This window comes from Streptomyces sp. NPDC048270, assembly GCF_040652335.1.
GTDB lineage: Bacteria > Actinomycetota > Actinomycetes > Streptomycetales > Streptomycetaceae > Streptomyces.
Map to the genome: position 1 here is coordinate 1 of NZ_JBEZLV010000004.1, position 56423 is coordinate 56423.

The 56423-nt window shown below is 70.3% G+C and carries 55 protein-coding genes, 2 tRNA genes and 1 pseudogene; 15 read left to right on the plus strand and 43 right to left on the minus strand.

Going from position 1 to position 56423, the window contains the following annotated elements; all coding sequences use genetic code 11:
* From AB0D66_RS05020 to AB0D66_RS05080, 13 genes and pseudogenes are all read right to left on the minus strand, one after another.
* Positions 1-481: pseudogene (locus AB0D66_RS05020) on the minus strand (ribonuclease E/G); the annotation flags it as partial.
* 235 nt (positions 482-716) lie between these two features.
* Positions 717-1496, minus strand: a complete 780-nt coding sequence (locus tag AB0D66_RS05025; protein ID WP_362296795.1) for a TIGR03936 family radical SAM-associated protein — start codon at positions 1494-1496, stop codon at positions 717-719.
* Positions 1497-1622: 126 nt separating this feature from the next.
* Positions 1623-2978: a hypothetical protein gene (locus AB0D66_RS05030; RefSeq protein ID WP_362296797.1), complete on the minus strand. Its 1356-nt coding sequence runs from the start codon at positions 2976-2978 to the stop codon at positions 1623-1625.
* A gap of 117 nt (positions 2979-3095) precedes the next feature.
* Positions 3096-5021: a TIGR03960 family B12-binding radical SAM protein gene (locus tag AB0D66_RS05035; RefSeq protein ID WP_362296800.1), complete on the minus strand. Its 1926-nt coding sequence runs from the start codon at positions 5019-5021 to the stop codon at positions 3096-3098.
* Positions 5022-5093: 72 nt separating this feature from the next.
* Positions 5094-6689 carry a CYTH and CHAD domain-containing protein gene (locus tag AB0D66_RS05040; RefSeq protein WP_362296802.1) on the minus strand — a complete coding sequence of 532 codons (1596 nt, stop codon included), beginning with the start codon at positions 6687-6689 and terminating at the stop codon, positions 5094-5096.
* A gap of 61 nt (positions 6690-6750) precedes the next feature.
* A complete protein-coding gene (gene rodA, locus AB0D66_RS05045) occupies positions 6751-7950 on the minus strand; it encodes a rod shape-determining protein RodA (protein ID WP_362296805.1) in 1200 nt (399 codons plus the stop codon).
* Between the two features lie 14 nt (positions 7951-7964).
* Entirely contained in the window at positions 7965-10145 is a 2181-nt protein-coding gene (mrdA, locus tag AB0D66_RS05050) for a penicillin-binding protein 2 (protein ID WP_362296807.1), read from the minus strand.
* Between the two features lie 13 nt (positions 10146-10158).
* Positions 10159-10863 carry a rod shape-determining protein MreD gene (gene mreD / locus AB0D66_RS05055; RefSeq protein WP_362296809.1) on the minus strand — a complete coding sequence of 235 codons (705 nt, stop codon included), beginning with the start codon at positions 10861-10863 and terminating at the stop codon, positions 10159-10161.
* 13 nt (positions 10864-10876) lie between these two features.
* Positions 10877-11824: a rod shape-determining protein MreC gene (gene mreC, locus AB0D66_RS05060; RefSeq protein ID WP_362296812.1), complete on the minus strand. Its 948-nt coding sequence runs from the start codon at positions 11822-11824 to the stop codon at positions 10877-10879.
* 133 nt (positions 11825-11957) lie between these two features.
* The gene (locus tag AB0D66_RS05065; RefSeq protein WP_008738981.1) at positions 11958-12977 is read right to left on the minus strand and encodes a rod shape-determining protein; all 1020 of its coding nucleotides are present in this window, start codon (positions 12975-12977) and stop codon (positions 11958-11960) included.
* Positions 12978-13265: 288 nt separating this feature from the next.
* Positions 13266-13676 carry a nucleoside-diphosphate kinase gene (ndk, locus tag AB0D66_RS05070; RefSeq protein ID WP_361751243.1) on the minus strand — a complete coding sequence of 137 codons (411 nt, stop codon included), beginning with the start codon at positions 13674-13676 and terminating at the stop codon, positions 13266-13268.
* 64 nt (positions 13677-13740) lie between these two features.
* The gene (locus AB0D66_RS05075) at positions 13741-14109 is read right to left on the minus strand and encodes a DUF4233 domain-containing protein (RefSeq protein ID WP_362296815.1); all 369 of its coding nucleotides are present in this window, start codon (positions 14107-14109) and stop codon (positions 13741-13743) included.
* 2 nt (positions 14110-14111) lie between these two features.
* The gene (locus tag AB0D66_RS05080) at positions 14112-15665 is read right to left on the minus strand and encodes a folylpolyglutamate synthase/dihydrofolate synthase family protein (protein ID WP_362296818.1); all 1554 of its coding nucleotides are present in this window, start codon (positions 15663-15665) and stop codon (positions 14112-14114) included.
* A gap of 117 nt (positions 15666-15782) precedes the next feature.
* Between AB0D66_RS05080 and AB0D66_RS05085 the strand changes: the two genes are divergently transcribed.
* Positions 15783-16832: a rod shape-determining protein gene (locus AB0D66_RS05085; RefSeq protein ID WP_362296820.1), complete on the plus strand. Its 1050-nt coding sequence runs from the start codon at positions 15783-15785 to the stop codon at positions 16830-16832.
* A 21-nt stretch (positions 16833-16853) separates the two neighbouring features.
* On the opposite strand, the gene AB0D66_RS05090 is transcribed toward AB0D66_RS05085, so the two are convergent.
* The gene (locus AB0D66_RS05090; RefSeq protein ID WP_362296823.1) at positions 16854-18005 is read right to left on the minus strand and encodes a histidine kinase; all 1152 of its coding nucleotides are present in this window, start codon (positions 18003-18005) and stop codon (positions 16854-16856) included.
* A gap of 151 nt (positions 18006-18156) precedes the next feature.
* Here AB0D66_RS05090 and AB0D66_RS05095 point away from each other — a divergent pair, with 151 nt between their 5' ends.
* Positions 18157-18702 (plus strand): vitamin K epoxide reductase family protein, encoded by a 546-nt coding sequence (locus AB0D66_RS05095; RefSeq protein ID WP_362296826.1) that lies wholly within the window; start codon positions 18157-18159, stop codon positions 18700-18702.
* Positions 18703-18787: 85 nt separating this feature from the next.
* Here AB0D66_RS05095 and AB0D66_RS05100 read toward each other — a convergent pair whose 3' ends face one another.
* Positions 18788-21412, minus strand: a complete 2625-nt coding sequence (locus AB0D66_RS05100; RefSeq protein ID WP_362296828.1) for a valine--tRNA ligase — start codon at positions 21410-21412, stop codon at positions 18788-18790.
* Between the two features lie 126 nt (positions 21413-21538).
* Here AB0D66_RS05100 and AB0D66_RS05105 point away from each other — a divergent pair, with 126 nt between their 5' ends.
* The gene (locus AB0D66_RS05105; RefSeq protein WP_362296831.1) at positions 21539-22456 is read left to right on the plus strand and encodes a hypothetical protein; all 918 of its coding nucleotides are present in this window, start codon (positions 21539-21541) and stop codon (positions 22454-22456) included.
* Positions 22457-22537: 81 nt separating this feature from the next.
* On the opposite strand, the gene clpX is transcribed toward AB0D66_RS05105, so the two are convergent.
* From clpX to AB0D66_RS05130, 5 genes are all read right to left on the minus strand, one after another.
* Positions 22538-23824 (minus strand): ATP-dependent Clp protease ATP-binding subunit ClpX, encoded by a 1287-nt coding sequence (clpX, locus tag AB0D66_RS05110; protein ID WP_030649983.1) that lies wholly within the window; start codon positions 23822-23824, stop codon positions 22538-22540.
* 153 nt (positions 23825-23977) lie between these two features.
* On the minus strand, positions 23978-24643 hold the full coding sequence (locus AB0D66_RS05115; RefSeq protein ID WP_069920279.1) for an ATP-dependent Clp protease proteolytic subunit: 666 nt from the start codon (positions 24641-24643) through the stop codon (positions 23978-23980).
* A 54-nt stretch (positions 24644-24697) separates the two neighbouring features.
* A complete protein-coding gene (locus AB0D66_RS05120) occupies positions 24698-25315 on the minus strand; it encodes an ATP-dependent Clp protease proteolytic subunit (protein WP_069920280.1) in 618 nt (205 codons plus the stop codon).
* Positions 25316-25590: 275 nt separating this feature from the next.
* Positions 25591-26973 carry a trigger factor gene (gene tig / locus AB0D66_RS05125; RefSeq protein WP_362296834.1) on the minus strand — a complete coding sequence of 461 codons (1383 nt, stop codon included), beginning with the start codon at positions 26971-26973 and terminating at the stop codon, positions 25591-25593.
* A 185-nt stretch (positions 26974-27158) separates the two neighbouring features.
* Positions 27159-27235: transfer RNA gene (locus AB0D66_RS05130), tRNA-Pro, on the minus strand.
* Between the two features lie 199 nt (positions 27236-27434).
* On the opposite strand from AB0D66_RS05130, the gene AB0D66_RS05135 reads away from it, so the two are divergent.
* Positions 27435-27505: transfer RNA gene (locus AB0D66_RS05135), tRNA-Gly, on the plus strand.
* A 69-nt stretch (positions 27506-27574) separates the two neighbouring features.
* On the opposite strand, the gene AB0D66_RS05140 is transcribed toward AB0D66_RS05135, so the two are convergent.
* The 11 genes from AB0D66_RS05140 to AB0D66_RS05190 all read right to left on the minus strand — a co-directional run bounded on the left by AB0D66_RS05140 (position 27575) and on the right by AB0D66_RS05190 (position 34648).
* A complete protein-coding gene (locus AB0D66_RS05140) occupies positions 27575-28738 on the minus strand; it encodes a site-specific integrase (protein WP_362296837.1) in 1164 nt (387 codons plus the stop codon).
* Positions 28738-28941: an excisionase family DNA-binding protein gene (locus tag AB0D66_RS05145; protein ID WP_362296839.1), complete on the minus strand. Its 204-nt coding sequence runs from the start codon at positions 28939-28941 to the stop codon at positions 28738-28740. Before AB0D66_RS05145 ends, AB0D66_RS05140 begins: the two co-directional genes overlap by 1 nt.
* Complete coding sequence (gene repSA, locus AB0D66_RS05150; RefSeq protein ID WP_362296842.1) at positions 28934-30310, minus strand: replication initiator protein RepSA; 1377 nt, start codon at positions 30308-30310, stop codon at positions 28934-28936. The genes AB0D66_RS05145 and repSA overlap by 8 nt, the downstream gene beginning before the upstream one ends.
* Complete coding sequence (locus tag AB0D66_RS05155; protein ID WP_362296844.1) at positions 30307-30492, minus strand: hypothetical protein; 186 nt, start codon at positions 30490-30492, stop codon at positions 30307-30309. Before AB0D66_RS05155 ends, repSA begins: the two co-directional genes overlap by 4 nt.
* Before the next feature lie 90 nt (positions 30493-30582).
* Positions 30583-30921, minus strand: a complete 339-nt coding sequence (locus AB0D66_RS05160) for a SpdD-like protein (RefSeq protein WP_362296847.1) — start codon at positions 30919-30921, stop codon at positions 30583-30585.
* A gap of 22 nt (positions 30922-30943) precedes the next feature.
* A complete protein-coding gene (locus tag AB0D66_RS05165) occupies positions 30944-31102 on the minus strand; it encodes a hypothetical protein (RefSeq protein ID WP_362296849.1) in 159 nt (52 codons plus the stop codon).
* Between the two features lie 16 nt (positions 31103-31118).
* The gene (locus tag AB0D66_RS05170) at positions 31119-31310 is read right to left on the minus strand and encodes a mobile element transfer protein (RefSeq protein WP_362296852.1); all 192 of its coding nucleotides are present in this window, start codon (positions 31308-31310) and stop codon (positions 31119-31121) included.
* Positions 31311-31319: 9 nt separating this feature from the next.
* A complete protein-coding gene (locus tag AB0D66_RS05175; protein WP_362296855.1) occupies positions 31320-31943 on the minus strand; it encodes a DUF2637 domain-containing protein in 624 nt (207 codons plus the stop codon).
* 77 nt (positions 31944-32020) lie between these two features.
* Positions 32021-33385, minus strand: a complete 1365-nt coding sequence (locus AB0D66_RS05180) for an FtsK/SpoIIIE domain-containing protein (protein ID WP_362296858.1) — start codon at positions 33383-33385, stop codon at positions 32021-32023.
* Positions 33386-33387: 2 nt separating this feature from the next.
* A complete protein-coding gene (locus tag AB0D66_RS05185) occupies positions 33388-33726 on the minus strand; it encodes a hypothetical protein (RefSeq protein WP_362296861.1) in 339 nt (112 codons plus the stop codon).
* A 139-nt stretch (positions 33727-33865) separates the two neighbouring features.
* Positions 33866-34648 carry a GntR family transcriptional regulator gene (locus tag AB0D66_RS05190; RefSeq protein WP_362296864.1) on the minus strand — a complete coding sequence of 261 codons (783 nt, stop codon included), beginning with the start codon at positions 34646-34648 and terminating at the stop codon, positions 33866-33868.
* Positions 34649-34666: 18 nt separating this feature from the next.
* Between AB0D66_RS05190 and AB0D66_RS05195 the strand changes: the two genes are divergently transcribed.
* From AB0D66_RS05195 to AB0D66_RS05210, 4 genes are all read left to right on the plus strand, one after another.
* Entirely contained in the window at positions 34667-35131 is a 465-nt protein-coding gene (locus AB0D66_RS05195) for an NUDIX domain-containing protein (protein ID WP_362296868.1), read from the plus strand.
* On the plus strand, positions 35128-35340 hold the full coding sequence (locus AB0D66_RS05200) for a bacteriocin immunity protein (RefSeq protein WP_362296871.1): 213 nt from the start codon (positions 35128-35130) through the stop codon (positions 35338-35340). Before AB0D66_RS05195 ends, AB0D66_RS05200 begins: the two co-directional genes overlap by 4 nt.
* A gap of 469 nt (positions 35341-35809) precedes the next feature.
* Positions 35810-36148, plus strand: a complete 339-nt coding sequence (locus AB0D66_RS05205) for a hypothetical protein (RefSeq protein ID WP_362296873.1) — start codon at positions 35810-35812, stop codon at positions 36146-36148.
* Positions 36149-36156: 8 nt separating this feature from the next.
* Positions 36157-37878, plus strand: coding sequence for a caspase family protein (locus AB0D66_RS05210; protein ID WP_362296875.1), 1722 nt, complete (start codon positions 36157-36159; stop codon positions 37876-37878).
* Between the two features lie 143 nt (positions 37879-38021).
* Here the strand turns inward: AB0D66_RS05210 and AB0D66_RS05215 are convergent, their stop codons facing one another.
* From AB0D66_RS05215 to AB0D66_RS05230, 4 genes are all read right to left on the minus strand, one after another.
* On the minus strand, positions 38022-38333 hold the full coding sequence (locus AB0D66_RS05215) for a hypothetical protein (protein WP_362296878.1): 312 nt from the start codon (positions 38331-38333) through the stop codon (positions 38022-38024).
* The gene (locus tag AB0D66_RS05220) at positions 38330-39058 is read right to left on the minus strand and encodes a GntR family transcriptional regulator (RefSeq protein WP_362296881.1); all 729 of its coding nucleotides are present in this window, start codon (positions 39056-39058) and stop codon (positions 38330-38332) included. Before AB0D66_RS05220 ends, AB0D66_RS05215 begins: the two co-directional genes overlap by 4 nt.
* Positions 39055-39279, minus strand: a complete 225-nt coding sequence (locus tag AB0D66_RS05225; protein ID WP_362296888.1) for a hypothetical protein — start codon at positions 39277-39279, stop codon at positions 39055-39057. Before AB0D66_RS05225 ends, AB0D66_RS05220 begins: the two co-directional genes overlap by 4 nt.
* Before the next feature lie 251 nt (positions 39280-39530).
* On the minus strand, positions 39531-39809 hold the full coding sequence (locus tag AB0D66_RS05230) for a hypothetical protein (protein ID WP_362296891.1): 279 nt from the start codon (positions 39807-39809) through the stop codon (positions 39531-39533).
* Positions 39810-39887: 78 nt separating this feature from the next.
* Here AB0D66_RS05230 and AB0D66_RS05235 point away from each other — a divergent pair, with 78 nt between their 5' ends.
* Together AB0D66_RS05235 and AB0D66_RS05240 are read left to right on the plus strand one after the other, a co-directional pair.
* A complete protein-coding gene (locus AB0D66_RS05235; RefSeq protein ID WP_362296894.1) occupies positions 39888-40643 on the plus strand; it encodes a GntR family transcriptional regulator in 756 nt (251 codons plus the stop codon).
* A 71-nt stretch (positions 40644-40714) separates the two neighbouring features.
* Positions 40715-41437: a hypothetical protein gene (locus tag AB0D66_RS05240; protein ID WP_362296897.1), complete on the plus strand. Its 723-nt coding sequence runs from the start codon at positions 40715-40717 to the stop codon at positions 41435-41437.
* 370 nt (positions 41438-41807) lie between these two features.
* Here AB0D66_RS05240 and AB0D66_RS05245 read toward each other — a convergent pair whose 3' ends face one another.
* From AB0D66_RS05245 to AB0D66_RS05260, 4 genes are all read right to left on the minus strand, one after another.
* Entirely contained in the window at positions 41808-42002 is a 195-nt protein-coding gene (locus AB0D66_RS05245; RefSeq protein ID WP_362296899.1) for a hypothetical protein, read from the minus strand.
* 151 nt (positions 42003-42153) lie between these two features.
* Positions 42154-42603, minus strand: coding sequence for an HD domain-containing protein (locus AB0D66_RS05250; protein ID WP_362296901.1), 450 nt, complete (start codon positions 42601-42603; stop codon positions 42154-42156).
* Positions 42600-43997, minus strand: coding sequence for a pyridoxal-dependent decarboxylase (locus AB0D66_RS05255; protein WP_362296904.1), 1398 nt, complete (start codon positions 43995-43997; stop codon positions 42600-42602). The genes AB0D66_RS05250 and AB0D66_RS05255 overlap by 4 nt, the downstream gene beginning before the upstream one ends.
* A gap of 1228 nt (positions 43998-45225) precedes the next feature.
* The gene (locus AB0D66_RS05260; RefSeq protein WP_362296907.1) at positions 45226-46368 is read right to left on the minus strand and encodes a PP2C family protein-serine/threonine phosphatase; all 1143 of its coding nucleotides are present in this window, start codon (positions 46366-46368) and stop codon (positions 45226-45228) included.
* A gap of 117 nt (positions 46369-46485) precedes the next feature.
* Here AB0D66_RS05260 and AB0D66_RS05265 point away from each other — a divergent pair, with 117 nt between their 5' ends.
* Entirely contained in the window at positions 46486-47721 is a 1236-nt protein-coding gene (locus AB0D66_RS05265) for a GNAT family N-acetyltransferase (protein WP_362296910.1), read from the plus strand.
* A gap of 74 nt (positions 47722-47795) precedes the next feature.
* On the opposite strand, the gene AB0D66_RS05270 is transcribed toward AB0D66_RS05265, so the two are convergent.
* Positions 47796-48602 carry a DNA-formamidopyrimidine glycosylase family protein gene (locus tag AB0D66_RS05270; RefSeq protein ID WP_362296913.1) on the minus strand — a complete coding sequence of 269 codons (807 nt, stop codon included), beginning with the start codon at positions 48600-48602 and terminating at the stop codon, positions 47796-47798.
* Between the two features lie 66 nt (positions 48603-48668).
* The gene (locus tag AB0D66_RS05275; protein ID WP_362296916.1) at positions 48669-49154 is read right to left on the minus strand and encodes a ribose-5-phosphate isomerase; all 486 of its coding nucleotides are present in this window, start codon (positions 49152-49154) and stop codon (positions 48669-48671) included.
* Positions 49155-49375: 221 nt separating this feature from the next.
* Between AB0D66_RS05275 and AB0D66_RS05280 the strand changes: the two genes are divergently transcribed.
* Complete coding sequence (locus AB0D66_RS05280; protein ID WP_362296918.1) at positions 49376-50812, plus strand: amino acid permease; 1437 nt, start codon at positions 49376-49378, stop codon at positions 50810-50812.
* 85 nt (positions 50813-50897) lie between these two features.
* Here the strand turns inward: AB0D66_RS05280 and AB0D66_RS05285 are convergent, their stop codons facing one another.
* The gene (locus AB0D66_RS05285) at positions 50898-51482 is read right to left on the minus strand and encodes a biotin transporter BioY (protein WP_362296921.1); all 585 of its coding nucleotides are present in this window, start codon (positions 51480-51482) and stop codon (positions 50898-50900) included.
* Positions 51483-51767: 285 nt separating this feature from the next.
* Between AB0D66_RS05285 and AB0D66_RS05290 the strand changes: the two genes are divergently transcribed.
* The 3 genes from AB0D66_RS05290 (at position 51768) to AB0D66_RS05300 (ending at position 55551) form a co-directional block, all read left to right on the plus strand.
* Positions 51768-53165 (plus strand): amino acid permease, encoded by a 1398-nt coding sequence (locus tag AB0D66_RS05290; RefSeq protein WP_362296924.1) that lies wholly within the window; start codon positions 51768-51770, stop codon positions 53163-53165.
* A 147-nt stretch (positions 53166-53312) separates the two neighbouring features.
* Positions 53313-54722: an amino acid permease gene (locus AB0D66_RS05295; protein WP_362296927.1), complete on the plus strand. Its 1410-nt coding sequence runs from the start codon at positions 53313-53315 to the stop codon at positions 54720-54722.
* A 172-nt stretch (positions 54723-54894) separates the two neighbouring features.
* Positions 54895-55551: a superoxide dismutase gene (locus tag AB0D66_RS05300; RefSeq protein ID WP_362296930.1), complete on the plus strand. Its 657-nt coding sequence runs from the start codon at positions 54895-54897 to the stop codon at positions 55549-55551.
* Positions 55552-55672: 121 nt separating this feature from the next.
* On the opposite strand, the gene AB0D66_RS05305 is transcribed toward AB0D66_RS05300, so the two are convergent.
* Positions 55673-56320: a DsbA family protein gene (locus tag AB0D66_RS05305; protein ID WP_362296933.1), complete on the minus strand. Its 648-nt coding sequence runs from the start codon at positions 56318-56320 to the stop codon at positions 55673-55675.
* Positions 56321-56423: the final 103 nt, after the last annotated feature.

A 56423-nucleotide genomic window follows, 5' to 3' on the forward strand; every position in this document is an offset into this window, starting at 1 on the left:
CCGCGACGGCCTCGGCGGCCGGGGTCTCGGGAGCGGCCACGGCACGGGTCGCACGGCGGCGGGCCCGCGGAGCGGGAGCGGCCGGAGCCTCCTCCTCCACCACGGGCGCGGCCTCGGCGGCCGGAGCCTCGGGGGCGGCGACGGCGCGGGTGGCACGGCGGCGGGCCCGCGGAGCGGGAGCGGCAGGCTCCTCCTCGGCGACCACGGCCGGGGCGGCCGGAGCCTCGACCGCGACGGCCTCGGCGGCCGGGGTCTCGGGAGCGGCCACGGCACGGGTCGCACGGCGGCGGGCCCGCGGAGCGGGAGCGGCCGGAGCCTCCTCCACGGGGGCGGCCGGGGCGGCCTCGGTCACCGGGGTCGTCTCCGCGGCGGTGGCACCGGGCGGGCCGGCGGGCCGGGACGCGGCGCGGCGACGCCTGCGCGGGGGCAGGTTGTCGCTCGGGCCGGTGGTGTCGGTGGTGTCGTTTTCGTTGTTGGGCATTGCGGGCGGTTCTCCCGTCACGCTCCCGGGCGCCGCGGCTGACTTCCGGTCCGGCACGGCTCCGCGCGATGAGCGCGGAACCGGCCTCCGGGGCGCGTTCGCCACACGGGAGCTGTAGTCCATGGCCGCCGGTTCCGTACGTGTTGTCCGTACGGCCTGGCGGAAGTCTTCAGGTCTGTGCGCGGCCCGACCCAGGTGGCTCCCGAGTGCCAGGGCTGCGCGACGACGACGATCCCTACGCGGCGGGACCTTCCGGCGCCTTCGCGTCGGCGGCTACGGCGGCCGTGGGTGGGGCGGCCGTGTCAGCCTCGCGGTCGGGCGCGAGCGGGTCGGTCACCGTGCCGGACTCCTCGTCGAAGAGCCCCTGCGCCAGCCTGGTCACCGCTGAGGGGACCGGCGGCGCCAGGTCGGCCACAGCTCGGAGACCGGACAGGACGTCGTCGGGTCGCACGGCAGGTGTCAGATGCCGAACAACCAGGCGCAGTATCGCACAGGCATTGTCCAGGGGCCTATCAGCCGGGGCAGGAACTGCCTCGAGGCTGACTACAGCCCCGCGCGTATCGAAGGTCCGCATGCCGTTCTTGGTCCGTCGCTGCACCTCCACGGTCTCGGCGGCGAGGAAGGCCGCCACCGCGCGGTCGGCCTCGGCGGGCTCCACGCCGTCCAGGCGCAGCTCCCACACGGAGGCCGTGAGGCGGTCCGCGAGGCCCGAGGTGCGGGCCTCAACGGCGTCGATGATGTCGAGCCCGGCCGGCATCGACTCGTCGAGGAGCTCGCGGAGCTTCTCGGGGTCGCGGGGCGCGGCGAGGGCGATCTCCAGGTACTCCGCCTCGCTGCCGGTCCCGGTGGGGGCGGCGTTCGCGTACGAGACGCGGGGGTGCGGGGTGAAACCGGCCGAGTACGCCATGGGCACCTCGGCGCGGCGCAGGGCCCGCTCGAAGGCTCGCTGGAAGTCGCGGTGGCTGGTGAACCGGAGGCGGCCGCGCTTGGTGTAGCGCAGTCGGATGCGCTGCACCACCGGTGCGGGAGGCGGGCCTTCGGGCTGTCGCTTGCCCAGTGGTTCTTCTCCTTGTGCGGGGCTCCGCGTCTCGCACGTCGCCCTGAGCGTCTGGGGGCCTGCGGGCCGCGCCCTGCCTCCGGCTCACCCCTGCCGTTTGTGCAGGGGGCTCGCCGGGATCGGTGCAGCGGGCGCGTTGCCTGCGGCTGTCTTACTACCCAGAGTACGCGCCGGTGACCTCGCCGGTTCCCGGGGAGGAGTACCGAAGAGCGCCTGCCGTACCCCGGCCCGCGCGTCCCGGACGGCGACGCGGGCGGTGTGCCACGCCTCGGCCGTCGCGGTTCGCGAGGTACGCCACACCAGGCGCGCCGCGCTGCGGGAGGTGCGCCACACCTCGCGGAGCAGATGCCCGGCGGGCGTGGCCACCTGCCGGTAGGCCCATGCCGCGGGGCGGGCGACGCAGCCGCGCCAGAGCCATACGAGGCCGCGCCCCAGGGCGCGGCTGACGCGACCGGCGAGCCGCCAGGTGGCGGCGGCGAAGTGGCCGAGGGGGGTGAGGACGTGGCGGTACAGGCCCCGGGCCAACCGGGCGGCGCCGTGTCCGAGGGGGGCCAGCAGGTACCGGTGCGCGCCGGTGGCGGCCGGGACGAGCACGTACCGCCACACGGCCGCCCACGGCCAGACGAACACGGCGGCGAGGGCGCGCGGCACGAGCCAGACCAGGGCGCGCCCGGCCGGGGTGAGGACGTACCGCCAGACCGCGGTGACGGTCCACACCACACCCGCACCCGCCGGCTTGAGCAGATACCGCCACACCGCGGCAACCGTCCACACCACACCCGCACCCGCCGGCTTGAGCAGATACCGCCACACCGCGGCAACCGTCCACACCACACCCGCACCCGCCGGCTTGAGCAGGTACCGGACCAGGGCCAGGAGCACCCGTTCGAGCCCCTGGCCGGCCGGCCGCAGCAGGTGGCGGTAGAGCGCGGCGCAGCCGGGGACGAGCACGTACCGCCACAGGGCCGCCCACGGCCACACGAACAGGGCCTTGGCCAGCCACCCCAGCGCCGCGGCGGCTCCCCGCCCCAGCAGGGCGAGCCCCTGCCCGAGCGGTATCAGGACCCAGCGCCACAGGGCGTCCCCGGCCGGCGCGAGCACGTAGCGCCACAGCCCGGCCCAGGGCCAGTAGAAGACGGCCTGCGCCGCCCACTTCAGGACCAGCCCGGTCCCCCGCGCCAGCCAGGCGAGCGCGCGCCCGAGCGGAGCCAGCAGGGAGCGGTGCAGCCAGGCGCAGGCGCGGGCCACCGCGTCCCCGGCGGGGCGCAGGGCACGGCGGTGCATGGCGCGCGCCCCGAGGGCGAGCAGGTCCCAGACCACCCGCACGGGCAGCACGACCACCACGGCCAGGATCCGCACCGGAATCCTCACCACCGCGTACACACACCCCTGCCCCGCGGGCGGTGGGGGCTCGTGCCTGCCGTGCTTTTCCAGGTCCATGCCCTTGACGACGCACGGCGGGCCCCGGCCGTTGCACGGGGAGGGACCGTCCCCGACGCGAAGCGCCCCCCGCCGTGTCCGGCGGGGGGCGCTTCGGGGGTTCGGTTCAGCCCGCGGTCACTTCACGACCGACAGCGGGAGCAGCTTCTTGCCCGTCGGGCCGATCTGGATGCTGGTGTCCATCTGGGGGCAGACGCCGCAGTCGAAGCACGGGGTCCAGCGGCAGTCCTCGACCTCGGTCTCGTCGAGGGCGTCCTGCCAGTCCTCCCAGAGCCAGTCCTTGTCGAGGCCGGAGTCCAGGTGGTCCCAGGGCAGCACTTCCTCGTAGGTGCGCTCGCGGGTCGTGTACCAGGCCACGTCCACGCCGTAGGCGGGCAGCGCCTTCTCGGCCGCCTCCATCCAGCGGTCGTAGCTGAAGTACTCGCGCCAGCCGTCGAAGCGGCCGCCCGACTCGTACACGGCGCGGATGACGTCGCCGATGCGGCGGTCACCGCGGGAGAGCAGGCCCTCGACGATGCCGGGCTTGCCGTCGTGGTAGCGGAAGCCGATGGAGCGGCCGTACTTCTTGTCGCCGCGGATCTTGTCGCGGAGCTTGCCCAGGCGGGCGTCCGTCTCCTCGGCCGACAGCTGCGGCGCCCACTGGAACGGGGTGTGCGGCTTGGGCACGAACCCGCCGATGGACACCGTGCAGCGGATGTCGTTCTGGCCGGAGACCTCGCGGCCCTTGGCGATGACGTTGACCGCCATGTCGCCGATCTGGAGGACGTCGTCATCGGTCTCGGTCGGCAGGCCGCACATGAAGTACAGCTTCACCTGGCGCCAGCCGTTGCCGTACGCGGTGGCGACGGTCCGGATCAGGTCCTCTTCCGAGACCATCTTGTTGATGACCTTGCGCATGCGCTCGGAGCCGCCCTCGGGGGCGAAGGTCAGACCGGAGCGGCGCCCGTTGCGGGTCAGCTCGTTGGCCAGGTCGACGTTGAAGGCGTCCACGCGGGTCGACGGCAGGGACAGGCCCACCTTGTCGTCCGTGTAGCGGTCCGCGAGGCCCTTGGCGATGTCGGCGATCTCGGTGTGGTCCGCCGAGGAGAGGGAGAGCAGGCCGACCTCTTCGAAGCCGGTCGCCTTGAGGCCCTTCTCCACCATTTCGCCGATACCGGTGATGCTTCGCTCCCGCACGGGGCGCGTGATCATGCCGGCCTGGCAGAAACGGCAGCCGCGGGTGCAGCCGCGGAAGATCTCCACGGACATCCGCTCGTGGACCGTCTCGGCGAGCGGGACCAGGGGCTGCTTGGGGTAAGGCCACTCGTCGAGGTCCATGACCGTGTGCTTGGACACCCGCCACGGCACGCCGGAGCGGTTGGGCACGACACGGCCGATGCGGCCGTCCGGCAGGTACTCGACGTCGTAGAAGCCCGGCACGTAGACGTTGCCGGTCTTCGCGAGGCGCAGCAGGACCTCCTCGCGCCCGCCCGGCCGCCCCTCGGCCTTCCAGGTGCGGATGATCTCGGTCATGTCGAGGACGGCCTGCTCGCCGTCGCCGATGACGGCGCAGTCGATGAACTCCGCGATCGGCTCGGGGTTGAAGGCCGCGTGGCCGCCCGCGAGGACGATCGGGTGGTCGACCGTGCGGTTCCTGGCCTCGAGCGGGATGCCCGCGAGGTCCAGGGCCGTCAGCATGTTCGTGTAGCCGAGCTCCGTGGAGAAGGAGAGGCCGAACACGTCGAAGGCCGAGACGGGGCGGTGGCTGTCCACGGTGAACTGGGGCACCTGGTGCTCGCGCATCAGGGCCTCCAGGTCCGGCCACACGCTGTAGGTGCGCTCCGCGAGCACGCCCTCGCGCTCGTTGAGCACCTCGTACAGGATCATGACGCCCTGGTTGGGCAGCCCGACCTCGTACGCGTCCGGGTACATGAGAGCCCAGCGGACGTCGCAGCTCTCCCACTCCTTGACCGTGGAGTTGAGCTCACCGCCGACGTACTGGATGGGCTTCTGCACATGCGGAAGCAGAGCCTCAAGCTGAGGGAAGACCGATTCGGTCATCACGCGACTTTCGTGAAGCGGGCAGGGGGCAGCTCTCAAGCGTACCTCCAGGCTCGGCCGCCCCCACCCACATGATCATTCCAGGGCCGCCCGCAGCCCCGGCTCGGAGGTCTTCGCCCAGACCGCCGGGAGCTCCCGCTCGCCGCGCTCGGCCAGGGACTCCTCCCGGGCGTAGAGCACGCCCCAGGTGAAGGAGGGCTCGCCCGCGGCCGCCGCCTGGATGCCGAGGCCGCGCAGGGCCTCACGGGCGACCACGCTGTCCTGGTGGTCGCCGAGCAGGCTCTGCACCTTCTTCACCGCCTTGGTCAGGCGTTTCGCCGGTTTGCCGAGCGCGGGAGTGGCCGCCTCCGCCGCGTAGCGGGCGCGCTTGGCCGCCTTGCGGGCCTCGTGCAGGGCCACGTCGCGTTCCCCGCCCGGCTCCATGGCGAGCGCGGCCTCGACCCGGCCGGCGAGGCGCTCGTAGTCGCGCAGCACCGCCTTGGGCAGGACGCGCTCGGCCCGCCCGCCGGCGGCCTTGCACAGCGGCGGCTCGGCCAGCAGGGCGTCGAGGGAGTCCAGCAGGGTGAGGTAGCGGGCGCTGTCGAGCACGGCCAGGGCCCTTCGGCGCGATCCGGACCGGCGGGAGTTGTTCCACGTCCGCAGCCGGCCGCGCACCGGGCCGACCAGCAGGGTGCGCGGGAGCTCCTCCAGGTGGGTCTGGATCCGCTCGAGCAGGACCTCCTGGTCGCGGTCGACGCCGAGTTCGGCGGCGAGGTGGCGCAGCTCCTCGCCGATCGGGTCGGTGACGTCCCGGTCCAGCACCTTGCGGTAGGTCTTGAAGGCGCTGCGCAGGCGCCGGGTGGCGACCCGCATCTGGTGGACGGAGTCCGGCAGGGCGCGCCGGACGGCGGGGTCCAGGGCGACCAGGGCGTCGCGCTGTTCGCGCAGGTACGCGAGCACGTACGCGCCGGCCGTCCCGTCACCGGGATCCGCCGGGGGCAGGGCCCGGGGCTCGGGGCCGGCCGCCGCCCCGGTCCCGGCCTCGGCTCCGGCTCCGGCCGCCGCCGCCTCCGCCTCGGTCTCGGTCTCGGTCTCGGTCTCGGTCAGGGCCCGGGCGAGTTTGGACGGGGCGTCGGACACCCGGAGCCCGGCCTTGCGGAAGGCCTTCTCGACCGCGTCCAGCAGCACGGGGTCGATCCCGTCGGCCAGCTCCACCTCGACCTCGGTCCAGGCGGCGGTGGCCGCGCCCCGCTCCGCCCGGACCGTGTCGGTGCTCAGCTCCGCGAGCAGGGCTCCGTCGGCGTCCAGGAGGTGGCTGACCTTGCGCGAGGAGAGCAGCCTGACCTGCGGCTCCAGCCCGGCGCCGCGCACCCGGGAGCGCAGCAGGGCGGCCAGCTGGACCGGGACGGTGTCGCTGAGCGCGGCACCGATCTCGTCGCGCACCCCCGGGGAGACGGGCAGTTTGAGGTGCCAGCCGGCGTCCGCGCCCCCGGTTCTGCGCCGCAGGGTGAGGCCGTCGGCGGCGAGCCGGTGGTCCGGGGTGTCGTAGTAGACGGCGTCCAGGTCGACCGTGCCCTGGTCGGAGACGGCCGCGATCGCGGCCGTGCCCGTCAGGTCCGGCACGCCGCGCCGGGCCGCCGACGCCTTAGTGAACTCGAATTTCCGCTCGATCTCGCGTTTCGTGTCCGCCATAGACCGAACTTAGTACTGAACGGATCACGACGTCAGGGTGAACGGGGGATCAGGCCGGGGATCAGGCCGACAATGGCCGTTGCACCTTGATCGACTGGAGTAGCCCGATGGCCACCCACACGGCGAACATCGAGGAGCCTCCGTACGACACGAACGGCAGCGGGAGACCGGCCACCGGCATGATCCCTAGGGTCATCCCGATGTTCTCGAAGGACTGGAAGGCGAACCAGGCGATGATCCCGGCGCACACGATCGTCCCGTAGAGCTCGGTGGTCTCGCGGGCGATCATGCAGGCACGCCACAGCACCACGCCCAGCAGCACGAGGATCAGCCCGGCCCCGACGAAGCCCAGCTCCTCCCCCGCCACCGTGAAGACGAAGTCGGTCTGCTGCTCCGGCACGAACTGGCCGGTGGTCTGCGAGCCCTTGAAGAGCCCGGAGCCGGTCAGCCCGCCGGAGCCGATCGCGATGCGCGCCTGGTTGGTGTTGTAGCCGACGCCGGCGGGGTCGAGTTCGGGGTTGGCGAAGGCCGCGAAGCGGTTGATCTGGTACTCGTCGAGGACGCCGAGCTGCCAGATCAGGATGGCCCCGCCGGCGCCGGCGCCGATCAGGCCCAGCACCCACCGGTTGGAGGCTCCGGAGGCCAGCAGCACGCCGAGCACGATGACGACCATGACCATGACGGAGCCGAGGTCGGGCATCAGCATGACGATGCCCATGGGGGCGGCCGCCAGGCACAGGGCCTTGACGACCGTGCGGTGGTCGGGATGGGTGAGGTCGCCCGCGTCCACCCGGGCCGCCAGCAGCACCGCCATGACCAGGATGATCGTGATCTTCACGAACTCGGAGGGCTGGAGGGAGAACCCGCCGCCGATCACGATCCACGCGTGGGCGCCGTTGATGGTGGCGCCGAGCGGGGTGAGCACCGCGATGATCAGGAGCAGCGAGATCCCGTACAGGATCGGCACCGCGCCGCGCAGGGTGCGGTGGCCCAGCCAGATGGTGCCGATCATCAGCACCAGGCCGATGCCGGTGTTCAGGGCGTGCCGGGCCAGGAAGTAGTACGGGTCCCCCTGGTTCAGGGAGGTGCGGTTGCGGGTCGCCGACCACACCAGCAGGGCGCCGATGAAGGACAGCGCCAGCGAGGAGAGGAGTATCGGCCAGTCGAGCCGGCGCACCACCGAGTCGCGGGCGGTGAGCTTGGCCATCGCCCCGCGCTCGGGCGCGTACCGGGAGACGGAGAACTTGTTGGCGGTCTGCATGTCGGTTTCGGTCCTCAGTCGTGCTGCGCGGGGCGCTGGGCGGGCGGGCCGGCGAGCGCGGGCGGCGCCAGCTCCTCCGGGGACGGCGGCACGTACGGCCGGATGTCGGGGGAGTCGATGGAGCCGTCGGGGCGGATCCTGGGCAGTTTCGTCTCGGGTCCGAGCAGCAGGGCCTTGTTCACGTCCTGCTTGCCGGCCATGTCGAGGCCGTAGATGGCGTTGTAGATGTTGCGGACGGCGGGGCCCGAGGCCCCGGAGCCGGTGCCGCCCTGGGAGATGGTCATGACGATGGTGAAGTCGTCGGTGTAGGTGGCGAGCCAGGAGGTCGTCTGCTTGCCGTAGACCTGGGCGGTGCCGGTCTTGGCCCGCATCGGGATCTTGTCCAGCGGCCAGCCGCCGAACCTCCAGGCGGCGGTGCCGCCGGGCTCGACGACCATGCGCAGGCCCCGGTCGAGGTCCTTGACGGTCTGGGCGTCGATCGGCAGCTTCCCGTGGGCCTTCGGCTTGATCATCTGGACGTGCTTGCCGTCGGGGCTGATCACGGCCTTGCCGACCGTGGGGTTGAACAGGGTGCCCCCGTTGCTGATGGCGGAGTAGGCGGTGGCCATCTGGATGGGGGTCACGAGCACGTCGCCCTGGCCGATGGCGAAGTTGATGCTGTCGAACGCCTTCAGCTGGTTGCCTTCGAGGCAGCTCTCGTAGGCGATCTGCTCGACGTAGGTGCCGCCCTTCTTGCCCTGCTTGCACCAGGAGTCCTTGTTGGCCGCCCAGAAGCTCTTCTTCCACCGGCGGTCGGGGATGCGGCCGGTGACCTCGTTGGGCAGGTCGATCCCGGTCTCGGAGCCGAGTCCGAACTCACGGGCGGTCCGGTAGAACCAGTCGTGGGAGTCCTTCTTGGGGCTGAGGCCCCCGTCGCGCTGCCACTCCTTGTGCCCCAGGGCGTAGAAGACCGTGTTGCAGGAGAACTTCAGGGCTTCGCCGAGGGTGATGGGACCGTGGCCCTTGGACTCGAAGTTCGCGAAGCTGCGGCCGCCGAGGCTGTAGGAGCTGCTGCAGTTGTACTTGCTGTCGAAGGGGTAGCCGGCCCGGACGGCCGCGCTCGCCGACACCACCTTGAAGATGGAGCCGGCGGGGGCCTGTCCCTGGATGGCCCGGTTGAGCAGCGGGTAGTTGGAGCCCTTGCTGGTGAGCTTGGCGTAGTCCTTGGCGGAGATGCCGCCGACCCAGGCGTTGGGGTCGTAGTCCGGCTGGGAGGCCATCGCGACGATACGGCCGGTCTTGGTCTCCATGACGACGACGGCGCCCGCGTCGGCCTCGTACTTGCGGCCGGTGATCTTGTCGGTCTCCTGGCGGACGGTCTTCATCGCCTGCTGGAGCTCGTACTCGGCGACGGACTGGACCCGGGCGTCGATGCTGGTGACCAGGGTGGAGCCGGGCACGCCCGGGTCGGACTCGGTCTGGTGCATGACGCGGCCGAGGTTGTCGACCTCGTAGGAGGTGACCATCGCCTTGCCGCGCAGCTGCTTGTCGTAGGTGCGCTCGATGCCCGAGCGGCCGACCTGGTCGGACCGCAGGTGCGGCGACTCGGTGTCCTTGGCCTTCTGGATCTCCTCGTCCGTGACCGGCGAGAGGTAGCCGAGCACCTGGGAGGTGCGCGCCCCGCCGGGGGCCGGGTAGCGCCGGACGGCGGTGGGCTCCGCGGTGATGCCGGGGAAGTCCTCGGGGCGTTCGCGCAGCTGCAGCGCCTGCTGCGTACTGGCTTCGAGGGTGATCGGGATGGGCTGGTACGGGGAGCCGTTCCAGCAGGGCTTCGGGGTCTGGGAGTCGCAGAGGCGGACCTTGTCCATGACCTCCCGGGGGCTCATGCCCAGGACGTCGGCCAGGCGGGTCATGACGCCCTTGCCCTTGTCCTTCATCTTCATCAGCGCGGTGCGGCTCGCGGACACCACCAGGCGGGTCTCGTTGTCGGCGAGCGGGACGCCGCGGGCGTCGAGGACCGGCCCGCGCACGGCGGGCCGCACGACCCGCTGCACGTGGTTGCTCTTCGCCTCGTGGTAGTACTCCTCGCCGTTGCGGACCTGGAGGTACCACAGGCGCCCGCCGAGGGTGACCAGCATCGAGAGGACGAGCACCTGCATGATGACGAGCCGGATCTGCACACGGGAGGTGCGGCCGGTCTCCGGAACATTGGTCACGTCGGCTCCTCCCTCACAGCTTTTTGACGCTCTTCACGCTCTTGACGGCCTTGACGCCCTTTATGCGGACGGCCTTGTTGGCGCGGCCGCGCGCGGTCTTGAGCCGCAGGCCGCCGCGCTGGCTGCCGATGCGCAGGCCGGTGCCGCCGGCCAGCCAGCCGGAGGACACGTCCTTGCCCTGCGGCGGACCGCCGCCGGCCTCGACGGCCATCGGGTCGTTCTCGGCGCGCCGGGCCAGCGCCATGATGAACGGCACGGTGAACGGCGCGAGCAGCAGGTCGTAGAGGGTGGCGGTGAACAGCAGCCCGGTCAGGCCCACGTGGCGGGCGGCGGTGTCGCCGACGAGGGCGCCCACGCCCGCGTAGAGCAGGGTGGAGCCGATCGCCGCGGCGACGACGGTGAGCATGGGGCCCCAGGCGGAGCGGAACCGCCCGTTGTCGGGGCGCACCAGCCCGGCCAGGTAGCCGATGACGCACAGGACGAGCGCGTACCGTCCGGCGGCGTGGTCGGCGGGGGGTGCCAGGTCGGCGAGCAGACCGGCGGAGAAGCCGATGAGGGCGCCGCTGACGTGCCCGTACACGAGTGCGAGGGCGACGACGGTGAGCAGCAGCAGGTCGGGGACGGCGCCGGGCAGTTGGAGCCGGCCCAGGACGGTGACCTGCACGACCAGGGCGACCACGACGAGCGTGGCCGAGAGCAGGATCCGGTTGAAGCGCATGGTCGGTCTGCTCCTACTCGTCGGCCGGCTTGCTGGGCGCGCCGGCGGTTCCGGACGGGGTGACCGTGACGGTGACCGTCGGGGTGGGCTTGGGGGCCTCGGGCTTGGGCGGCAGGACGGCGTCGCGCGGGTCCTCGCGCGGCGGCATCACCACGACGCCGACGATGTCCAGGCGCGAGAAGCCGACGAACGGCCGCACCCAGACGGTGCGGGTCAGGTCGCCGCGGGCGGCGTCGACCTTGACGACCTCGCCGATCGGCACGCCGGGCACGAAGGGCTTGTTGCCGTGCGAGCCGAAGGTGACCAGGCGGTCTCCGGGGCCGATCTTGGCCTTGCCGTTGAGCATCTGGACGGACAGGGCGCGGTCGCCCTGGCCGGTGGCGAAGCCGAGTTCGCCCGTCTTCTCCAGGCGGGTGCCGACGGTGAAGTCGGGGTCGTTGGCGAGGACGACGGTCGCGGTGTCGGGGCCGACGGTGGTCACCCGGCCGACGAGCCCGTCCCCGTTGAGGACGGTCATGTCGCGCTCGATGCCGTCCTTGCTGCCGGCGTCGATGGTGACCGTCCAGGAGAAGCCCTGGGCCGCTCCTATGGCGATGACCTCGGCGCCCTTGATGCCGTACTGCCCTGCGCCGGCCCGCTTGAGCATCTCGTCCAGCTCGTGGATGCGGCTGCGGGTCTGCTCGTCGCTGCCGAGCTTGGCCTTCAGGGCCGCGTTCTCGCGCTCCAGCACGGCGATCCGGTTGTGGCGCTCCCCGGAGTCCCGTACGGCCCCTATGGCGTTGGCGACCGGGTCGACGGCGGTGGCCACGCCCTTCTCGACCGGGCCGAAGACCGCTGCGGCGGCCTGCCGGGCACCGTCGACCGGCGACGCCTCGCCTGCCCTGATGTCCACCGTGATCAGTGCGAACGCGATGGCGATCAGAAGCACCAGGAGCAGCCGGCTTTCTCGTGTGTCCCTCACGTGCGGCGGCCGTGCCTTCCTCGTCGGAATGTTGTTTTGCCTGTATATCAACGATCCGCCGCACGGGCCCGGTAGCACCCGTACGGCGGATCCTTGTGTTCCGCATGGTCCCTCCGGCACGGAGGGGTGTGTGTCAGCGACGGGGCTGCGCGTCCAGGACCTGCTGGAGGGCCTCGAACTCCTCGACGCACTTGCCGGAGCCGAGCGCGACCGAGTCGAGCGGGTCCTCCGCGATGTGGATGGGCATTCCGGTCTCGCGCCGCAGCCGCTCGTCCAGGCCGCGCAGCAGCGCGCCGCCGCCGGTCAGGACGATGCCGCGGTCCATGATGTCGCCGGAGAGCTCCGGCGGGCACTTGTCGAGGGTGGTCTTGACGGCGTCGACGATGGCGTTGACGGGCTCCTCGATCGCCTTGCGGACCTCGGCGGCCGAGATGACGACCGTCTTGGGCAGCCCGGAGACCAGGTCGCGGCCGCGGATCTCGGTGTGCTCGTCCTTGTCGAGGTCGTACGCCGACCCGATGGTGATCTTGATCTGCTCGGCGGTGCGCTCGCCGAGGAGGAGCGAGTACTCCTTCTTGATGTGCTGGATGATCGCGTTGTCGAGCTCGTCGCCGGCCACCCGGATGGACTGTGCCGTGACGATTCCGCCGAGGGAGATGACGGCGACCTCGGTGGTGCCGCCGCCGATGTCCACGACCATGTTGCCGGTGGCCTCGTGGACGGGCAGGCCCGAGCCGATGGCGGCGGCCATGGGCTCTTCGATGATGTGCACCTGGCGGGCGCCGGCCTGCGTGGACGCCTCGATGACGGCGCGCCGCTCGACTCCGGTGATGCCGGAGGGCACGCACACCACGACGCGCGGGCGGGCCAGGTAGCGGCGCTTGTGGATCTTGAGGATGAAGTACCGGAGCATACGCTCGGTGATCTCGAAGTCGGCGATGACGCCGTCCTTGAGGGGCCTTACGGCGACGATGTTGCCGGGCGTGCGCCCGATCATCTTCTTCGCCTCGGAGCCGACCGCCAAAATGCCGCCGGTGTTCGTGTTGATGGCGACCACGGACGGCTCGTTCAGGACGATCCCCCGGCCCCTCACGTACACCAGCGTGTTGGCGGTCCCGAGGTCGATCGCCATGTCACGGCCGATGAACGACATGTTGTTCCCCTTGTTCCCCATGAGGAGCGTCTGGCCTTCCAGTTGATAGCGGCTGCTGTCAGGTCGGCGAGGTGGGTGTGTGGGTGGAGGCCCCATCGTAGTGCCGCGAGTACGGACACCGCGCGACGGGACTCCGGCAATCCCGCCGGAATGGATACCCGCCCCCTTAGTGGTGACGACGTGTTCTGCCCAGGCGTTCCCGCTCCTGCGGGGAAATACCGAAGGGCGACCGAAATTACTTCGGTCGCCCCAGGTCATGAGCGCTATTTGGCTGATGTCACGTCAGGGTCAGAGCGCCGGGAAGAAGAGCTTCAGCTCGCGCTCCGCGGATTCCTCGGAGTCCGAGGCGTGGATCAGGTTCTCCCGGACGATCGTGCCGAAATCCCCCCGGATGGAGCCCGGCGCCGCCGCGATCGGGTCGGTGGGTCCGGCCAGCTGGCGGACACCCTCGATCGCGCGTTCCCCTTCGACGACCAGGGCCACGACCGGGCCGCTGGCCATGAAGCCCATCAGCGGCTCGTAGAACGGCTTGCCCTTGTGCTCGCCGTAGTGCGCCTCGAGCGTCTCCTGGTCCAGCGTGCGCAGCTCCAGCGCGGGGATGGTCCAGCCGGCCTTCCGCTCGATACGGCCGATGATCTCGCCCACCAGACCGCGACGGACGGCGTCGGGCTTCAGCAGGACGAGGGTGCGCTGGGTCATGTTGCGGCTCCTTGCGGCATACGGGTGCGGTGGGACGAATCTACAGGGCCGTTCGGACGAGCTGTCACGCAGCGTCAGGCGCTCCGGGGGCCGCCGGCGCCTCCGCCGTGGCCGCCCAGCGGGCCTTGATCGTGTCGATCTTGCGGCCGTAGTGCACCGAGCACCACCACAGCCCCGCGAACACCGCGCCGAGGAAGAACATCGTCGGGACGACGAACCCGCTCACGATCAGGCCGATCTGCAGGGCCCAGCCCAGCTGGACCGCCCCGGGGCGCGACAGCATCCCGCACAGCAGCACCGAGAGCAGCATCGTGACCCCGCACACCGTCCACACCGCGGTCTGGGTCAGGCCGGGATCCTTCATGGCCACCAGGCCCGCGAACCCGATCACGAAGAACTCGCCGATCAGCGTGCTCGCACACAGCGTGCGCATCCTCAGCCCCTCTTCAGCAGCAGGCGGGCCTCGCCCACCGTGATCACGGAACCGGTCACCAGGACCCCGGCCCCTCCGTACTCGGCCTCTTCCTCCGCCAGGGTGATCGCCGCCTCCAGGGCGTCGTCCAGCCGCGGCTCCACCTGCACCCGGTCCTGGCCGAACACCTCGACCGCGACGGCCGCCAGCTCGTCCGCGCCCAGCGAGCGGTGGCTGGAGTTCTCCGTCACCACCACCTCCGCGAAGATCGGCTCGAAGGCCTCGAGCACCCCGCGGACGTCCTTGCCCTCGCTCGCGGCCACCACGCCGATCAGCCGGCTGAACCCGAAGGACTCGGTGACCGCGTCCGCGGTGACCGCCGCCCCCGCCGGGTTGTGCGCCGCGTCCAGCACCACCGTCGGGCTGCGCCGCACGACCTCCATGCGGCCCGGCGAGGTCACCGACGCGAAGGCCTTGCGCACGGTGTCCGCGTCCAGCACCCGCGCGTGCTCCGGGCCGCCGGTCCCGACCCCGAAGAAGGCCTCGACCGCGGCCAGCGCCACCGCCGCGTTGTGCGCCATGTGCGCCCCGTACAGCGGCAGGAAGATGCCGTCGTACTCACCGCCGACCCCGCGCAGCGTCAGCTGCTGCCCGCCGACCGCGACCTCGCGCGCGACCACGCCGAACTCCATGCCCTCACGGGCCACCGTCGCGTCGACCTCGACGGCCTTCTTCAGCAGCACCTGCGCCGCGTCCACCGGCTGCTGCGCCAGGATCACGGTGGCGCCCTGCTTGATGACGCCGCCCTTCTCCTGGGCGATCTCGCCGGGCGTGCCGCCGAGCCGGTCGGTGTGGTCCAGGCTGATCGGGGTGACCACGGCGACCGAGCCGTCGATGACGTTGGTCGCGTCCCAGGTGCCGCCCATGCCGACCTCGACCACGGCCGCGTCCACCGGGGCGTCCGCGAAGGCCGCGTACGCCATCCCGGTGAGCACCTCGAAGAACGACAGCCGGTACTCCTCGGACGCGTCGACCATCTCCACGTACGGCTTGATGTCGTGGTACGTCTCGACGAACCGCTCCGCGGTGATGGGCGCCCCGTCGAGGCTGATCCGCTCGGTGACCGACTGCACGTGCGGGCTGGTGTAGCGGCCGGTGCGCAGCTCGAAGGCGTTCAGCAGGGCCTCGATCATGCGGGCCGTGCTGGTCTTGCCGTTCGTACCGGTGACGTGGATGGAGGGGTACGCGCGCTGCGGCTCGCCCAGGACGTCCATCAGCGCGGCGATCCGCGTCACCGACGGCTCCAGCTTGGTCTCGCCCCAGCGCGTGGACAGCTCCTGCTCCACCTCCAGCAGCGCCTTGGCGATCTCCGGGTCGGCGGGCCGGGCGGGCACCGGGTCGCCCTGGGGCGGTCCGGCCTGGGCGCGCAGGGTGCGGCTGCCGGCCTCGATCACCGCCAGGTCGGGGTCGCGGTCGGACTCTTCGGCCACGATCTGGTCGAACTCGTCGGGCTCGGCGGACCCCTCGAATTCGATCTCGGGGTCGCGGTCGTGGCTCTCGGGCTGCTGCTCACTCACGGAGCCAGTCTACGGACGAGGACCGGCAGGACCTTCGGCCCGGGCGTTTCGGGACTTTCGCCCGGCGGAGCGACCAGATCGTTATGCAAGCCTTGCGGGCAGGAGATTGGGGAACAAATGCCGCAGGCCAGCAGCAACAAGACAGCATCCAGCCGCGACATAGGGATAGACCTGGGGACCGCGAACACCCTGGTCTACGCACGGGGCCACGGAATCGTGCTCAATGAGCCGTCCGTGGTCGCCGTGAAGGCGGGCACCACCACCGCGCTGGCCGTCGGGGCGGAGGCCAAGGAGACCATCGGCCGCACCCCCGGCTCCATCACCGCCATCCGCCCCCTCAGGGACGGCGTGATCTGCGACTACGAGGCCGCCGAGGAGATGATCCGGCACTTCGTGCGCAAGGCGGTCCCCGGCCGGCGGACCCGCACCCGCATGGTGATCTGCGTACCGTCCGGGGTCACCCCCGTCGAGCGCCGGGCCATCGTCCACGCCTCCACCCGGGCCGGGGCCAAGGCCGTCCACCTCATCGAGGAGCCGATGGCCGCGGCCATCGGCGCCGGGCTCCCGGTGGCCGAACCGCGCGGCTCCATGGTCGTGGACATCGGCGGCGGCACCTGCGAGGTCGCCGTCATCTCGCTCGGCGGCATCGTCACCTCCCAGTCCCTGCGCGTCGGCGGGGACCGGCTGGACGCGGCGATCATCGACCACGTCCGCAAGGAGCACGCGCTGCTCATCGGCGAGCGCACCGCCGAGGACGTCAAGGTCGGCATCGGGTCGGCCTGGCCCGTCCCGGACCGGCCGGAGCTGGAGACCCGCACCTTCACCGTGCGCGGCCGCGAGAAGGTCGGCGGCATGCCCAGGACCCTGGAGCTGACCGCCCCGGACGTACGGGCCGCCCTGGACGAACCGGTCGAGGCGATCATCGCCGCCGTCCGCACCACCCTGGAGGAGTGCCCGCCCGAGCTCTCCGGCGACGTGATGGAACACGGCATCGTGCTGACCGGCGGCGGCGCCCTGCTCCCCGGCCTGGACCTGCGGATGGCCTCCGCGACCGGCATCCCGGTCTTCGTCGCCGACAACCCGCTGGACTGCGTGGCGCTGGGGTCGGGCCGCTGCGTCGAGGACCTGGACACCCTGGGCAGCCTGCCGGCCCCGGCCAAGGGCTGACGCCGGGACGAAAGGGACGGCCTAGCCCCGCGGCAGGCTGGCGACGACCTCGTACGAGCCCTCCGTGCGCCGGGCCGTCAGCTCACCGCCCAGGCTGCGCACCCGCTCGCCCATGCTCGCCGTGCCCGAACCCGCCGAGACGGGCGCCCGGCCCGGGGTCCCCTCCGCCAGCGCGTTGCTGACGGCGATGCGCAGGCGCGACCCCTCCACCCCGATCGACACGTCGATGGTCTCGCCGTGGGCGTGCTTGGCCGCGTTGGTCAGGCACTCCTGCACCACCCGGTAGACGGCCGCCTGCCGCAGCGGCGACAGCGCGTGCACCGCCGGGTCCATGGCGAGCCGGACGGGCGAACCGGCCCGCCCGCTCTCCTCCGCCAGCGCGGCCAGCCCCTCCACCCCCGGGGTCGAGGTCCGCCCGCCGCGCTGCACGATGATCTCGTTGAGCACCAGGTGGGCCCGGCGCGCGGTGTCGGCCAGCTCCTCGAAGTCCTTGGCGTACGCCGTCTCGCGGGCCCGCGAGGACAGCACCTCGGAGCGCACCGTCAGCAGGGTCAGCTCCCGCCCGACGAAGTCGTGGACGTCCCGGGCGACCGAGGTGCGCTCCTGCTGCACGGCGTGGAGCACGGCGGACTCGGCCCGCCCCGCCGTCAGCTCCGACACCAGGTCGTGCCGGTACGCGGCGATGCCGACGGCCGAGGCGAGCACCCCGATGGGCACGACCACGCCGAGGAACCCGCTGAAGGTCTCGGCCCGGGACGCGGGCCACTCCGGCACCCCGTAGAACAGGGCCAGCGCGAAGGCCACGTACCCGAGGGTGGCCAGGATGCCGGCCCGGCGGCCCCGGTAGCGGCCGACCGAGTAGAGCGCGAACTGGATCAGCGTCAGCTCGTGCAGCCAGCCGACGAAGAGCAGCGCGGCCAGGTAGGAGATCCAGGGCAGCCTGCGGCGCACCAGCAGGCTCGAACAGCCGACGGCGAGCACGGCGGCGGCGAGCGGCCCGTTGAGCGAGTTGTCGGCGGCCGCGAGGCCGGGGATGTCCAGCGCCATCAGAGCCAGGCAGCTGAGCGCCGTCAGCACGTCCAGCGCCCGCGGGGAGCCGGCCCAGCTCTCGGTGAGCCGGCGGCCCGAGGCCACGACCCGGTGGAGCGCCGAGGCGGCGGGCTTGACGTGCATGCCCTCCATCATCCGTGGTCGTCCCCCGGAACGGGATCCGCACGGACGGGATAACGAGTGATATAGGGCACTTCGGACAGGCCGGAGGTCCCGTTCTCCGGCGACCTTCCGCCCTGCCGCGGGCCCGCCAGCCCCTCGTACCGTCGGAGGAATGACCACCACTCGGGGCACGGCACTGCTCGTGCTGATCGGCGGGCTGCTCGGCACCCTGGCCTCCGGCGTCCTCACGTACGACCGCATCCGCACCCTCGAGGACCCCCGCTTCACCCCGGGATGCAATGTCAGCGCCGTCCTCAGCTGCGGAGACGTGATGACCACCTGGCAGGGCAACCTGCTCGGGTTCCCCAACATGCTGCTCGGCCTGGCCGGCTTCGCCGCGCTCTCCGGCCTGGGCGTGGCACTGGTGGCCGGGGCGGTGTTCCCCCGCCGGCTGTGGCGGGGGCTGTGGGCCGGGGTCGCCGCGGGGTTCGCCTTCACGGTCTGGCTGATCGGCCAGTGCCTCTACGTGATCGGCGCGCTGTGCCCGTGGTGCATGGTCGTGTGGGCGGTGATGATCCCGCTGTTCTGGTACGTCACCCGGCACCTGGCGGGCCCCGGCTCCCGGCTGCGGGCGCTCCCCCACTGGCTGGTGCCGCTGACCGCCTACGCGGTGGTGGCCGTGCTGATCCTGACCGAGTTCGGCGCCCGCCTGCTGTGATGCCGGCCCCCTCGCGGGGAAGCCATACGGAGGAAGGCCCCCACGTCGACCGACGGCGTGGGGGCCTTCCTCGTACTGCTGGGGGCTACTGGGCCGCGGGGAGGCCGTCCAGCTGCGCCCGGATCCGGGTGATGTCCGCCTCGGCCTTCGCGAGGCGGCCCTTGATCTTGTCCACGACGTTGTCGGGGGCCTTGGCCAGGAAGGCCTCGTTCCCGAGCTTGCCCTCGGCCTGCTGCTTCTCCTTCTCGGCGGCGGCCAGGTCCTTGCTCAGGCGCTTGCGCTCGGCGGCCACGTCGATGGTGCCCGACAGGTCGAGCGCGACGGTGGCGCCGCCGACCGGGAGGGTCGCGGTGGCGCTGAAGGAGTCGCCCTCCGGCTGGAGGCGCAGCAGCTGGCGGATGGCGCCCTCGTGCGCGGCCAGCGCCGTACCGCTGAGGTCCAGGCGGGCCGGGACCTTCTGGCCCGGCTGCAGACCCTGGTCGGCACGGAAGCGGCGGACCTCGGTGACGACGGCCTGCAGGTTCTCGATCTCGGCCTCGGCGGCCTCGTCGCGGAAGCCGCTGTCCTTCGGCCAGTCCGCGACGACGAGGGACTCGCCGCCGGTGAGCGTGGTCCACAGGGTCTCGGTGACGAAGGGGACCACCGGGTGCAGCAGGCGCAGGGTCGTGTCCAGGACCTCGCCGAGGACCCGGCCGGAGACCTCCGCCCCTTCGCCGCCCGCGAAGAAGGTCGTCTTGGACAGCTCGACGTACCAGTCGAAGACCTCGTCCCACGCGAAGTGGTAGAGGGCCTCGCTGAGCTTCGAGAACTGGAAGTCCTCGTAGTACGCGTCCACCTGCGCGACGGTCTTGTTCAGACGGGACAGGATCCAGCGGTCGGTCGCCGACATCCGCTCGACCGGCGGCAGCTCGCCCTCGATCGTCGCACCGTTCATCAGCGCGAAGCGGGTGGCGTTCCAGATCTTGTTGGCGAAGTTGCGCGACGCCTGGACCCAGTCCTCGCCGATCGGGACGTCGGTGCCGGGGTTGGCGCCCTTGGCCAGGGTGAAGCGGACGGCGTCGGAGCCGTACTTGTCCATCCAGTCCAGCGGGTCGACCACGTTGCCGAAGGACTTCGACATCTTCTTGCCGCGCTCGTCGCGGACCAGGCCGGTCAGCGCGATCGTCTTGAACGGCGCCTCGCCGTCCATGGCGTACAGGCCGAACATCATCATCCGGGCGACCCAGAAGAAGATGATGTCGTGGCCGGTGACCAGGACGTCGGTGGAGTAGAACTTCGCCAGGTCCGGGGTCTTCTCCGGCCAGCCGAGCGTCGAGAAGGGCCACAGGCCGGACGAGAACCAGGTGTCGAGGACGTCGGTGTCCTGGATCCAGCCCTCGCCCGTCGGCGCCTCGTCGTCCGGTCCGACGCAGACGACCTCGCCCTCGGGGCCGTACCAGACCGGGATGCGGTGGCCCCACCACAGCTGGCGCGAGATGCACCAGTCGTTGAGGTTGTCGACCCAGTCGAAGTAGCGCTTCGACATCTCCTCGGGGTGGATCGAGACCCGGCCGTCACGGACCGCGTCGCCGGCGGCCTTGGCGAGCGTGTCGACCTTGACCCACCACTGCAGGGACAGGCGGGGCTCGACGGTGGTGCGGCAACGCGAGCAGTGCCCGACGGAGTGCAGGTACGGGCGCTTCTCGGCGACGATGCGGCCCTGCTCGCGCAGGGCGCCGACGACCGCGGAACGCGCCTCGTAGCGGTCCAGGCCCAGGAAGGGGCCGTGCACGGTGATGATGCCGTGCTCGTCCATGATCGTCATGTTGGGCAGGCCGTGGCGCTGCCCGATGGCGAAGTCGTTCGGGTCGTGCGCCGGGGTCACCTTGACGGCGCCGGTGCCGAACTCCGGGTCGACGTGCGTGTCCGCGACGACCGGGATGGTCCGGTCGGTCAGCGGCAGCTTGATCTGCCTGCCGACGAGGTGCGCGTACCGCTCGTCGTCCGGGTGGACGGCGACGGCCGTGTCACCGAGCATCGTCTCGGCCCGCGTCGTCGCGACGACCAGGGTGTCCTCGCCCTCGCCGTACTTGATCGAGACGAGCTCGCCCGCGTCCTCCTGGTACTCCACCTCGATGTCGGAGATGGCCGTCAGACAGCGGGGGCACCAGTTGATGATGCGCTCGGCGCGGTAGATGAGCCCGTCGTCGAAGAGCTTCTTGAAGATCGTCTGGACGGCCTTGGACAGGCCCTCGTCCATGGTGAACCGCTCGCGGCTCCAGTCGACGCCGTCACCCAGCCGCCGCATCTGGCCGAGGATCTTGCCGCCGTACTCTTCCTTCCACTGCCAGACCCGCTCGACGAACTCCTCGCGGCCCAGGTCGTGGCGGGACTTGCCCTCCTCGGCGAGCTGCTGCTCGACCTTGTTCTGGGTGGCGATGCCGGCGTGGTCCATGCCGGGCAGCCACAGCGACTCGTAGCCCTGCATCCGCTTGCGGCGGGTCAGGGCGTCCATGAGCGTGTGCTGGAAGGCGTGCCCCAGGTGCAGGGAGCCGGTGACGTTCGGCGGCGGGATGACGATGGTGTACGCGGGCTTCTCGCTCGCGGGATCGGCCGTGAAGTACCCACGCTCCACCCAGCGCTCGTAGAGCTTCCCCTCTACCTCGGCCGGCGCGTACTGGGTCGGCAGTTCGGAGTTGGGGCTGCTGGGTGTCTGCGTGTTCTCGGTCACGGGCACAGTTTAGGGCCGTCACAGTCGAGTCATGAAACCGGTAATCGGGGGGCCCGGCGCCCTGTCCGCTCCCGGCTTCCGACAGGATGTGTGAAACAGATAAGCAACCTCACAGGGGGACGCGGAATGAGCTACAACCAGCCGGGACCGTACGGACAGCAGCCGCAGCAGCCCGGGCCGTACGGGCAGCAGCCCCCGCCGCCGCCGGGCCCCTACGGCCAGCCCGCGCCCCAGCCCGGCTACGGCTACCCGCAGCAGCCGGGCGTCCCGCCGCAGGGCTACCCGCAGCAGCCACAGCAGCAGCCGGGCTACGGCTACCCGCAGCAGCCCCCGTACGGCGGGATGCCCCCGCAGCAGCCGCCGAAGAAGTCCAAGGCCGGCGTGGTCATCGGCGTGATCGTCGCGGTCGCGGTGATCGCGGGCGGCGGCTGGTACTTCCTGGGCGGCGGCGCGGGCGGTGCCATCTCCGCCGACACCAAGGGCTACAAGCTGGTGGCCCCGGAGTCGGTCGACGAGTTCAAGAAGGACCCGAAGTACAAGGAGAAGGCCTTCACCGACAAGGACAAGAAGGAAGCCGAGGGAGTGGGCGTGAAGAACCCCACCCAGGTCGGCATGACCTACCAGTCCGGTGACCCGGCGAACCCCCTGGCCGGCAAGCTCCTCAACTTCTCGGGCGTCTACGGCGAGATCGAGGACCCGGAGAAGGCCGTGGACGCCTACTTCGCCCTGGCCAAGCTGGAGGCCACCAAGGGCGACAGCAAGACGACCGTGGACCTCATCGGCAGCCCCAAGACGATGAGCCCGGCCGGGTTCGAGGGCGCCGTGATGAAGTGCCAGGAGGCCAAGTTCTCCTCCAAGGACGCGGCCGCCAAGGGCCCGAAGGAGTTCACCCTCCCGATCTGCATCTGGGGTGACTACAGCACCCTGAGCACGGTCACCTCCATGGAGATGGCCTCCATCATCTCCGGCAAGTCGGGCTACACCCTGGAGCAGACCGCGGACCTCACCGCGAAGCTCTACAAGACGGCCCGCGTCAAGAAGTAACGGGCCGGCACCACGCGCAGAAGGGGCGCCCCCGGTCGGGGGCGCCCCTTCTGCGTGCTCCGTGCTCCGTGCTCCGTGCGGTTACGCCGACTTCTCGTGCGGGCCCTGGTCCTTCGGGACGATGCGGGGGACCAGCGTCGGGTTGACGTTGGAGCGGACCACGTCCGCCGTGATGACCACGCGGGCCACGTCCTTGCGGGACGGGACCTCGTACATCACCGACATCAGGACCTCCTCCATGATGGCGCGCAGGCCGCGCGCGCCCGTCTGGCGGAGGATCGCCTGGTCGGCGATCGCCTCGAGCGCCTCGCGCTCGAAGTCCAGTTCCACGCCGTCGAGTTCGAACAGCCGCTGGTACTGCTTCACCAGGGCGTTGCGCGGCTCGATGAGGATCTGGAGCAGGGCCTCGCGGTCCAGGTTGTGCACCGAGGTCAGCACGGGGAGACGGCCGATGAACTCGGGGATCATCCCGAACTTGACCAGGTCCTCCGGCATGACCTCCTGGAACTGGTCGCTCGCCTCGATCTCGCGCTTCGAGCGGATCGTCGCCCCGAAGCCGATGCCCTTGGCTCCCGCACGCGACTCGATGATCTTCTCCAGGCCGGCGAAGGCGCCGCCCACGATGAAGAGCACGTTCGTCGTGTCGATCTGGATGAACTCCTGGTGCGGGTGCTTGCGGCCGCCCTGCGGGGGGACGGACGCCGTCGTGCCCTCGAGGATCTTGAGGAGGGCCTGCTGGACGCCCTCGCCCGAGACATCGCGCGTGATCGACGGATTCTCGCTCTTGCGGGCGACCTTGTCGATCTCGTCGATGTAGATGATCCCGGTCTCGGCCTTCTTGACGTCGTAGTCCGCGGCCTGGATCAGCTTGAGCAGGATGTTCTCGACGTCCTCGCCGACGTACCCGGCCTCCGTCAGCGCCGTCGCGTCGGCGATGGCGAACGGGACGTTCAGCATGCGCGCGAGCGTCTGGGCGAGGAGGGTCTTGCCGGAGCCGGTGGGGCCCAGCAGCAGGATGTTCGACTTCGCGAGCTCGATCGCGTCCTCGCGGCCCTGCGCGCCGCCGTTCTCGCCGGCCTGGACCCGCTTGTAGTGGTTGTACACCGCGACGGAGAGCGCCTTCTTCGCCGGCTCCTGGCCGACGACGTAGCTCTCCAGGAACTCGTAGATCTCACGGGGCTTGGGGAGTTCCTCCCACCGGACCTCGGAGGTCTCCGCGAGCTCCTCTTCGATGATCTCGTTGCAGAGGTCGATGCACTCGTCGCAGATGTACACACCGGGTCCTGCGATGAGCTTCTTCACCTGCTTCTGGCTCTTTCCGCAGAACGAGCACTTGAGCAGGTCGCCGCCGTCACCGATGCGTGCCACGAGGTGCTTCCCCTTCGCCTGGGAGACGCCTGGTTCAGCGCTCCTGGTGCCTCATATCCGACGGTACCTTGCCGGGGGCCCCGTGCGGGGCCCCCTTGACGTGGTTCACATCGCCGAATGCGGCGGCGCGTCCACGCCAACTGGCGGCAAGGATCAGTGCGAACTCTTGCGGGTGGAGATGATCTGGTCGATCAGGCCGTACGCGAGGGCGTCCTCGGCCGTGAGGATCTTGTCGCGCTCGATGTCGTCGCGGATCTTCTCGATCGGCGTCGTCGAGTGCTTGGCCAGCATGGTCTCCAGCTGGTCGCGCATGCGCAGGATCTCGTTGGCCGCGATCTCCAGGTCGGAGAGCTGCTCACGGCCGGTGCCGCCGGAGGGCTGGTGGATCAGCACGCGGGCGTTCGGCAGGGCCATGCGCTTGCCGGGGGTGCCGGCGGCGAGCAGGACCGCGGCGGCGGAGGCCGCCTGGCCCATGCAGACCGTCTGGATGTCCGGCTTCACGAACTGCATCGTGTCGTAGATCGCCGTCAGCGCGGTGAAGGAGCCGCCGGGGCTGTTGATGTAGATCGAGATGTCGCGGTCCGGGTCCATCGACTCCAGGCACAGCAGCTGCGCCATGACGTCGTTGGCCGAGGCGTCGTCGATCTGCACGCCGAGGAAGATCACGCGCTCCTCGAACAGCTTCGCGTACGGGTCGTACTCGCGCACGCCCTGCGAGGTGCGCTCGACGAAGCGCGGGATGACGTAGCGGTTGTCCACCTGCGGGCCGGAGTAGAGGCCGCTCGCGGAGAAGTTGTTCTGCATCTGGGTGTTCACCATCCTGGTGGCGTTCTGCGGGCTGTCGGCTGCTCGGTGCTGGCGGGGGGCCTTGGGTCAGGCCCCGGTGCCGCCGCCGCCCGGCACGTTGGACGCGGCCGAGATGATCTCGTCGATCAGGCCGTACTCCTTGGCCTCCACGGCGGTGAACCAGCGGTCGCGGTCGCCGTCGCGGATGATCGCCTCGACGGTCTGGCCCGAGTGGAACGCGGTGATCTCGGCCATGCGCTGCTTGGTGCGCAGCAGGTACTGGGCCTGGATCTTGATGTCCGACGCGGTGCCGCCGATGCCGGCGGAGCCCTGGTGCATCAGGATGTCGGTGTTCGGCAGGGCGAAGCGCTTGCCCTTGGCGCCACCGGTGAGCAGGAACTGGCCCATCGAGGCGGCCATGCCCATGCCGATGGTGACGACGTCGTTCGGGATGTACTGCATGGTGTCGTACACCGCCATGCCCGCCGTCACCGAGCCACCGGGGCTGTTGATGTACAGGTAGATGTCCTTCTCGGGCTCGGCCGCGAGGAGGAGGAGCTGCGCCGTGATCTTGTTGGCGATCTCGTCGTCGACCTGCTGGCCGAGGAAGATGATGCGCTCGCCGAGCAGCCGGTTGTAGACATGGTCGCCGAGGCCGCCACCGATGGACGGCTCACCCGCGGCGTAAGGCATCAGATTCGTCACGTATCCACCTGCTCGTCTCCGACGGCCATGTGCCGTCTCAGCGTCTCGTTCTGGGGCGCGGCCCTGCCGTGCGGACGAGTCCGCCGGCATCCGGTTACTCCCGTGCCCTCGTATTCATGGACCCTAACGCGCAGGTAGGACAACGCCATCCCGCTTCCCGAACTGTTCGCTCGGAGCGCAAGGTCCCGGGCCCTTCCGGGGGGAGTGCGGAAGGGCCCGGACGCGCCGGCGTCCGGGCCCTTCGGGGCACTGCTCAGTGGGCTTCGCCCGGGGTGCTACTTGGCCTCGTCGGCCTTCGCCTCGGCGTCGGCGTCGGCCTCGACCGTCTCGGCGGCCTCGTCCTCGTCCTCGTCGGAGAGGTCGATGACCTCACCGTTGGTGTCGACGACCTTGGCGGCCTCGACGACGACCGCGAGGGCCTTGCCGCGGGCGACCTCGCCGACCAGCATCGGGACCTGGCCGCCCTCGACGACGGCCTGGGCGAACTGGTCGGGGGACATGCCGGAGGAGGCGGCGCGGCGCATGAGGTGCTCGGTGAGCTCCTCCTGGTCGACGCCCAGCTTCTCCTTGTTGACCAGCGCGTCGAGGACGAACTGGGTCTTGATGCCCTTGACGGCCTGCTCGGAGGTCTCGGCCTCGAACTCCTCGACCGTCTTGCCCTGGAACTCCAGGTACTTCTCGATGGTCAGACCCATCTGGCCGAGCTGGTGGTGCTCGAGGTTGTGCTTGCGGGTCTGGACCTCGTCCGCGAGCAGCTTCTCGGGGATCGGGACCTCGACGAGCTCCAGCAGCTTCTCCAGGACGCGCTCCTGGGCCTGCGTGGCCTGGTCGTACTGCTTCATGTTCTCGAGGCGCTTGCGGCTGTCGGCCTTGAGCTCGTCGAGGGTGTCGAACTCGCTCGCCATCTGGGCGAACTCGTCGTCCAGCTCCGGCAGCTCGCGGGCGGAGACCTTGGTGACCTTGACGGTGACCTCGGCGTCCTTGCCCTCGGCGGAGCCGCCCTTCAGCTGCGAGGTGAAGGTGGCCTCGCCACCGGCCTCGAGGCCCTTGACGGCCTCGTCGATGCCGTCGAGGAGCTCGCCCGAGCCGATGGTGTAGGACACGTCGGAAGCGACGCCGTCCTCCAGCACCTCGCCGTCGACCTTGGCCTCGAGGTCGATGGTGACGACGTCACCGTCGGCGGCGGCGCGCTCGACGTCCTTGGTGGACGCGAAGCGGCCGCGCAGCTGCTCGACGGACTTCTCGACGTCCTCGTCGGAGACCTCGATGGCGTCGACCTCGACCTCGATGCCGGAGTAGTCCGGGATCTCGATCTCGGGGCGCACGTCGACCTCGGCGGTGAAGGCCAGCAGCTCGCCGTCCTTCAGCTCCGTGATGTCGACCTCGGGCTGGCCCAGCGGGTTCAGGTCGGCCTCGTTGACCGCCTCGGTGTAGAACTTCGGGAGGGCGTCGTTGACGGCCTCCTCCAGCACCGCACCGCGGCCGAAGCGCTGGTCGATGACCCGGGCCGGGATCTTGCCCTTGCGGAAGCCCTTCACCGTGACCTGCTGGTTGATCTTCTTGTACGCCGCGTCGAGGCTGTCCTTGAGCTCCTCGAAGGGCACCTCAACAGTGAGCCGAACCCGAGTCGGGTTCAGGGTCTCCACGGCGCTCTTCACGGTTCGGTCTCCTTGTGGCTGACTGCTGGGGATTCTGCCGTCACGCTGAGATTCAGCGGTTCGGCGGACTTCGGCCCGGTACATCAGACACACGGGCACGCAGCTTGCATAGTAACCGCAAGCGGCAATCAGCCCACAACGCGATCTTGTGGTGGCCCCCGATGGCTCGAAGGAGACACTGCTGGTGGTCGGGGTGGCCGGATTCGAACCGACGACCTTCCGCTCCCAAAGCGGACGCGCTACCAAGCTGCGCCACACCCCGTCGGTGCGACACGTAGGGTACATGCCCGGAGACCCTCCGATGCGCGGGGTTTCCGGAGTTTCCCGCCGGTATCCCCGGCGACCTCCGCACCGACTCCCCGGCACCCCCTCGCGGCACACTCGAATGCGGTGTGCACTCCCCCGGCACGACCCGCTAGGATGCTGTCCGTGCCACGGTCCCCGGACCTGTGGCGCATGCTGCGGGTGTAGCTCAATGGTAGAGCACTAGTCTTCCAAACTAGCTACGCGGGTTCGATTCCCGTCACCCGCTCTGAAACACAAAGGGCCAGGTCAGAGGACATCTCCTCGACTTGGCCCTTCGTCGTTCCCGGGGCTCCGATCAGCTCCGCGTGCCCCCTGCGTGCCCCTTGCCCCGCGGATCTTCCTCCGTGCCCTTGCCTGCCCTGCGGCCCTTCTTCACAAGCCCACTCAGCGCGTTGGCGATCAGCCGGTCCCGATCGGCGCTGGCGTGCTGGTAGATCAGCGCGGCGCGAGCGGTGCTGTGGCCCATGCGCGTCATCAACTCCCGCGTACTGGCACCTGTTGAGGCGGCGAGCGTATTGCCCGTGTGCCGAAGGTCATGGAAATGCAGCCCCTTGACCCCCGCCTCGCCGCACGCCTTGTGCCAGAGCCGGTTGAAATGGTTCCGGCGCGGAGTCGCCCCCTTGGCGCCAACGAAGACACGCCCGTCGGCGCCGGGCTCGGCGTACCGCTTCAGGTGCTGGCGGATGTCCGGGAGGATCACCCCGGGGATGGAGACCGTCCTCTTACCTGCGGCACTCTTCGGAGCCTTGATCTCCCGCTGACCGTTGCTCAGCTCGGCGACGGCCCGCCGGACGCGTACGGTCCCGCCCTCTAGGTCCACGTCCCGCCGGTGGAGGCCGATCAGCTCACCCCAGCGCAGTCCGAGGAAGCCGGCCATGAGGACGAGGGCGCGGTAGCGCGGCTGGATCGCCTCGGCCAGCGCGTAGACCTCGTTGACCGTGGCGGTCGGACGTTCCGGGGTGTGTACGGAACTGGCGCCCTTGACCTGGCAGGGGTTCCGCCGGATCAGCTCGTCGGACACGGCCGTCCCCAGGATGGCGCGGAGCAGGGCGTAGGCCTTGGCCACCGTGGTGGGGCCGGTGCCGGCGGCGAGCTTGTCGGCACGCCAGCTCCGTACGAGGGGCGGCGAGATCTCCGCCAGGTTGACGGCGCCGAGGACCGGCTCCAGGTGGTGCTTGAGGAGCGAGCCGTAGAGCTGGCGCGTGGTGCTGGTCAGCTCGCGCTCTTTGATCCAGGCGACGGCGTACGGCCCGAAGGCGACCTTCCCGGCGTCCGGGTCCTGCCAGTCCCCCTTACGCATCTCGGTCTGCTTGTCGGCGAGCCAGTCGTCCGCGTCCCGCTTGGTCCGGAAGGTCTCCGGCGCGGGACGGAGCTGCCCGTCCGGGCCGAGGTACCGGGCCTGGTACCGGCCGGAGGGCAACTTCCGGACCCGGCCGAATGGACGGCGCTTTCCGGCCATCAGGCAGCCACCCCCAGACGGCTCCTACGCGGCTCGATGGTGTGAGCGTCGATGTACGCCCGTACGGCACTCTCGGGAATCCGCACGTGCCGCCCGACTTTCACGTAGGTGATCCGCCGCTCTTCCACCAGCCGCCGGGGGAATCGGACGGTGGTGCCGAGCAGTTCGGCGACCTGGACGACGCTGAGGTAGCGCTCATTCATGCTGCTCTCCTTGCAGGGCTTCGCGGGCGGTCTGGCGGTTCAGCTGAATGTCGCGGGCGATGGTGGCGGCCAGTACCGACTCCCCCGGGCTGTGGCCGTGGCCGGCGTACTGCCAGGAGGCGAGGACGAGCACGCTGTCCGGCTCCACGTCGTCCAGGCCACGGGCTTCGCGTTCCTGGGCGGCGCGATAGTCGGCGCGGGTCTGGCGCAGGGCACCGAGGGTGGTGGAGTACCGGCGGGACTTGGTGGAGAAGTGGCCGCGGAAGCCGAGCATGTGCGACCAGGCCGCGAGGCGGCGGTCCGGGTAGAGCAGGTCCAGGTCGAGGCAGGCCGCGACCAGGCGGGCGGCGTGGTCGGGGACATCGAGGAGGACCAGGGCCTCGCGGTTGCCGATACGGCGGTCGAGGGTGCCGGTGTTCTCGGCGGCCTTGGTCGCGTACTTGGCGACGTACGAGGCCACGGCCTGCTCGGTGATGTCCGAACCGTCGCCGAAGGCCTTGATGGGGCGGACGTCCAGCTGCGTGCCCCAACGAAAGATCCGGGCGGGCTGGTCGGCGGCCGCCGGGACCGTGACCGAGGTGTACGTATGGGCGACGGCGGCGCGGACGGAGCGGTCGAGGAGTCCGGTCGTGGCCCAGGCCGGCGGCGGAGTGTCCGGGCCGCTGGGTCCGTCGACGCGGATCACGGCGTGGAAGTGGACGGCGCCGCGCTTCTGGAACTCGGCGACCTTGCCGTAGGAGATCCGAGCCTCCTCCTTGATTTCGCGTTGAGTCAGTCCGGCGCGGGCGGCGATCTCGCGGCGAAGCCGGGTGGTAAAGCGCTGCCAAAGCTGACCGGCGTGGTTGTTGAAAAGGACGGCAGCGGCGTAGTCGTACGTGGCCGGGTCGAGGGCGGTACCCAGTTCGGGCGCGTCCTCCTGGTGGTGCTTGCCGCAGCGGCACGGGCGGCCGGCGGGGCGGTTGTGAACCGGGCCGAAGGACGGCGCGGTGAGGGTGGCGAAGACGCGGGGGTGCTCGCGGACGGCGGCGGGGATGTCGCGACGGTCGTCTCCCGCGAGCCCGGCCCGGATCAGGTGGTAGGTGTCCCCGGAGTAGGTCCAGGCGCAGGCAGGGCAGCGGGAGGCTCGACGGTTGCCGCAGGCGATCCGGAGTCGGGCGCCCGGTTCGTTCTCGGTGGAGTAGCGGTGCAGGATCGCACCGGACGTCTTGTCTTTGGCGACGGTCCATCCGGTGATGTGGATCGGGTCGGAGCAGCCGCCGGTGCGGCGGATCTGGTCCTCCCACCGGGCGTAACCGGGAGCCCCGGCCACCTTCAGCATGTCGCCGAGGAGGCCGGGATCCAGGTCCGCGAGGGTCGCGGAGTCGGTCACGCGGTCACCTGCCGGTCAGCTCGAGCAAGGCGGCGCAGGCCCAATCCGTGGCAGGCGGGGCAGTGGGCGGTGATGGTGCGCAGGGCACCGGTGCGGTCCCGGCCGCCGAGGGAGATCCTCACGGCGGGGAAGCCGTCACAGTTCGGGCAGACCTGAGTCGGGGCGTGGTGGTGCTGGGACATGATGGTGCTTCCTTCCGGATCATCTGGTTCGGGCAGGAGCACGGCGCCGGGACGGCGGAGACTTGGCGGTTGAGGCCGTCCCGGGGCCGGTCAGCGGTGGTGTCGGCCGTTGAGCAGCGAGCGCAGGACGACGGCGCAGACAGCGACCGAGGCGCCGGTGATGGCGACGGCCAGGAGCAACGAGACGACCACCGCGCCGACAACGAGGACCAGGCCCGCCCCAGCGGCGACGGCGGCAACGAGGCCGGCCGGAGTGAGACGGACGGCGGGCAGTTGCACGCGGGAGGCCGGCTGGCCGGGAGCAGGGGTCTGGGGGCAGTCGCAGACCGGGGCTGTGCCGCGGTGGGGCTCAACAGTGGGGATCGGCTGGACGAGCGGGGTGACGAGGCCGGTCGGGAGCGGGTTGACCGGGATCTTGGGCCGGATCATGTGGTTCTCCTTCCGGGTCGGGTTACTTGTTGATCGCGGTGTCGATGGCCGGTGCAAGGAAGCTGTCCGCGAGGAGGAAGCCGCCGAGGAGGATCACGGCGACGAGCCAGAGCGGCGGGCGGATCAGCTTGTAGCCGAGAACGCCGACGATGATCAGGGCGAGCCAGAGCGGGACGTCCACGAGAGCTCCTTCGGGGTCAGCTGACGCGGCAGCGGTGGGAGCGGGCGGCGAGCTGGGCGGCGGTCGAGGAGCTGTAGTCCGAAGACCAGCCGCAGCCGTCGGAGGTGCAGACGGCGGTGTCCTTGGCGCGGCCGTGGCGGTTGCGGTACGTGCCGATCTGGACCGGGCCGATCTTCATGAGCGAGCGAAAGTGGATCCGGGCGGGCATCGAGCCTCCTCAGACGAGCTGGGCAGCGATGGCTTCGGCCATCGGGGACGGGACGCCGAGCCGGGAACGCAGGGTCTCGGTGTCGATGTCCGAGCCGGTGCGGGTGCGGTGGTCGGCGGCGATCTTCTGGGCATGGGCTACGAGAGCGGGCGGAACGGTGTCGACCGGCTCAGGCACGGGCAGGGCGGGGAGCGGGTCGGCCTGTACGCCGGGTTCTGTCGCCCGGTCAACCACGGGCGGGGGCTCCGGATCGCTGGGGGGCGTAGGCCGGTGAACCAGGAGCGTTCCACCGAGGAAGGCGAGCGCGGGCCATCCGGCGACGAGGATTCGGAGCCAGTCCGGGACGTCGCGCAGGTCGAGAAGGCCAGCGGTGGCGACGTTGGCGCCAAGCGAGGCGGCGAGGGCGACGGCGAACCAGGACCAGGCCGCCCGCGAGGGCTCCCCCGCGTCCCGCAAGCTGCGCAGGCGGTGCCAAGCGGCGACGAGGAGCAGGTCCACGCTGACCGGATAAGCCCAGGCCTTCCAGCCGTGCTGTCCGGCAGCTTCGGCTAGGTCGTGCAAGTGGGCGAAGGAGAGGGCTCCGGCGATGACGGCCTGGACGAGGACGGCGTCCGGACGAACCAGGCGGGGCATGGGATTCACCTCCTTTCAGGCATGGGGCGGGTAGGGACTTGGCGCGTGAGGCCGCGCCGACCGAGTGGGACAAGTGCTTAGAAGGCACCTGCTGCGGTGGCCTTCGGCTGGACCTTGCCGATGAGGACGCGGACCGGAACCGCGGGCCGGAAGAGCTCCAGCTCCGGGATGGCCGGGGTGCGGTGCGCGTGGCCGTTGCAGGTGTCCACGGCGTGGCGGAGCGTGGTGTGCGGGGCCCGGATGCGGGACCAGCCGCCGGAGGAGTCACCGGCCACGGCCGTGCCGGGGCGGTCCTTGTCGATCTGGACGGCGGCGAGGACGGCGTCCGGGGAGATGTCCCCGAAGGCCATGTTCGCGGAGGTCTCGTCGTTGACGCGGTGGGCAGTACGGCCAGTGAGCTGGGCGCGGAGCATGGTGATCCCCTTGCCGAGCTCGGAGCCGAAGCGCTGCCCGCAGATCTCCAGGTAGATGCCGGCGGCGCGGCCGAGCTGGGAGAGCCGGACCAGGTGGGTGACGATCTGATCCCGCCGGGCTTCATCCGCCCTGCTCGCGGCGAGGGCGAGCTCCGCTACCTCGTCCACCAGGAGCACGACGGGCACGGGCCGCAAGTGCGCGGGCAGATCCCAGATATCGGCGGTGATCTCCGCATCCGGCAGGCTGACGCTGATGCGCTGCTCGGCACGTATGAGCTGGTAGACGCGACCCATGTACTCGACGAGAGCGGCCAGCAGGTCCACAGCGGCGTCCGGATTGTCCGCCAGGGCAGTGAACCGCGCTGCCAGTGGAGAGAGCTCCACCCCGTTCTTGCAGTCAATGCCGACGAGGGCGACGTTCTGCGGCGCGAGCCCTGCGACGAGGGTGCGCTGATACACAGACTTCCCCGACTGCGTCGCGCCGACGTTCAGGGCGTGCGGGACCTGCCGGTAGTCCCGGTAGTGCACTTCCCCGTCCTCCCGCAGTGCTACCGGCACCCGGAGCCCCTCAGCGGGAACGACCGCAGGCATGCGCACCCGCCTGAGTACGTCGTATCCCGTCATCCGCAGCTCGACCACGCCGGAGCGGATCTCGCGAGAGACGACGTTGTGGAGGGCGAAGGAGTGCCGCAGGCGGTCGGAGGAGGCGGAGAAGTCGAATGCGTCCTGGCCCGGCCGGAGTTTCAACCGCAGCACCAGACCGGTCGCCGTGGGGCGAAGCCGCAGGATGCGGGGCGAGCGGGGCTCGGGAACAGGGCGGTTGGCTGCCCGGGCGAGTGCCAGCCGCCAGCGGGAGGGCGGGACGGTGAGCCCGCAGGCGTCCATCACCGGCCGATAGCGGGTCAGGACGCGGACCGTCGCGAAGGTGACCCCGAAGGTCATCCAGTACCAGGTGGGCCGCAGCCAGCGGAGCGCGAGCACGAGGGCCACGGCGAGGACCACCAGCAGCGTGATCCATAAAGCATCCATGATCAGCCAGCCTTCGCGAGCGAGGTGACGGCCACGGCACGGAAGCTAATGCCGTGGCGCTTCTGGCCGTTGAACTCGTTCTCCCACGGCCGGGCGACCAGCCCGGTCAGCGCGACGGGGGTACCCATGGCCAGCTCACCCGAGATGTCGGGCTCCGCCACCGTCACAGGGATGACCTCGGCGTTTCCGTTCATCACGAACAGCACGTCAACGGTCATGAGGTTGTTGCCGGTGTCGCCGTCCAGGGCGATCTGACCGGTCTTCTTGTCCCGCATCTTGAGCTGCGGGGGCTGGGCGACCATCACGGTCGCGCCGGAGGTGTCGACAGGAATCTGACGCACAGCAGATCACTCCTCTATAGAGGTCAAGCTCCTTCACTCCTGTATAGGAGTTACATGAAGAAGAGTGCACGACTCCTATACATGAGTCAACCCGCCGCGAAGGGAAACTCACGGCGGGCTGTGGAGAGTTGACCGGGCGTCAGTCGCGCGCGGGGATCCGGTACTCGAAGACGAACTGGTCAGCAGCCATGAGGGTGTCGCAGACCTCGACCACGCGCCCCTCCTCCGTGACCGCGTTCCGCAGCAGGTGGACGACCGGGGAGCCGGGGCTCAGCGACAGCTCGGTGGCTTCAGCCTTGGCAGCCGGCCGGGCCTGGAGCGTCTCCACGAACTCCGCGAAGACGTGACCGTGATCCTCCAGCCGGGCGTAGATACCGCCGGGCCCCGGGTTGTCGGCGAAGAGTTCGGGGATATCCTTCGCGACGTCCCACGGCAGGTACGACGTAGCCGTCTCCACCGGCGTCCCGTCCCGGAAGTACAGCCGCCGTCGGGCCAGCACCTGAGTCCCCACAGCCACCCCGAGCCGCTCAGCGATCTCCTCCGGCGCCTCCATCGGCCCGCGGAAGAGCATGCTCACCGAAGCCTCAGCCCCGGACTGAGCCGACTCGGCCAGGTACGCCGCCTTGCCCTCCTGCCGGTGCGTACGCCGGAAGCGATCCGAGGACCGATGCCGGACGGGCGGCCGGGCCTTCACGAACGACCCCTTGCCGTGCCGGGTCTCGACCAGCCCGCTCGCGCGGACCTCCAACATTGCCTTGCGGACAGTCCCGCCGGCGACGCCGTACCGCTCAACCAGCTCGGACTCACTCGGCACCATGTCGCCGGCCTTCAACGCGCCAGCCCGGATCTGCTGAACGATGTCGTCAGCGATCTGCACGTAGCGCGGCACAGCCCCTCGGCCACCTCCTACTGCGGTTCCCATAGTCCTTCTCTTCCTCCTATGCTCCTGTACATGAGTACGGGTTCCCCGCAGGCCAAGTCAACGCCACTGCACTCCGTGTCCGTAGCCGGGGCAGTGCTCCGCGAGGACGGCCGACTGCTGGCGATCCGCCGAGCCGACAACGGGACTTGGGAGCTCCCGGGTGGAGTCCTTGAACTTGCCGAGTCCCCTGAGGCCGGCGTCCGCCGCGAGGTCCTAGAGGAAACCGGCGTTGAGGTCGAGGTCCAGGAGCTCACCGGGGTCTACAAGAACACCACCCGAGGCATCGTCGCCCTGGTCTTCCGCTGCAAGCCGTCCGGCGGGAACGAACGCACCTCGGAGGAATCAACCGCGGTCGCCTGGCTCACCCCGGAAGAGGTCGCAGCCCAGATGTCCGAGGTCTACGCGATCCGCCTCCTGGACGCCCTGGATCACGCGGGCCCCCACGTCCGCAGCCACGACGGCCGCCAGCTCGTCACCTCATGACCCACGAGGAGGCTGTGCGCCTGGTCCAGCAACTCATGGACGGCGACATAGCGACCGAGGACGAGGGCAGCAAGATCATCGAAGCCCTGGAACTGGGCCTACGGTGCCCGCACGTCAGCGACTACATCTTCTACCCGGGCCCCGGGCAGCACCCTTCCGCCGAGCAAATCGTCGAACGAGCCTTGGCCTACCGCCCGATCACTCTCTGATCCCGAGGCCATGCGGTAAGAGTTTCCCTACTTCATCAAGGCACCCGCCGCGCACGCGCGGCGCGCGCGGCCCGTCGCCCGGGCCTGCGCTCCTGTCTGCGCCCCGCTCCAGCCCGGCCGCCGGCCGCACGCCTACGGCTCGGGTAGATGGTGGGAGAAACCCGCGGTGGCTGGGGCGGTCGGCTCCACGGCTTTACCCACCTCCCCGGTTCGGGTCCCGCGTCGGGCAAGACCAGGGGGCCACTCGACCACATTGCGGTCAGGCCCAAAGCCTGCCCGAGTTGCCAACCAGCGTACGGCCCCCTGATCATGCCCGACCCCAAACCGGGCAGGACACCGGCCAAAGCCGCTCCGCCGCCCGAGTTGCTTGGCTCAACGTAGAAACCGAGGAGAAGGCTCTCTTCCCCGATGTCACCTCAACTAGGCTGTGACAAGGCGCTAGGTGCAGAGGTGAGGGGGACGTTACGTGATGCGCATCGGCATGATCGGCCACGGATCCGAAGAAGAGTTGCGATCACTTCGCGAATGGCTGCTGGAGAGCCCTGAAATCCGCAGGCACGCAAGGATCACCTGGGACTTCGAAGAGCCACAGCCGGGCGAGATGAGCGGAGGCGCCGTAGCGGCCATTCAGCTCATTACCGATAACCTTTGGCAGATTGCTACCTTCGCACTTTCATACGCCACATGGCGGAAGACTCGCAGCCGGAACACCTCGGTAACAATCGAGCACAACGGTCGACGCTTGGTAATCGAGAGCGATGAAGAAGACACAGTGAATCGCATCATCAGGGAACTCGGCGACGAATAGGAAGTGTGGTGACACTTCCAAATCCTCAAGCATCTCGTGCAGTCCTTATCGGCGTAGGAGATTACACCCACCTGCCGAATCTCACGACGGTGCGGCAAAACATTGCCACTCTTGCGCAGATCCTCACGAGCACCGCGTCATGGAACCTTCCGCCGAAAAATTGCATCACCGTGCATGATCCCAGGACGCCAGAAGATTTGGTCGACCCTGTTCACCAGGGTGCCCAAGAAGCTACGGATGCCCTGCTGGTTTATTATGCAGGCCACGGTCTCCGAGGCAATAGCCGCGGTGAATTTCGACTCACACGATCAACTTCTCGACCGGGGGCTCCGCACACTTCAACAGATTACAACGATGTGCGAGAGACACTTCTCAATTCATCAGCTGTCACGCGCATTGTGATTCTTGACTGCTGCTACGCCGCGACAGCCCTCGGAGTCATGTCAGACCCCACCTCATTGGCCGAAGAGGCGTTCATTGAGGGAACATATTTGATTGCTGCCGCCGGGGAGACGCAAGCAGCCATGGCGGATAACGGTCACGGATTTACCGTATTCACGGGTGAACTGGTAGACCTACTTCGAAATGGCATACCGGACAAAACCAAGCAGTTTATTGACCTGGATTCCACCTACTCGCACTTGCTTCAATCACTTCGCTCCAAGGCTCGCCCACTTCCCCATAGAAGGGTGAGGGATTCCCCAGGGCGCCTTGCTCTTTCATTGAATAAGCAATGGAGCGACAAGGAATCATCCCCAAATGCGACCAGCGCCGACACCGCTTTGGAGATCCGACTAGAGGCGACCTCAGCACCTCCCGAGGACGGTCAACCTTTTACTGCCCCGCGTGCTGTGCGCGCCTCACCGTCAACCGGTCAGCCACAGACGGCCCCTCCCCCTAGCAGCATCACGCGCAACTCAGGTGCAGCAATAGCAACCGCCGGCACCTGGCTAGAAGCCGCTGACCAAAGCGAAGCGCCTAGCGAGGTTCCACTCGCAACGTGGGCATCACCAGGGGCGCAGCCAACGCTCGGCAACGTCATTCAAGTTCACCCCGACAGGAGGGCGCCCCGCACCCTCTCGGAGCTCAGCGAATTCTGGCCCGAGATCTTGGAGGCAGTGAAGGGCCACCGACGGTTCGCATGGATCGCGCTTAGCCACTATGCCAAGGTGGCAGAATTTGACGGAAATCGCGTCGTTCTCGAATTCGACACGAAAGCCCACTCGGATAGTTACCTTGAAGCAAAGGCAGATGAATCCCTGGAGCACGTCGTGCGTGAGGTTCTCATGCTCCCGTGGACATTCGAGGTGCGAGCTAAAAGCGCGGCCAACCCTACGGCGCCGAGACCTCAATGGTCACACAACGCTGGCGAATGGCCTACCAGTCGAAAATTCGCAGATATACATAATGCCGCCCCGCTCGGCTCGAACATTACGCGAGGATCCACTGAGCAACGACTCGCCGACCCATCGGTAGTCGATAAAAGCTGGGCCGCCGTCCTTGCTGAGGTTGAGAAGCGCCGACGTTTCGCTTTTATTGTCCTGAACAATTACGCGAAAGTCGAATATTTCGGAGAGTATACCGTACTCTTGATGTTCGCAAACGAGTCGGCCTTCCGCAACTACAATTCATCAGGCGTCCATCAATTGCTTGAGGCGACCCTATTGGAGATATTTCAGCGCCCGTATCATGTCGAAGCATGCACTAGTTCCGGGTGTGTGAACTTTTAACGTTGAGCACACGAGTCATCCGAAAGTCTCAACTGCGAAATATTTCCTTCGGACCCGGGTCTACCGGGAAACCTGCCCTTGCTTTCACAGGCGAAGCCCCCAGAGGTCGTCTGAGGGCTCGCTGACCTTCGGATTCGATGGCACTAATCTGGAGTCGCTGACGGCTGAGAGGCGCAATGTAGGCGGTGACCACGGCTGTTTGCCACGCGGACTGCGTCTCCAAGGGCTCGCGTCAGGTCTTGGGTCAAGAGGCGGAGTTCAGCCGGATCTAGATCATCGTCGGCGAGGACTTCGAGGGCATGGCCCAGGAGGTCTGTACCGATGCCGAGTTGGGCGGCCTCAGCGTTGTCAGCAAGGCGAGATATATAGCCAGCGGTCTCGTCTGCGCTCAGGAAGCAAGGTTTACCGTCCGGGCCCGACCAGGGCAAGAGTCGCAGCTCATTGTGGGGTGTCATCGTTCCGCCCTCCTGGCTTCGGCCATGTGGTGCGTGGTGAAGACTGCGTCGGCTCGGTCGCCGGGGAGGGACAGGAGGGCCGCCTCGACCACGCGGCCGGTGGTGTCGGTGGCCACGCGTGTGATCGATAGGACGGCCAGGGTTGAGCCGATGCGAAGGGTCGTCGCTTCGTCTGGAGTGGGGAGGCGGGTGCTTACCGTTTCCTGGACCACGGCCAGCGGTGGGCGCAGGTATGGCAGTCGTGCGGCTAGCAGGCCTTCCGGGACGTCAGCCGGCGCCAGGTCTCGCGGTATGTAGATGCGAGCCAGGCTGTGCGGTGTCTTCCCCTCGTGGGTGAGGCACAGGAATTCCGTCAGGGGACTTCGGGGCGAGACCCGGAGGAGGGTGGTCAGGTGACCGTGCGCTCCCAGGTTGGTGGTGCGGATGGTGGTGTGGAGCTCCCCCTCGGCCGCGGTCAATGCGCACGGCGTGGATCCGCCGCCGACGTACCTGGCCCTTCGGAGCGGGTGGCGGACGAAGTTGCCGCTGCCGTGGATCTTCTCTACGAGGCCTTCGGCCTGGAGGAGCGCGAGGGCGTTCCTCAGGGTGGGTGTGCTGACCGCGTAGCGGGTGGCTAGTTGGGCTTCGGAGGGGAGACGTTCGCCGGCCTTCAAGTGGCCCTTCGAGATCTGATTCCGGAGGTCGTCCGCGATGGCGTGGCGGCGGGACGGTGCGGGTTGGGTCACCAGTTCCTCCGCATCCGGAGGGCGATGAAGCGGGTTCGGGCGTGCATGGTCAGGAGTTCGCCGGACTCGAAGCAGAGTCGCTTCGCGCTGGCGGGGAGTTGGATCAGGTCGATGACGCGGCATGGTTGGCCGCCGATCTGGATTACGTCGCCGCGTTGGACGGTGGTCGAGGTGATCTCGACGTTTGTGGCGAGGGCGCCGCTTGGGGTCCATCCGTTCACTGGGCCACCTGCCGCGGTTCGGGACGGTCGTTCGGGGTGTGGCAGGGGCAGTCGCAGGCCTCGTAGATCACGGGGACGCCTACCGGAGCCGTCGCGGGGGACGACTGCGCGCACTCGTGGTGGGTGCCGATCGTGCAGGAGCTCGACCGGTAGGGGGCGGGGTCCGCAGCAGGCGGTAATGCCGGCCGGAGGGGGCGCCCCCTGGTGCGGGCGGTTGTGGGGACCATACGGTTCGACATGCTGATCAGCTCCTATCGCTGATGGCCAGGTCCCCGGACGTCGCCCGTCGCGGGGACCGCTTTGCGTACGGCGGCCCAGAGGGTGCGGCCGGTCAAGCTGCTGGCTAGGAGCCCGAATCGGTCGGCCTCCGCCACCACTTCCAGGACCTCCCGCCATGTGGAGGCGGGCAGTGCTTCCGGTACCTCCGCTTCGATCGACGTGTAGCGGGCGTGCTCCTCCACTCGCGTGGTCAGAGCCAGGGCAGACAGTCGGGCGGCGATGCTCTCGGCTCTTGAATCCGAAGCGGGCACCGAGGGCCTCCGTCGCCGAGTGAACACGTTGAGTGAAGCTAGTTAACTAGATTAGAGCTAGTGGACTAGATTTTCTACATGCCTGAGCAGCCGCCTTATCTCCGTATCGCCGACGTACTGCGGCAGCGGATCGCGGAGCATGACTGGAACGTTGGTGACCGGCTCCCCTCGCGGACGCAGATCGCCGAGGAGTGTGGCGTCGGCGAGAACGTCGTTCGTCGGGCGCAGGAGCTCTTGATCTCCCAGGGTGTGCTGGAGGGGCGAGCGGGCTCGGGTACGTACGTCGCGGAGCCACGGCAGCGGGTGCGAGTTGTTCGGTCGTCCGCTCGTGAGCAGCCGGGTGGTTCTCCCTTCCGTGCAGACATGCAGGCCTTGGGCAGGCAGGGGAACTGGGAGAGTCGGACCGAGGCGAAGGTTCCCGCGCCGGTCGAGATCGCCACGCGTCTCGGGATCTCGGTTGGGGAGCTGTGCGTGCGCACGGTGTACGAGTTCCTTGCCGATGGCAGGCCGGTGCAGCTGTCGACGAGTTGGGAGCCGTACGAGCTCACCGCCGGCACGCTCGTGGTCCTGCCCGAGGGTGGGCCACATGCTGGCGCTGGCGTCGTGAACCGGATGGCCGTCATTGGGATCACGGTCAGCCACGCCGTTGAGCAGCCGGAGCCGCGGCAGGCGACTGCCGAGGAGGCGTCGCTTCTCGGGATCCAGAAGGCTGCCCTGGTGACCCACATCCGGCGGACCTACTACAGCGACCAGGGGCAACCCGTGGAGACGGCCGACATCGTCATTCCCGTCGCACTGTGCGAGGTCGTGTACGAGATTCCGATCAGGAGCTAAGGGCTGTCACGTGGAGGGTCGGCGGCTGGGCGCGGCCCAGGGAGTCAGACCCGGACGGCATGATGTCCTCCGTGACGAACAGCGCAGACCTGCATCCTGACCGGATACCGGGGTACGACGGCGGCCCCCTCACGCACGGGGTGGGGTTCCTGGAGGAGCACTTGTTCTGGCTAGGGCACCTCTACTCGTGTGTCCATTCCGAGGAAGCCGAAGAACTGCTCTTCGGCGCCGACTACGACGCGGCAGGGGAGTTCCAACGGCGGTTGTGGGAGCAGGCCAAGTGGCCGACCTTCACCATCCCCCTTGCCGGTGATCACCGTCTCCACGTCGTCTATCGCACCTTCGCGGACGATGCCGGCACCGACTACCTCCTCCACCACCCCGACTGGGAGAAGGCCGAGCGCCTCGCCCAGGACGACGGGCACTTCATAGGGCCGGGCCTGTCCTGGCCTGAGCTGGCGGCCGCTGCGGACAACGCGCTGCCGGGCGGGAGCAACACCGACCCCCACGCCCGGCTCCTACTCCTGCTTCCTGCGTTGGGCGACGACGAGCTACCCGAAGATGCCGTGGACCGCCTGGCGGCCGCGCTACGCGCTTATACGAGCGTGGAGGACCCCGAGGCCCTCGGAACCATCCTCCTGGACGCTCAGGGGGCGACGGGCCCCGCACGCTGGACAACAGACGGCCGCGGTTGCGCCGTCAACGATGGCGAGTACTCCTTCCGCAACCCCGCCAACCACTTTGCGCTGCCGGCCGATCGACTGTCCCGGGTGGCAGCCGCGCTCGCCCCTTGACCCGTGTGCGCCCTATCGACCCGGTGTCCTGGCGCGTGTCTCCCGCGTGCCCGATCGGAGGGGGTCGTTGAGGGCATAGCGGGGAACAGCAGCGAGAGAGCAGGGAACCGGCAGGTCAGCGAGTTGGCTGGTCAGGGTGAGTGCGCGTACGCGATCTTCCAAACTAGCTACGCGGGTTCGATTCCCGTCACCCGCTCTCGATTGACTCAGGGCCAGGTCAGAGGAGTTCTCCTCCGCCTGGCCCTGATGCGTTTCCCGCCCCTGCGATCAGCCGTCCGTGCCCCGCATGCCCCGCGCCGCGTGCGCGCCCCACGTACGATCGGCGCACATCGTCCAGGGGGTCTGGCGGGTGGGCGGTGGGTGGGCGCGGTCAGAGTTTGATGTTGGCGATCATCGTGGCCAGCGAGTTGAGGAAACGGTTCACGTCGTCCGAGATCGAGCTGGACGCCAGGAAGAAGCCGAAGAGGGCCGCGACGATGGCGGGTCCGGCCTTGATGTGGTTGCCGCGGATCAGCACCACCAGGATGACCCCCAACAGAACCACCACTGACAGCGAAATGGCCACAACTGATCACACCTTCGGTCGTCCCCTGGTCGGCCCGGGGCGTGCGGCCACGCACACCCACACGGACCATCCTCCCACCAACGGGCCCCGCCTATCCGCCCCGTGACGAATCGCCATCGTTCCGTTTCCGCCGACCGGTCCGGAGGGCGGGTCAGGCGAGGCCGAGGAGTGAGCGGACATATGCGTACTTGGCAGACAGGCGCTCCCGCGTGGGGCCGTCCAGTACGGACAGGCGCGCGGGATCGGCGTTGTGCGCGAGGTCGGCCTCCTTGACCAGCAGGGCGCCCGGGGTCGCGAGGATCCGGGCCGCGTACTGCTCGACCGGTTCGCCGGGGCGCTTGGTGACGGCCAGGACGATGTCCTTGACGGGCTGCGGCAGGGCGGCGGAATCCAGCCAGGTGAGGCTGAGCGCCTCGTCCTCGATCGCGTCGTGCAGCCAGGCCGCCGCCTGCTGGTCCGGGCTGCCGCCGCGCAGGCGGACTCCCTCGGCCACGGCCGCGAGGTGCTCGGCGTAGGGCCGGCCGGCCTTGTCGGTCTGGCCCTCGTGCGCGGACCGGGCCAGGGCCTCGACCTCGATGAGGGTCAGGGGGCTGCTCGTCATGCGATCTCCCTTGCCGCTGTCCGGAGGGCCTGCGCGACCCGGTGTACATCCGCCTGCGTGGTACGCCAGTTGGAGAACGCGGCGCGCAGGGCTGCGGTTCCCTCGTGGACGGTCGGGGTGACGAACACCTCGGCGGCCGCGGCCTCGCGCAGGGCGGTCAGCCGGGCCGGGGTGGGGTCGGCGGCGAGGGTGAAGCAGACGACGTTGAGGCGGACCGGGGCCAGCAGGGTGAAGGCGGGGTCCGCGGAGAGCTCCTCGCCCAGCCCGCGGGCGCAGGCGATGTCGCGTTCGACGATCTCCCGGTGCCCCCGGCGGCCGTACGCGCGGAGCGTGAACCAGGCGGCGAGCGCGCGCAGCCGACGGGAGTTCTCCGGGGTGAGGTGGACGAGGTCGGGGTGGTCGGCGAGGGGGCCGAGGTAGGCGGCGGAGTTCTGGAAGACCCGGGCCTGGAGGTCGCGCCGGCGGGTGAACTGGACGGCGCTGTCGTAGGGGACGTTGAGCCACTTGTGCAGGTCGACGCAGAGGGAGTCGGAGGCGTCGAGGCCGGCGGCGAGGTGGGCGTGGTCCGGGGAGAGGGCGGCGAAGGCGCCGAAGGCGGCGTCGGTGTGCAGCCAGAAGTCGTGGCGCCGCTTGAGGGCGGCGACGGCCCGGAGGTCGTCGAAGTCGACGGTGTTGACGGTGCCGGCGTTGGCGACGACCACGGCCGGTCCGGGGGTGTCGGCCAGGGCCCGGTCCAGGGCGGCGGGGTCCACGGCCTCGCGGCCGGGCAGGGTCGGGACCTTGACGAGGCTGCGCCGCCCCAGGCCGAGGACGGCGAGGGCCTTGGCGATGGAGGAGTGCGGGGCTCCGGAGAGCACCCGTACGGGGCCGAGGGCCGCGGCGCCGTCCTCGGCCGGGGAGACGCCGAGGCGTTCGCCGAGCCATTCGCGGGCGATGGCGAGGCCGGTGGTGTTGGACATGGTGGCGCCGCTGACGAAGGTGCCGGAGTGCTCGGGCGAGAGGTGGAAGAGCGCGCGGAGCCAGCCGACGGTCTCGCGCTCGAGGTCCTGGCCGGCGCCGTCGAGGGCGGAGTTGGAGTTCTGGTCGTGGGCGGCGGTGAGCCAGTCTCCGGCGAGGGCGGCGGGGGTGGCGCCGCCGGTGACGAAGCCGAGGTAGCGGGGGCCGGCGGAGGCGGACAGCCGCGGCTCCCAGCGCTCCCGGAAGGCGGCGAGGGCGACCTCGGTCCCGCCGCCGTCCTCCGGGAGGGGCTCGGCCGCGCTGTCCGTGCCCGGCTTCCCGGGGGGCGGTACGACGGGACGCGCATCCAGGGCTGCGAGGGCGTCGGCGGCGGCACGGCGGGTGGCGTCGAGGAGTTCGGGGAGGCGGGCGAGGTCGGCGGCGAGCGTGCGGTCCATGGGGGCACGGTAGGCGGCGGCGCGGGCGCGGGGGCGTGCCAATCGGCACCAGGTGGCCGGTGCCGCTCGGCCGGGCCGCTCGGCCGGGCCGGATCCTCCCGGAGTCGAAGCCGGGGGGGGGACCCGCGGGCGGAACCCCGGCCCGCCGCGACCGCTCGCCGCCCCCGGCCGGGGGAACGGCGGCGGAGTCTTGTTGACCGAGGCCCCTGGCCACCCGGCCGGGGCGCGACTCCGGAGCCCTGCTGGCCAAGGGGCGCACTCCGGCCCCGGGGGGAGGTCTATGCCGCGCGGGGCGGAGGACCCGGCGCCCCGGCCGACCGCCCCAGTCGGCGTGTGCCGTCGGAGGTACCCGCGGCAAGGGCGGTGTCGCTCATGGCTGAGGACGCACCCGGGGGCAGTGCCGAGCGCCGGCAGGCCGGAGGCGTCCGTGGCGCGCGGGGCAGAGGGGGTAAACCCCCGCCCCCGAGTTGCCGCTTCGCCCCGGCAAGCCGGGGGCGGGAAGCACCGGTCCGGCGTTGCGGCGGCCCCGGCACCGGCGGGCCGTCCGTGGTCACCCGGGCCCGGGGCCAAGCCGCGGACCCGGCCACCCCGCCCCGGGGCGAAACCCGGGCCCGGCCACACCGGCCCGCCGCGACCGCTCGCCCCGGCCAGGGCCCCTGGCGGGCCCGGTGGCCGCCGGGCCCGCACCTGCCACCCCGGCCGGAGCTCGGCAGGCCGTTCCCGGCGGTTGGGGCCGGGGGTTCCGTGCACAATCCGGGCAGGCGATCCCCCGGGCCTCGACGGGCCGCTTCTGGCGGCCGGAAACCGGGGCTGGGGGCTGGGGTCGGGGGCTGTGGGGCCGGGGCTGAGGGCCGGGGCTGGGGCTGGGGGGCTGCAGACCGGGAGCCGGGAGCCGGGAGGCCGCAGGCCGGGAGGCCGCAGGCCGGGAGGCCGGGAGGCCGGGAGGCCGGGAGGCCGCAGGCCGGGAGGCCGGGAGGCCGGGAGGCCGCAGGCCGGGAGGCCGGGAGGCCGGGAGGCCGCAGGCCGGGAGGCCGGGAGGCCGCAGGCCGGGAGGCCGGGAGGCCGGGAGGCCGGGAGGCCGGGAGGCCGGGAGGCCGCAGGCCGGGAGGCCTCAGGCCCGGGAGGCCGCAGGCCGGGAGGCCTCAGGCCCGGGAGGCCTCAGGCCGCAGGCCGGAGGCCCCACGCCGCAGCCCCGGATGTCCCGGCGGGTGGCCGGGTGGGGGCCGGGTTATGGGGAGCGGCGGATGAGGAGGAGGGCTCGGTCGTCGTTGACGTCCTTCGCGACCTTTTCGATCAGGTGCCAGGCCGCGCCGTCCCAGCCCGAGGCCACGTAGCGGTCGGCTTCGCCCGTGAGGCGGTCGATGCCTTCGCTGATCTCGCGGTCGGCCGTCTCGACCAGGCCGTCGGTGAAGAGCATCAGGACGTCCCCGCGGCGGAGGTTGCCCCGGGCGGGGGTGAACTCGGCGCCGTCGTAGACCCCGAGCAGCGGGCCCTCGCCGGTCTTCTCCTGCCAGCGGCCCGTGCCCGCGCAGAGCTGGAGGGCCGGGAGGTGGCCGGCGGAGAGGAGTTCGTAGTCGCCGGTCTGCAGGTCCAGGACGAGGTGGATGGAGGTGGCGAAGCCCTCGTCCCAGTCCTGGCGGAGCAGGTAGCCGTTGGCGGCGGGCAGGAAGCCGTGCGGGGGCAGCGCCCCGAGCAGGCCGCCGAACGCGCCCGAGAGGAGGAGGGCGCGGGAGCCCGCCTCCATGCCCTTGCCGGAGACGTCGGTCAGGACGATCTCCAGGGTCCGGCCGCCGTTGGTGCGGGCGGCGACGACGAAGTCGCCGGAGAAGGACTGCCCGCCGGCGGGGCGCAGCGCCATCTCGCGGTGCCAGCCGCGCGGCAGGGCGGGCAGTTTGCTCTGGACCCGGATCCGCTCGCGCAGGTCGAAGAGCATGGTGCCGCCGCGCCGCCAGGGCACGCCGACGCGGCTGCGGAACTGGGCGATGACCAGCCCGAAGAATCCGCAGGCCGCGACCACGAGCACGGTGCCGGGGGTGACCCGGGCGGGGCCCTGGGTGTAGGGGCCGAGGACGAGGGCCTCGACGATCAGCGCGGCGGCGGAGGCGGCGTACAGCGCGAGGAGGCTGGCGGGGCGCAGCAGCAGCCCGCCGGCCACGATCGGCAGGACGAGCGCCGAGGGGGAGAACCAGACCGGCAGCATGATCGTGCCGCAGGCGATGGCGGGGATGGTGAGGAGGAGGCCGGCGAAGGCGAGCCAGTCGGAGGCGTCCCCGCGGAAGTAGTCGACGGCGGATTTGCGCAGGGAGGTGCGGGCCCGGTGCGAAAGCATGCGCATCCGGGCCATGACGGTGTCCACGCGTGCTCCGGCCATTGCTTCGGGACCTTATCCATCCCGGCTGTGGATGCGCAGGGGTACCCCTGGTCCCGGGGTCCCACGGCGGCGGAAATCTCTTCGACCGGGACCGAATGCCCTGATAGGGATGGCCTTATGGCACTTGAGATGCGTGTGTTGCAGTGGGATGAGTGGGATGTCTGGTTCGGTCAGCTGGAACTGGCGTTCGGCGGAGTGCCCGAACTCGCACAGGGCCGGGAGCTCTACCGTTCCTTGACCGAACCCGAACGTTCGCTCGGCGTCTGGGACGGCGAGCAGTGCGTCGGCTCGGCCTCGGCGTTCACCTTCCGCCTCTCGGTTCCGGGCGGGGCGCGGGTGCCCGCGGCCGGGGTCACGATGGTGGGCGTCTCCCCCACGCACCGGCGGCGCGGCGTGCTCCGCTCGATGATGCGGCGGCTGCTGGACGACGTACGGACGGCCGGTGAGCCGCTCGCCGTGCTGACGGCCTCCGATCCGGCGATCTACGGGCGTTTCGGCTACGGCACGGCGGCGTACGCCCTGGCCGTGGAGATCGACACGACCCGCGTCCGGCTCTCGGTGCCCCCGGGGACGGACGAGGTGTCCGTGCGGCTCGTCGACCCGGAGAAGGCGCTGGCCGACTGCGAGCGGGTGTACGCGGAGCTGGTCTCCCGGCGGCCCGGCATGCCGGCCCGGCAGCCCGGCTGGGACCGGTTCGTGCTCTCGGATCCCCCGGAGGGCCGGGACGGCGCCTCCCCGCTGCAGTGCGTGGTGGCCGAGGGCCCGGACGGCGAGATCGCCGGCTACGCCCGCTACCGGGTCAAGCCGGAGTGGGACTACTCCGGCTCGGAGGGCAAGGTCGAGGTCGTGGACCTCGACGCGCTCGACCCGGCGGCGACGGCGGCGCTGTGGCGCTACCTGTTCGGGATCGACCTGACCTGGACGGTGCGGGCGGGCCGGCGGCCGGTGGACGACCCGGTGCTGCACCTGGTCAGCGATGTGCGGCGGTCGAAGCCGAGCGTGCGCGACTCGCTCCACGTACGGCTGGTGGACGTGGCGGCGGCGCTCACTGCGCGGACGTACGCGGCTCCGCTGGACCTGGTGCTGGAGGTGGAGGACGCGTTCTGCCCGTGGAACGAGGGGCGGTGGCGGCTGGTGGCCGACGGGGAAGGTGCCGCCGTCTGCACGCGGACCGCGGAGCCGGCGGACCTGGAGCTGTCGGTGCGGGAGCTGGGCTCGGCGTACCTGGGCGGGACCGCGCTGGCCTCGCTGGCGGCGGCCGGGCTCGTCCGCGAGCTGCGCCCGGGCGCCGTGGTGCGGGCCTCGCGGGCCTTCGCCGGGGACGTCGCCCCGTGGCTGCCGCACGGCTTCTGACGGCCGGCCCGGCGGGGCGGCCCGCACGGCTTTCTGACGGCCGGCCCGGCGGGGCGGCTCCGCCCCGACCGCCGCTAGCGGGTCTGGCAGCCGGGGCACCAGAAGAGGTTGCGGGCGGCGAGGTCGGCGGTGCGGATCTCGCTGCCGCAGATGTGGCAGGGCAGGTTGGCCCTGCGGTAGACGTACACCTCGCCGCCGTGGTCGTCGACCCGCGGCGGCCTGCCCATCGCCTCGGGCAGGTGCTCGTCGCGGACGGTGTCGATCCGGTTGTTCCGGACGCCCTGGCGCATCAGGACGGCCAGGTCCGCCCACAGGGCGTCCCACTCGGCGCGGGCCAGGTCCTTGCCCAGCCGGTACGGGTCGATGCCGTGCCGGAAGAGGACCTCGGCCCGGTAGACGTTGCCGATGCCCGCGACGACCTTCTGGTCCATGAGCAGGGCGGCGACGGTGGTGCGGGAGCGGGATATCCGCTTCCAGGCCCGGTCGGGGTCGTCGCCGGCCCGCAGCGGGTCGGGGCCGAGCCGGTCGTGTACCGCCTTCTTCTCGCCCTCGCCGATCAGCGCGCAGGCGGTGGGTCCGCGCAGGTCGGCGTAGTGGTCCTCGTTCAGCAGCCGCAGCCGGACCGTCTCGGCCGCGGGCGGCGCCGGGGCGGGGCCGAAGCCGAGCTTGCCGAACAGGCCGAGGTGGATGTGGATCCAGGCGTCGCCCAGCGCGAGGAAGAGGTGCTTGCCGTGCGCCTCGGCCGCCTCCAGCTCGCGCCCGTCGAGCAGGGCCGCGCTCTGCGCGAAGCGGCCCTGGGGGCTGCTGACACGGACCGGTCGGGCGGCGAACCGCTCGGTGTGGTCCTGGGCGAGGCGGTGGATCGTATGCCCCTCGGGCACGGCGAACCTCCTGGGAAGGAAAACGGCCGCGCCGCCCCGGCGGGGACGGCGCGGCCGGAAGCGGAATCAGCCCTGCGGGTGGTGGGCCGGGATCGGGGGCAGCTCGCCGGTCTGCTCGTACGCGGAGAGCATCTCGATGCGGCGCGTGTGGCGCTCCTCGTCGGAGTACGGGGTCGCCAGGAAGGCCTCGACGAAGCCGACGGCCTCTTCCTGGGTGTGCATCCGGCCGCCGACGGAGATCACGTTGGCGTTGTTGTGCTCGCGGCCCAGCTTCGCGGTCTCCACGCTCCAGGCGAGGATCGCGCGGACGCCCTTGACCTTGTTCGCGGCGATCTGCTCGCCGTTGCCGGAGCCGCCGATGACGATGCCGAGGCTGTCGGCGTCCGCGGCGGTCTTCTCCGCGGCGCGGAGGCAGAACGGCGGGTAGTCGTCCACCGCGTCGTAGATGTGGGGCCCACAGTCGACGGGCTCGTGGCCGTTGTTCTTGAGCCAGTCCACCAGGTGGTTCTTGAGCTCAAAGCCTGCATGGTCGGATCCGAGGTACACGCGCATGGTCCGAGTGTGGCACGAGGGGGCCCGGCAGCCCGCAACCGGGTGTCGCGTAAGTCACTTCTCAACCTCAAGTAAACCCAAAGAACGCAGATGGGACAGGGCAGGACCAAGGTCCCGGACGTTCGCCCCTTCGCAACGATCCGGATTGAGGCCTTCCGTCCTGCGTTCATCTCAGGTTTGAATGCCGGGGCCTCGCAACCCGAGAACCTAAGGATCCGTCCATGAGCTCCACGACGACCCTTCAGAAGGCAGGAGACCCCGCCGGTAACCCCGGTCAGGGCCAGCCCTCCGACGGTCTGAAGGCCGGTCTCAAGAACCGCCACCTTTCCATGATCGCCATTGGCGGCGTCATCGGCGCCGGCCTCTTCGTCGGCTCCGGTGGCGGCATCGCCAAGGCCGGCCCCGCCATCCTGATCTCCTACGCGCTGGTCGGCGCGATGGTCGTCTTCGTGATGCGGATGCTGGGCGAGATGGCCGCCGCCAGCCCGAACTCGGGTTCGTTCTCGGCCTACGCCGACCGCGCGCTCGGCCGCTGGGCCGGCTTCTCCATCGGCTGGCTGTACTGGTTCTTCTGGGTCGTGGTGCTCGCCGTGGAGGCCACCGCCGGTGCCGCCATCCTGGAGAACTGGATCCCGGCCGTCCCGCAGTGGGCGTGGGCACTGATCGTGATGGCGGTCCTGACCCTCACCAACCTCGGATCCGTCGCCTCGTACGGCGAGTTCGAGTTCTGGTTCGCGGGCATCAAGGTCGTCGCCATCGGCGCCTTCGTGGTCATCGGCATGCTGGCCGTCTTCGGCGTCCTGCCGGGCTCCGACAACCCCGGCGCGGGCTTCGCCCACCTGACCGACGCGGGCGGCTTCTTCCCCAACGGCTACGGCGCGGTCCTCACCGGTGTGCTGATGGTCGTCTTCTCCTTCATGGGCAGCGAGATCGTCACCCTCGCCGCCGGTGAGTCGGAGAACCCCCGCAAGGCGGTCACCCGGGCCACCAACTCCGTCATCTGGCGGATCGGCGTCTTCTACCTCGGCTCGATCTTCGTCGTGCTGACGCTGCTCCCGTGGAACGACAAGTCGATCACCGAGAAGGGCTCGTACGTCGCCGCCCTGGACTCGATCGGCATCGCGAACGCCGGCACGATCATGGAGGTCATCGTCCTGACCGCCGTGCTGTCCTGCCTGAACTCGGGCCTCTACACCGCCTCCCGCATGGCCTTCTCGCTCGGTGAGCGCGGCGACGCCCCGAAGGCGTTCGCCAAGGTCAACGCCAAGGGCGTGCCGGTGGCCGCGATCCTGGGCTCCACGGTCTTCGGCTTCGTCGCCGTCTACTTCAACTACGCCTTCAAGGACACGGTCTTCAACTTCCTGCTGAACTCCTCGGGTGCCATCGCGCTCTTCGTCTGGCTGGTGATCTGCTTCACCCAGCTGAAGATGCGCGGGATCCTGGTCCGCGAGGCCCCGGAGAAGCTGACCGTGAAGATGTGGCTCTTCCCGTGGCTGACCTGGGCCACCGCCGCACTGATCATGTTCGTGATCGGCTACATGTTCGTGGACGACGCGAACCGCCAGGTGGTCACCCTGTCCACGCTGGTCGCCGGCCTGGTCGTGGCCGTCGGCGTGGTGCTGGACTTCCGCCGCAAGCGGGCCGCCGTCCAGGGCTGACCCCATTCCGTCCCGCACGTACGCCGGAGCCCGGCCCGCCTCGTCAGGCGGGCCGGGCTCCGGCGGTACGGGGGCGGGGCCGGCGTCAGCCGCGGCGGCCGGCCAGCTTCCAGGCGGCCGGGAGGGCGCCCATCGCCAGGGCGGCCTTGAGCGCGTCGCCCACCAGGAACGGGGTCAGGCCCGCCGCGACGGCGGCGCTCAGGGACATCCCGGTCGCGCCCATCAGGTACGGCACGCCCACCGCGTAGATCACCGCGGAGCCGAGCACCATCGTGCCCGCCGTGCGCAGGACCGAGCGGTCGGCGCCGCGGCGCGCGAGGGCGCCGACGACGGTGGCGGCGAGCAGCATGCCCAGCACGTAGCCGAAGGAGGCGCCGGACGCCCCGGAGGTGCCGCCCGCGAACCAGGGCATCCCGGCCGCGCCGAGCAGGGCGTACAGCCCCAGCGCGAGGAAGCCGCGGCGGGCGCCGAAGGCGGTGCCGACGAGCAGGGCCGCGAAGGTCTGGCCGGTCACCGGGACCGGGGAGCCGGGTACGGGCACGGCGATCTGCGCGGCCAGTCCGGTGAGCGCGGCTCCGCCGACGACGAGCGCGATGTCGCGGACGCGGCTCGCGGGCAGCAGGTCGGCGAGGACGGCGCCGGGCCGGAAGGAGACGGAAGCGGTGCTCATCGGTGGGCTCCGGAAGGTCGTGGTGACGGGACGATCACCGACGTTAGTCCGCGGCCCGCGGCGCCCCCACCGCCGCCCGATACAAAGGCATACTCCTCGGTTTGGTGGAGACCGCACAAAGACCCTCACCCACACCCGTGTTCGCGTGATCCGTGTCACGGGGAAGATCCGACAACACATCCGTTTTGCACACAAGGCCGCCGCTCAGTGAGACTGTAGGGTCCCGCCAATCCGGATGCGGAGCCCCTACCGCCGCTGGGCCGAACGAGAGTACGAGCACCCCTCATGCGCGACCGCTTGCCCGAAGCTCCCCCGATCACGGGCGACCTGCCCGCGGAACCCCTCAGCCACAGCCTCAAGCAGCGCCACCTGACCATGCTGGGCCTCGGCGGCGTGATCGGCGCCGGGCTCTTCGTCGGCTCCGGTGCCGGCATCGGCATCGCCGGCCCGGCGATCATCTGCTCCTACCTGCTCGCGGGGGTGCTCGCGATGCTCGTCATGCGCGCACTCGGCGAGATGTCGGCGGCGATGCCCGCCTCCGGCTCCTTCTCCGTCTACGCGGAGAAGGCCCTGGGCCGCTGGGCCGGGTTCTCGGCGGGCTGGCTGTACTGGTTCCTGCTGGTCGTGGTGCTCGCCGTGGAGGCCACCGGCGCCGCGAAGATCGCCAACGGCTGGGTCCCGTCGATCGACCAGTGGGTCTGGGTGCTGCTCTTCATGGTGGTCTTCACCGTGAGCAACCTGGCCGCCGTGCGGAACTTCGGCGAGTTCGAGTTCTGGTTCGCCGCCCTGAAGGTCGGCGCGATCGTGCTGTTCCTGATCCTCGGCACCCTCGCGGTCTTCGGCCTGCTCCCGGACACGGATCCCGTGGGCATGGCCAACCTCACCGGGCAGGGCGGGTTCTTCCCCGAGGGCTTCGGCGGAGTGGTCGCCGGCATGCTCGCCGTGATCTTCGCCTTCGGCGGCCTGGAGGTCGTCACGATCGCGGCCGCCGAGTCGGACGACCCGGCCCGGTCCGTGTCCCGCGCGGTGCGCAGCGCGGTGTGGCGCATCCTCTTCTTCTACGTCGGTTCGATGGTGGTCATCGTGACCCTGCTGCCGTGGGACTCGCTCAAGCCCGGCGAGAGCCCGTACGTCGCGGTCCTCGACTCGATCGGCATCCCGGCGGCCGGCCAGATCATGAACATCGTGGTGTTCGTGGCGCTGCTGTCGGCGCTGAACGCCAACCTGTACGGGTCCTCGCGCATGGTGTTCTCGCTGGCCGAGCGCGGCGAGGCGCCGAAGGCCCTGCTGAAGGTCTCGGGCGGCGGGGTGCCGCGGCGCGCGGTCTTCGCCTCGGTGGCCTTCGGCTTCGTCTCGGTGGTGCTGAACCTGCTGTGGCCGGACACGATCTTCCTCTACATGCTCAACGCGGTCGGCGCGGTGCTGCTGTTCGTGTGGGCGCTGATCGCCGTCTCGCAGCTGAAGCTGCGCCGGATCATCGAGCGGGACATGCCGGAGCGGCTGACCCTGCCGATGTGGCTGTTCCCGTACGCGACCTGGGCGGCGCTGCTCGGCATGGCGGCCGTGCTGGTCCTGATGCTGTTCGACGACTCGGCCCGGCCACAGCTGCTGTGGTCCACCGGGGCGGCCGCCGCGGTGCTGGTGGTGGCGTGGGTGCGGGAGCTGCGGACCCGTCGGACCTGACGGTTCGCGGCGTGTGCGGCAGGGCCCGGGACCCAGGTCCCGGGCCCTGCCGCGTTCTGCGGGCGGGCGATCACGTCCCGTGAAGCAAGTGTCCGGATGATGGACGCACACCGTCCGACTATCGGACGTTTCGGCAGACTGGCCCCCATGAGCCAGAGCACCATCACACCCCCCGGGCAGCAGGCGCCGCCGCGGACCGACGCCGGATCCCCCCTCGGCAACGGACTCAAGCAGCGCCACCTCTCGATGATCGCCCTCGGGGGCGTCATCGGCGCCGGACTCTTCGTCGGGTCCGGCGCGGGCATCGCCGCCGCGGGCCCCTCGATCGTGCTCGCGTACGCCGCGTCCGGGATCCTGGTGATGCTCGTGATGCGGATGCTCGGCGAGATGTCCGCCGCGAACCCCGCCTCGGGCTCCTTCTCCGTCCACGCCGAGCGGGCCATCGGCCCCTGGGCCGGGTTCACCGCCGGTTGGATGTTCTGGACGCTGCTGTGCGTGGGCGTGGCCATCGAGGCCATCGGCGCGGCGCACATCATGACCGGCTGGTTCCCGGGCACCCCGTCCTGGATGTGGGTGCTGGTCTTCATGGCGGTCTTCTGCGGGTCCAACCTGGCGGCCGTCTCGAACTTCGGCGAGTTCGAGTTCTGGTTCGCCACCCTCAAGATCGGCGCCATCGCGCTCTTCCTGGGCCTGGGCGTGCTGGCCGTCCTGGGCGTCCTACCCGGCACCGGCTCCCCCGGCGCCGCCAACCTGCTGCACGACGGCGGCTTCCTGCCCAACGGGGTGGAGGGCCTGCTGGTCGGCCTGCTGGCCTCGGTCGTCGCGTACGGCGGGCTGGAGACGGTGACCATCGCGGCCGCCGAGTCCGAGAACCCGGTCAAGGGCGTGGCCAAGGCCGTGAAGACGACCATGTGGCGGATCGCGGTCGTCTACGTCGGCTCCATGCTGGTCATCGTCACCCTGCTGCCGTGGAACGACCCGGCGGTCACCGCGGACGGGCCGTACGCCGCCACGCTGGACCACCTGGGCATCCCGGCGGCCGGCCAGATCATGAACGTGGTCATCCTGATCGCCCTGCTGTCCGCGATGAACGCCAACATCTACGGCTCCTCGCGCATGGCCTACTCTCTCGTCGCCCGCGGCCAGGGCCCCAAGGCGCTGGGCAAGGTCACCGGCCGCGTGCCGCGCCGCGCGGTGCTCGCCTCCTGCGGCTTCGGCTTCGTCACCGTGCTGCTGTCGTACTGGTACCCGGACACCCTGTTCGCCTGGCTGCTGAACATGGTCGGCGGGGTCATCCTGATCGTCTGGGGCTTCATCGCCGTCTCGCAGTTCGTGCTGCGCCGCCGGATGGAGCGGGAGGACCCGCGGAAGCTGGTCGTGCGGATGTGGGGGTTCCCGTACCTGACGTGGGTGGCGCTGGCGGGCGTGGCCGGGGTGCTGGTGCTGATGGCCCTGGGCGAGGACACCCGGGTCCAGGTGGTCTTCACCGGCGGCCTGACCGTGGCCCTCGCGGCGACCGGACGGGTCCTCCAGAAGCGGGCCGCCGCCCGCGTCTGACGGACCGGAGGCAACCGGGGCGGGTCCCGTGCGCGAGCACGGGGCCCGCCTTCTTCGTACGCCCCCGAACTCAGGTAACCCTTACGTGTGACCAGGAATAGATACTGCTAGCGTGCAGTTGCGCATTGATTGCAATAAGCAGTTGGCACGCTGAGGGGACCGGATAACACGCATGGCCATCTACACGCTTCCTGAGCTTCCGTACGATTACGCGGCGCTGGAGCCGGTGATCAACCCGCAGATCATCGAGCTGCACCACGACAAGCACCACGCGGCCTATGTGACGGGCGCCAACAACACGCTGGAGCAGCTGGCGGAGGCGCGCGACAAGGAGAACTGGGGCGCCCTCAACGGCCTCGAGAAGAACCTCGCGTTCCACCTCTCCGGCCACATCCTGCACAGCATCTACTGGCACAACATGGCCAGCCCGAAGACCGGCGAGGGCGGCGGCGAGCCCACCGCGGCCGACGGCCTGGGCGACCTGGCCGACGCGATCACCGAGTCCTTCGGCTCCTTCGCGAAGTTCAAGAAGCAGCTGACCTTCGCCTCCTCCGCCACCCAGGGCTCCGGCTGGGGCGTGCTCGCGTACGAGCCGGTCAGCGGCCGCCTCGTCGTCGAGCAGGTCTACGACCACCAGGGCAACGTGGGTGTGGCCAGCACCCCGATCCTGGTCTTCGACGCCTGGGAGCACGCCTTCTACCTGCAGTACAAGAACCAGAAGGTGGACTTCATCGAGGCGATGTGGAACGTCGTCAACTGGCAGGACGTCTCCACGCGCTACGCCGACGCCAAGGCGAACACCCCGCTGCTGATCCCCGCCAAGGGCTGAGCGCACCCCCGAGCCCGTCCGCCTCGTGATCGTCTTCTCAACCTTCACCGGCGGGCGTGTCCAGCAGAAGACCCCCGTGAGGACGTGACTCACGGGGGTCTTCTGTGTGCGACGGTACGGGCTACTCGAAGGAGGGGCCCTTGGTGCGGGTGCGCTTGATCTCGTAGAAGCCGGGGATCGAGGCGACGAGCAGGGTGCCGTCCCACAGCCGGGCCGCGGCCTCGCCGCGCGGGGCCGGGGTGACGACCGGGCCGAAGAAGGCCACGTCCTCGCCGTCGGCGCCGGGCACCGAGATCACCGGGGTGCCGACCTCCTGGCCGACCCGGTCGATGCCGTCGTCGTGCGAGGCGCGCAGCACCTCGTCGTACTCGTCGGAGTCGGCGTACGCGAGCAGCTCGGCCGGCAGCTCCAGCGCCGACAGCGCCTCGGCGATCACCTCGCGGGTCGCGCCCTTGCCCTCGTTGTGGATCCGGGTGCCGAGCTCGGTGTAGAGCTTGCCGGTGATCTCGTCGCCGAACTTCTGCTGGGCCGCCACGACCACGCGCACCGGCGCCCAGCCCTTGGGGCCGAGCAGCTCGCGGTAGTGCTCGGGCAGTTCGTCGAGCTTGTTCTCGTTCAGGACGGCCAGGCTCATCACGTGCCAGCGGACCTCGACGTCGCGGACCTTCTCGACCTCGAGCATCCACCGGGACGTCATCCAAGCCCAGGGGCACAGCGGGTCGAACCAGAAATCGACCGGGGTCTTCTCGCGCACCTGGGTGTCGGACATGTCTCTCCTCGCATCGCTCACGGCGTCGTTCGTGGTGTCCCCCTCCCCAACCAGCGCGCGTTCGCACGCATTCCCCCCATGGGAGGATTCGATCGAAGGAACC

Coding starts and splice junctions, on each gene's coding strand:
- AB0D66_RS05030 (WP_362296797.1), bottom strand. CDS start 2,978: ATGGACCTGGAAAAGCACGGCAGGCACGAGCCCCCACCGCCCGCGGGG.
- AB0D66_RS05040 (WP_362296802.1), bottom strand. CDS start 6,689: ATGGCGGACACGAAACGCGAGATCGAGCGGAAATTCGAGTTCACTAAG.
- rodA (WP_362296805.1), bottom strand. CDS start 7,950: ATGCAGACCGCCAACAAGTTCTCCGTCTCCCGGTACGCGCCCGAGCGC.
- mreD (WP_362296809.1), bottom strand. CDS start 10,863: ATGCGCTTCAACCGGATCCTGCTCTCGGCCACGCTCGTCGTGGTCGCC.
- AB0D66_RS05065 (WP_008738981.1), bottom strand. CDS start 12,977: ATGTCGTTCATCGGCCGTGACATGGCGATCGACCTCGGGACCGCCAAC.
- ndk (WP_361751243.1), bottom strand. CDS start 13,676: ATGACCCAGCGCACCCTCGTCCTGCTGAAGCCCGACGCCGTCCGTCGC.
- AB0D66_RS05075 (WP_362296815.1), bottom strand. CDS start 14,109: ATGCGCACGCTGTGTGCGAGCACGCTGATCGGCGAGTTCTTCGTGATC.
- AB0D66_RS05085 (WP_362296820.1), top strand. CDS start 15,783: ATGCCGCAGGCCAGCAGCAACAAGACAGCATCCAGCCGCGACATAGGG.
- AB0D66_RS05090 (WP_362296823.1), bottom strand. CDS start 18,005: ATGCACGTCAAGCCCGCCGCCTCGGCGCTCCACCGGGTCGTGGCCTCG.
- AB0D66_RS05095 (WP_362296826.1), top strand. CDS start 18,157: ATGACCACCACTCGGGGCACGGCACTGCTCGTGCTGATCGGCGGGCTG.
- AB0D66_RS05105 (WP_362296831.1), top strand. CDS start 21,539: ATGAGCTACAACCAGCCGGGACCGTACGGACAGCAGCCGCAGCAGCCC.
- AB0D66_RS05115 (WP_069920279.1), bottom strand. CDS start 24,643: ATGGTGAACACCCAGATGCAGAACAACTTCTCCGCGAGCGGCCTCTAC.
- AB0D66_RS05140 (WP_362296837.1), bottom strand. CDS start 28,738: ATGGCCGGAAAGCGCCGTCCATTCGGCCGGGTCCGGAAGTTGCCCTCC.
- AB0D66_RS05145 (WP_362296839.1), bottom strand. CDS start 28,941: ATGAATGAGCGCTACCTCAGCGTCGTCCAGGTCGCCGAACTGCTCGGC.
- AB0D66_RS05155 (WP_362296844.1), bottom strand. CDS start 30,492: ATGTCCCAGCACCACCACGCCCCGACTCAGGTCTGCCCGAACTGTGAC.
- AB0D66_RS05160 (WP_362296847.1), bottom strand. CDS start 30,921: ATGATCCGGCCCAAGATCCCGGTCAACCCGCTCCCGACCGGCCTCGTC.
- AB0D66_RS05170 (WP_362296852.1), bottom strand. CDS start 31,310: ATGCCCGCCCGGATCCACTTTCGCTCGCTCATGAAGATCGGCCCGGTC.
- AB0D66_RS05175 (WP_362296855.1), bottom strand. CDS start 31,943: ATGCCCCGCCTGGTTCGTCCGGACGCCGTCCTCGTCCAGGCCGTCATC.
- AB0D66_RS05180 (WP_362296858.1), bottom strand. CDS start 33,385: ATGGATGCTTTATGGATCACGCTGCTGGTGGTCCTCGCCGTGGCCCTC.
- AB0D66_RS05190 (WP_362296864.1), bottom strand. CDS start 34,648: ATGGGAACCGCAGTAGGAGGTGGCCGAGGGGCTGTGCCGCGCTACGTG.
- AB0D66_RS05195 (WP_362296868.1), top strand. CDS start 34,667: ATGCTCCTGTACATGAGTACGGGTTCCCCGCAGGCCAAGTCAACGCCA.
- AB0D66_RS05200 (WP_362296871.1), top strand. CDS start 35,128: ATGACCCACGAGGAGGCTGTGCGCCTGGTCCAGCAACTCATGGACGGC.
- AB0D66_RS05205 (WP_362296873.1), top strand. CDS start 35,810: ATGCGCATCGGCATGATCGGCCACGGATCCGAAGAAGAGTTGCGATCA.
- AB0D66_RS05215 (WP_362296878.1), bottom strand. CDS start 38,333: ATGACACCCCACAATGAGCTGCGACTCTTGCCCTGGTCGGGCCCGGAC.
- AB0D66_RS05235 (WP_362296894.1), top strand. CDS start 39,888: ATGCCTGAGCAGCCGCCTTATCTCCGTATCGCCGACGTACTGCGGCAG.
- AB0D66_RS05250 (WP_362296901.1), bottom strand. CDS start 42,603: ATGACGAGCAGCCCCCTGACCCTCATCGAGGTCGAGGCCCTGGCCCGG.
- AB0D66_RS05255 (WP_362296904.1), bottom strand. CDS start 43,997: ATGGACCGCACGCTCGCCGCCGACCTCGCCCGCCTCCCCGAACTCCTC.
- AB0D66_RS05260 (WP_362296907.1), bottom strand. CDS start 46,368: ATGGCCGGAGCACGCGTGGACACCGTCATGGCCCGGATGCGCATGCTT.
- AB0D66_RS05265 (WP_362296910.1), top strand. CDS start 46,486: ATGGCACTTGAGATGCGTGTGTTGCAGTGGGATGAGTGGGATGTCTGG.
- AB0D66_RS05275 (WP_362296916.1), bottom strand. CDS start 49,154: ATGCGCGTGTACCTCGGATCCGACCATGCAGGCTTTGAGCTCAAGAAC.
- AB0D66_RS05280 (WP_362296918.1), top strand. CDS start 49,376: ATGAGCTCCACGACGACCCTTCAGAAGGCAGGAGACCCCGCCGGTAAC.
- AB0D66_RS05285 (WP_362296921.1), bottom strand. CDS start 51,482: ATGAGCACCGCTTCCGTCTCCTTCCGGCCCGGCGCCGTCCTCGCCGAC.
- AB0D66_RS05290 (WP_362296924.1), top strand. CDS start 51,768: ATGCGCGACCGCTTGCCCGAAGCTCCCCCGATCACGGGCGACCTGCCC.
- AB0D66_RS05295 (WP_362296927.1), top strand. CDS start 53,313: ATGAGCCAGAGCACCATCACACCCCCCGGGCAGCAGGCGCCGCCGCGG.
- AB0D66_RS05300 (WP_362296930.1), top strand. CDS start 54,895: ATGGCCATCTACACGCTTCCTGAGCTTCCGTACGATTACGCGGCGCTG.
- AB0D66_RS05305 (WP_362296933.1), bottom strand. CDS start 56,320: ATGTCCGACACCCAGGTGCGCGAGAAGACCCCGGTCGATTTCTGGTTC.